Source organism: Rhizobium sp. BK456 (genome assembly GCF_014194045.1).
GTDB classification, from domain to species: Bacteria; Pseudomonadota; Alphaproteobacteria; order Rhizobiales; family Rhizobiaceae; genus Rhizobium; species Rhizobium redzepovicii.
Map to the genome: position 1 here is coordinate 1 of NZ_JACIAO010000015.1, position 57,003 is coordinate 57,003.

Below are 57,003 nucleotides of genomic sequence, written 5' to 3' on the forward strand. Positions count from 1 at the left end.
TAGACGTCGCCGTCATGATAGTCGAAGACATATTCATGCGTCATCGCCGCATAGACGAGATAACCGCCGGTCGTGTGCAGCACGCCCTTCGGTTTGCCGGTCGAGCCTGACGTATAAAGAATGAAGAGCGGGTCTTCCGCCTTCATCTTCACCGGCGGGCATTCCGGCTTCACCGTGGCGATTTCCTGGTGATGCCAGAGATCGCGGCCCGGCGCCCAGCCGGTCTTGCCGCCGGTGCGGCGCACCACCAGCACCTTGCTGACATGCACATGCTGGCGGGCGGCGATATGGATCGCCGTATCGGTATTGTCCTTCAGCGGCACCGGCTTGCCGCCGCGCAGACCTTCGTCGCAGGTGATGACGAAGGTGGATTCACAATCGACGATACGCCCGGCGAGCGCCTCGGGCGAAAAGCCGCCGAAGACCACCGAATGCACCGCGCCGATGCGGGCGCAGGCGAGCATCGCGTAAGCCGCTTCCGGGATCATCGGCATATAGATGGTAACGCGATCGCCCTTCTTGACGCCATGCTTCTTCAACACGTTCGCCATCCGGCAGACATGTTCGTAGAGCTCGTTATAGGTGATCTTCTTGTCGATATAGGGATTGTCGCCTTCCCAGATGATCGCCACCTGGTCGCCGTTCGTCTTCAGATGGCGGTCGATACAGTTGTAGGAAACGTTGGTTTGCCCGTCCTCGAACCACTTGATCGAGACCCTGCCGGTAAAGGACGTATTCTTGACCTTGGTATAGGGCTTGAACCAGTCGATCCGCTTGCCGTGCTTGCCCCAGAACTTGTCCGGGTTCTCGACGCTTTCCTCGTACCATTTCAGGTACTTTTCCCGGCCTATGAATGCTCGCTCCCGGACGAGTCGCGGCACGTTGTAGCGCTCGAGGACCACTGTTAAGCTCCCTATTATTGGCTCCCAGAAGCTGATCCCGCTCGACGAGAATCTTGGAGCCGGTTCTGTTTATATCCCGACCCATTCGTCGGCTTGAGACCGGTTCATGGGCACACTGACGGCAGCACCTTGGATTGGAGAAAACGTCGACTGCTACATCATTTCCGGTCGCCTGATAGCCGAGCCATCGCTGAACCGGCTCAGCCTGTAGGGTGAGATGTCGGTGATGGGCGTCTCGTTCATCACAATCTCGCTGACCAACCGGCCGGCACCTGGACCGATGGCAAAACCGTGTCCGCTGAACCCCGCTGCAATCACGTAACCAGGCAGTTGTTCCACTCTTGAAATGACTGGCACGAGATCCGGCGAAGTATCGATTAACCCTCCCCACGCGCGCTCGACCCCTATTCCTTTGAGCGCCGGGTACTCGCGTTCAAGGTTCTTCAATGCGAGCTTCACGAGATCTCCATCGGGCGCAGGATCCAGGATGCGGTTTTTTTCGAACGGCGAGATTTCATCGTTCTCCCAGCTGCTGAAAGCATCGGGCCCGTTCCAGAAGCTGCTGTTCAGACGGTATTTCAGCTTCTTGCCGATTTTGCTGCGGTACATCTGGTAGAATTTGAACGCATATCGCATCCCTCGGGGCGTAATATCGAGCGTTCCACGCCCTGGTACGGCTATCGTGTATGATCCGTCTATCCGACGCCGCAAGACGAAGTTTGAGGCGGAAAGGCATCCTGCCTGAATGATTTCCGGCGCGGGAGTGGTCTTGATAGCCGTCCCGGCGATGTTTGCGACTGGAAGATCGATGCCATATCGATGAGAAAATCGGGAAGCCCATGCTCCGCCAGCGCAGACGACCGTGCTGGCTTTCACCAGTCCCCGCTCTGTCCAAACGCCTGTTACCCTGCCGCTAGCAATGTCGAGGCCCCGGACGGCGCAGTTCTGGTGGAGCGATACGCCATTTTCTTTCGCTGCTTCGGCGATGGCAGGCACAGCAAGACTCGGCTCAGCTCTCCCGTCGCTAGGTGACCAAACGCCGCCTACCCAGGACGACGTGCCGCCCGAAGCGCGCTCGTTGGCCTCGGACGCGCCGAGTATCTTGCTATGAAACCCCCGGAGACGGGCAGCCTTTCCCCACTTTTCCCAACGGGCAACATCCGCCTCTTCTTTGGTGCAGTAAAGGATCCCGCTGCGACGAAAGCCGAGATCACGGCCTATTTCGGTGCTTAGCTCCTCCCAGCGCCGAAGACTGTACATTGCCAAGGGAAGTTCATGGAGGTCGCGATTTTGCTGACGGACCCACCCCCAGTTACGGCTCGACTGCTCGCCACCGACGATCCCCTTTTCGAGTAGAGCAACGGAGACCCCTTTGCGGGCCAGTTCAAACGCTGTGCAGGTGCCGACGATCCCCGCCCCGACGACGATGACGTCCACCTGGGATGGAAAAGAGGCGCTATCACTTACTTTCTGAACCTGGACCGGCATTGTCTCTATTCCTCTGCATCGCGCTCCAGCCCCTTCGACAGGAAGCGCAAATCGTTCAATTACTGGTGGGCGTGAGCGAGGCGTTTCCGGCCCTTATCGTTCGGATGATCCTCACTGCTCTTGTTGACTTCACGCGCGCCCCATTCTCGTGTCGCGCCGCACGAAATGGCGTTTCTCTCAGCCGTGATCACCACGAACATCGAGCGCATCGCGTAGACCGTCACCGATAAAGTTGAAGCTGGTGACAGCAATCGTAATGGCAGCGCCGGGAATGATCGCCAGCCAGGGCGCGGTGCCCAGATATTGCTGCGCGCCGTTCAGCATATTGCCCCAGCTCGGCAGCGGCGGCTGAATTCCATAGCCGAGGAAGCTGATATAGGCCTCCATCAGGATTGCTCGGGCGACGGTCAGGGTGGCCGCAACAATGATCGGACCGATGGCATTGGGAAGGATCTCGCGGAACATGATGTGCGTGGCGCTCAGTCCGAGCATACGGCCTGCCAGCACGAATTCCCGCTCGCGCAGGGAGCGGACCTCGGTCTCGACGATGCGCGCAACTTCCATCCAGCTCGTGGCAGCGATAACGACGGTGATCATGATCGGGCTCGGCTTCAGTGCGGCGGCAAGAGCAAGCACGAGGAAGATGGACGGGAACGAAAGGAAGCCATCCACGGCACGCATCAGCACCGTGCCGACCAGACCACCCCTGTATCCCGCCACCACGCCGACAAGGGTTCCGATCAGCGTCGACAACAGCATTGCCGAGAAACCGACCAGGAGCGAGATACGGCCCGCCATGAACAATCGCGCGGCCAGGTCGCGTCCCAGCGGGTCGGTGCCCAGATAATGTTGCCCGGTCAGCGGCGGAGCGAAGCGGGCGCGCAGATCGATATAGAGCGAGTCGTACGGCAACAAGTGGGGTCCGAGGACGCATGCCAGCGTCAGGAGAGCGATCATCACCATGCCGATGAGGGCCAGATGGTGTTTCATGAAACGGTGCGCGGTTCGGCTGTTCCACCAGCGCTCCCGGGGAAAATTTGCAGCAATGGCAGTCATGATGACCGACTCCTGATGAACGTTCATGGCGCTTAACTCAGACGGATACGGGGATCTATGATGGCGACAACGACGTCGGCGGTCAGGTTGCTTACCACGACGAGGATCGCCGAGAACATGAGCAACCCCATCACCACTGGGTAATCACTGTAGCCGAGGCTGTCGAGGAACAGTCGCCCCATGCCCGGCCATGTAAACACCGTCTCGGTGACCAAAGCACCCGTCAGGACACTTGGAAGCTGCATCCCGAGGAGCGTGATCATCGGCAGCAGAGCGTTGCCGATGACATGTTTCATCAGGATGCGGCGCTCACTTAGCCCTTTGGCGCGGGCTGTCTTGATGAACTCCTGGTTGATAACGTCGAGAGTAGCCGTTCGCATGTAGCGGCTCCAGATGGCCACATGCACCAGCGCGAGCACCACGCTGGGCAGAATAAGATGGTGGAGATAGTTCAGAACGGACTCCTCGCCGATAGTGTACATGTTGCCGGCCGGCAGCCAGCCAAGTTTGAGCGAAAATACGTAAATGCCGATCAGGCCGAACCAGAAAGTCGGGATCGAAAGCGCCACCATCGCACCGACCGTCGCCATGTAGTCGAAAATCGAATAGCGCTTCATGGCGCCACGAACGCCGATCCACGTTCCAATGGCGATCGCGATGACCGTGGACGATCCCATAAGCAGCAGCGTTGCCATGAGGTGCCGCCCAATCACCTCGAGAACTGGCGCCCCGTCGCGGAACGAATGGCCCCAGTCTCCTTTCAAAAGGCGCCAGGCCCAATCCAGATACTGCATCCACAGCGGACGGTTTAGCCCCATCTGTTCGGCCAGTCGGTTCAAGTCATCCTGCGTCATGCTGGCATCCAGCCCAAACTGCGCCAGTGGGCCGCCGGGAATCAGGTTGAGCACCACGAAGCCGATGACGGAAACGATCAGGAGCAGGACGAGGCTCTGAGCGAACCGGTTAAGTAGGAAGCTACGCATGGAGCTCTCCTTTTGATAGCGCCAATAGAGGTCGCCGCCGCGACGCGCGGTGGCGACGGTAGGTACTCAGCTCTTCCAATGCCAGGCGGCAGCATGCCATGATGCCGTGCGCGTGTTCGTATTCGGTTCCCAGCCTTCAAGGCCTTCCTTCGTGCCGACCACATAGGTGGCGGCAAACAGCGGGAGGAAGGGAAGGTCCTGACGCACGATTTCCTGGATACGGTAGTAGATTTCACGCCGTGCATCCGGATCGAAGGTCTGGGCACCCTTCTTGAGCAGCGCATCCACTTCCGGATTGGAATACTGGCCGACGTTCGAGCCCTTTCCACCCTTAGCGGCAATCGCACTGGTCGCGAGGCGGTTGGTGGCGTCGGGGTCTGCGGCAATCAGATGCGTAACGCCCGAGATCGCCGTGTCGAACTGTGACTTCAGCCAGAATTCGCCGAACATCACGGCGGCCGGCAAATTCGAGATCGTCATCTGGACGCCAATGTCTGCAAATGTCTGCTGCAGGAACTGCTGCACCTGCTCACGGAGATTGTTGCCAGATGTCGTCGAATTGTTAAATGCCAGCTTCACTCCATTCTTCTCGCGGATACCATCCGACCCCGGTACCCAGCCGGCATCGTCGAGGAGTTTGCGTGCGGCGTCGAGATTGAATTCCTGCGCCGGCAGGTTCGGATTGAAGTAGTATGACTCCTTCGGCATGAAGGTTTCGGTCGTTGTCACCACGCCGAAATAGAGCGCGTCGATGATCGCCGCTCTGTCCATTGCAGCATAGAGTGCCTGACGCACCGCAAGTTCCTTGAACTGCGGCCGCTCGAGATTGAGATAAAACGACTCGACGGAGGCACCGGGCACCAGGCTCACCACACGGCCCGGCAATTTGCTGGCTTCGTCGTAGTGGTCGGGCGTGATGTACGCCTGGTCTGTGAGATCGATGTCGCCGCTCTTGAATTGGGTGTAGAGCACCGTCTGGTCGGGGATGTATTTGAATACAACCTGTTCGACATAGGGACCGTCCCAAAAATAATCCGGGTTCGCTATCAGCTCGAGATGGTCGCCGGCCACACGTTGGCTCCACTTGAAGGCGCCGGTGCCGACGGGTGCCTGGTTGAAGGCTGCTGCGTTCGGATCGGCCTCATTCTCGAGAAGGTGCTTTGGCACGATGAAGGTTTCGGTGAGAAACGACAGGTAAGGAGCGAAGACCTGCTCCATTCGCCAGGTGATTTCAGTTGGCGAAACCACCGTGAGGTCGCGCACCAGCGAATGGCCGCCTGTGCGCCAGGCTCGGAATTTCGGATTGGTGATCAGTTCAAGGGTGAACTTCACGTCCTCTGCCGTAAACGGCTTACCGTCATGCCAGCGAACGTCGTCACGCAAGCGAACGCGCCAGTTCAGGCCATCTGCCGAGATGCCGCCGTTCTTCTGCGTGGGCACTTCTAGCGCAAGATTGGGCTGAAGCACGCCTTGCGGATCCATGCGAAAGAGGGCGTCGAAGAGCGAGAAGTGGACCGCATCGTCCGTTTCGATATGTGCCATGAGCGGGTTGAACACAGTCGGTTCCTGCGAAAGCCCGACCACGACGCGACCCGCAGGTTTCTTGTCCTCCGCCCAGGCAATGTCAGGCTTGCCGATCAGGTTGGGAGCAGCAAAGCATGCAATGCCGCCGGCTGCCATCAAGCGCAGTGCGTTGCGCCGAGAAATATTCGTTTTGGTCGTAGACTCTTTTGTCATTTTCATTCCCTCTCTTTTTGCTCATTAGGAACCTACTGCCGTGAGCCGATTACACCTTCGCAATTGTCTCTGCTTCGTTCCCCCGGGATTGCGGCCACAAGTTCACGCGTGTAGTCGGATTGCGGTTTCAGGAAAATCTGAGACGGCGGGCCGCGCTCGACGACCCGGCCCTTCTGCATCACAGCAATTTCGTCGCAGATCTGGCTGGCGACACGAAGATCATGAGTGATGAAGACCATTGACACGCCGGTCTCGCGCTGGATTTGGTCAAGCAGCTTGAGGATCTGGGCCTGGATTGACACGTCGAGCGCGGAGACTGCTTCGTCGGCAATCAGCAGCTTCGGCTTGAACATCAAGGCCCGCGCGATGCCGATGCGCTGGCGCTGACCACCAGAGAATTCGTGCGGGTAGCGGCCGAACGCGCCCGCATCGAGACCGACGTGGGATAGCAACGCCCGCGCCTCGTCGCGCGCCTGCGCGTAGGGCATACCGTGTGCTACGGGCCCAACGGTCAATATCTGACCGATAGTGGAGCGCGGATTGAGCGAGGCAAAGGGATCCTGAAAGATCATCTGAATCCGAGGACGCAGCGGCCGGAACTCCGATTCAGAGAGCTTGACGATGTCCTTGCCCTCAAACAGGATCTGACCACTGTCGCTGTCTTGGAGCTTGATCAGGAGTCGCCCCAACGACGACTTTCCGGAACCACTTTCGCCGACAATGCCAAGGGTGCGGCCAGCAGCCAAGGTGAATGAGGCGTCGTGCACCGCAGGCACCACACGCTGGCTGCCGAACAGTGCGCTGCCGCTGCGATAAGTCTTGCACAAGCCATTCACGGTCAGGATTGTCTCGTCGCTCGTCTGCTCCGTGAGCTTTCTGTCCTCGCCCGTGAGGCGCGGAACCGCTGCGATCAGACGCTGGGTGTAGGGGTGGCTGGGTGATTTGAGAACCTGGTCGGCGGTGCCCTGCTCGACAATCCGCCCTTTCTCCATAACCACCACGCTGTCGGCAATTTCTGCGACGACGCCGAAGTCGTGGGTGATGAACATGACGCTCATATCCTTGCGGCGCTGAATGTCACGGATGAGCTTCAGGATCTGCGCCTGCGTGGTTACATCGAGGGCTGTCGTGGGTTCGTCTGCGATCAGCACGGTCGGCTCAAGGGCCAGTGCCATGGCGATCATGACGCGCTGCCGCTGACCACCAGAGAGCCTGAATGGATACTGGTGGTACATGAGTCCGGGGTCGGGCAGGCCCACTTCCGTCAGCAATTCGAGGGCGCGGTCACGCCGCGAGGCTTTCGTGCCCACTCCGTGGGCGGCCATCATCTCGGTGACCTGTTCGCCGACCGTCATCAGCGGGTTCAGCGCCGAAAGCGGATCCTGAAAGATCATCGAGACGACGCGGCCCCGCAGCTGCCGCAATTTTTTCGCCGGCGCGCCGACAAGGCTCGTTCCGTCGAGTGTGATCGCGCCCGAGGAGACTGGAATGATCTTGGGCAAGAGTCCCATGATCGTGTTTGCCGTTACCGATTTGCCCGACCCGGATTCGCCGATAATGCACAGGATCTGACCGCGCTTGAGCTCAAACGAGACATTTTCGACGGCATGAGCCCGTTCCATGCCTTTCGGCAGGTCGACGGTCAGTGCGCGCACCGAAAGCGCTGTGTCGTCTGTTGTAACAGCCTCAGTCGTTATGGCCATCGCTATATCTCCCTTGTCTAAGCAGCTTCTTGATTGATGTTTTTTGTCGCTGCTTGTGCGTGCTGCTCATAACCTTTCGAGCGTTGCACAGCTTGTCTCTGGACTTCAGCGCCATTCGCTACCAATCGGCGTTGGTTCTGCGACTAATATAAGATTGGTCTTGCTATTGGTGTCAATATAGATCAAATTGGTTTCGCGAAATTTTTATCGGAGGACACATGAGCGTGGTGCTAAAGGATTTTATTGAAGCGGAAGGTTTGGAGCCGGGGGATCGGCTGCCTCCTGAGCGTGACTTGGCGCTAAAACTGGGGCTGCCGCGTACTGCCCTGAGGAGGATGCTCGGTTCGTTAGAGAAAGAGGGCCGCCTTATCAGGCATGTTGGAAGAGGGACTTTTATCGCTGGCAGCGGCGTAAGCTCCAGCGCCCTTCGCCCACCGTCCAGCAATGAAGGAAACACGTTGCGCACCTATCCGGCGGAAGTTTTTGAAGCTCGGTTGATCATAGAGCCCAAGATAGCCGCCTTGGCAGCGTTACGAGCGACCAGGCAGGAAGTCGAAGAAATGCAGAAATCCATCGCCAAAGGCAGCGCCTCGGAGTCGTTTGGTGAATTCGAGAAATGGGACGCCGTTTTCCATCGGATTATCGTCCAAGCCGCGCGTAATGGTCTTCTTGCGTCGCTTTATGAAGGCATTCACGCTGTGCGCGCCGGAAATCTGTGGGGGAAAATGAAAGAACAGTCGCTCACCCCCGACCGCATGAAGGCTTATAGCGTCAGCCATCAGGCAATCCTCGACGCAATCAAGGATCGCGATAGCAGAGAGGCTGAGCGAGACATGTACGATCACATCATTGAAGCCAGAACCAATATCCTCGGCCCCAGCATCTGAGAACACTTTCCAAGCAATTGGTATCGATTGGCGCCTTTTTCCTCAGTCGTCGGTCTAGCCGATAATTTCACGATGGGCAGATCTGCCTCAGAGCGCCCGTCAAAGTGCTTGCTTTACCGGCCAAACTGAGCCTGAAGCCAGGCAAGAAAATCGCGTTTTCTGCTATCCCCTTCAAAAGCAAGGCGGCTCAACAGAACGTAACTGTAGCCGTTGTCGGAGAACCCCAGCGGTGCCACGAGCTGCCCGCTTTCAATAGCGTCAGCTACCAAGGGCTCTGGGCCGATCGCGGCGCCCAATCCGGCGATTGCAGCCTCGATGCTCAGGTAGAAATGTTCGAACACGTGGTCACCGGGTGGATTGGGATCTCCGATCCGGTTGTCCGCCAGATACCTCGGCCATGCATCTCGACGCGTTTTCGAATGAATTCGAGGCAACGAGAGGATGTCATCTCCGCCGCCTGTCAGCAGGCGCGGCGCACATACCGGCCCGACACGTTCTTCGACTACCGTTTCCACAAAAAGTTCCGGCGACCAGCTAAAATCGCTCCTCCTTATTGCCAGATCGATGTGGCTTCTGTCGAAGCTCACAGGACCGCCAGCGGCCAATACGTGAACTTCGATATCAGGATGAAGTGCATTGAGTTGCGGAAGGCGCGGGATCAGCCAGCGTTGCGTAAAAGTCGGTTCACATGAGACCACCAGCGGTGCCGAACCCCCTCGCTTAATCTTGTCGCAGCAATCGCTGATCTGGCGGAACACCTCGCCCATCGTGCCAAGCAGGCGCCGGCCCGCGTCGGTGAGGAAGACGGCCCTGTTTCTTCGCTCAAAAAGGGTCACTCCCAGGTCTTCCTCAAGCAAGCGGATTTGCTTGCTGACGGCGCTGTGCGTGACAAACAATTCATCGCCGGCACGCCCGAAATTCAAATGACGTGCGGCGGCCTCGAAGGCTCTGAGCGCGGATAAAGAAGGGACTCGTGCGGCCATGTCCGTGAGATAAAGTGACGAATTTCGGTTAGAATTGATCGTTTTTTCTGGAAAGGCAATAGCGCTACTATCCTCGTCGTCACATGGAAAGCCGACAGGATGCGATTTTGAAGGTAGGAATCTTAGCCGATGATTTGACGAGTGCGACGGATGGCGCTGGGCCATTCGTGAACATGGGTCACAGATGCCTTGTCTTCACCGACTACCGGCAATTCTCGCCTGAAAATGTCGCGATCGTCTCAGTCAACAAGGCAAGTCGTGCTGCATCCGTTGAGGACGCTGTGGATCGGGCGACGCAGGCGGCAAGAAGCCTCGCATCCGCAGATATCCTTTACAATACTATTGATTCCACCATTCGCGGCCACGTTGGAGCTGAGATAACAGCCGCGCTCACGGCGTCCAATCGGGCTGTCGCAATCGTCGCTCCGGCTTTCCCCGCCGGTGGACGAACCACTGAAGCAGGGCGACAGCTCCTTCATGGCCTGCCGTTGGAAAAAACCGAATTTGCCAAGGACCCGCTACATCCCATAGTGGGCTCCCAAATTCGGGCGCTGTTTCGGGAAATCCCGGAGACCGAAGTGCGTTATCTCGAGCTTGCGGACGTTCGAGCGTTGAAGTCCGGCGAACTTGTCGCAGATGGCAGGAAGCTGCTGATCGCCGATGCGGTCGTGCAAGAAGACCTGGCCCTGCTGGTGAACTCGGCGGCCGATCCGAAGTCTGTCCTTTGGTGTGGATCTCCGGGCCTGGCGATCGCTCTGGCGGATTATGTGGGTCGGGCTGGTGAAATCGCACCGGCCACGGTCGCGACGTCTGTCAATCTCTTTGTAGTCGGCAGCGTGAATCCGCAGAGCCGCGAGCAATGCTCAAGACTGATAAGCACCGGCAACGTCCGACAGATCATTATCGACTCGGAGGTGGCGTCCAGCTCCCCTGCTCTCGCCGCCGAACGGGCCGCTGCGGAGTGCTGCCGATTTGGATCGGACGGAGACATTATTCTAACCACCTCCGAAGGGAGTGCGTCCGCCAATCCTCGGGCCATCGCAACCGCTCTTGGCCAGGCTGTGCGGGCAGTTATGGGAAGTCATCCCGTTACCGGGCTTTTCCTGACGGGCGGTGACACTGCCGAATCCGTTTTGAGCGAGCTTGAGATCAGTTCACTCGAACTCCTGGGCGAGGTCGAGTCTGGAATTCCGGTCGGCCGCACCACGGGGCCTCATCCCGTTCACATTATCACAAAGGCGGGCGGCTTCGGTTCGCCGCGTATCCTGCTGAAATCTGCCGAGTTGCTTCGAGGCCTCTGGCTTGGAGATAAGAAATGAAAAAGCCTATTGGAATAACGATGGGCGATCCCTGCGGGATCGGCCCGGAAATTATCGCCCGTCTTTTCGCGGATGGGCTGCCGGGACAAGCGGTGGTGATCGGTGACGCCAAGGTAATGGAGCGCGCGGTCCGCGCCCTTAATCTTCCCCTGCAGGTGCAGCCCATCGCGTCAGTCGATGACGCTCTGCCAGACAACGGACTCATCGCCGTTCTCAACGTCTCGCATCTGCCGGACGATTTGCCCGTCGGTCAGGTGGACGCCCGTGCCGGGCGTGCCAGCTACGACTACGTCGCACGGGCGATCGACGAAGCGCTGGCAGGAAACATCGGAGCAATCGTCACCGCGCCGATCAACAAGGAAGCCATGAAGCAGGGCGGGCTCAATTATCCCGGCCATACGGAAATCCTTGCTGAGCGGACGGGGACCGACAAGTTCGCGATGATGCTCGCGAACGACGAGCTGCGCGTCATTCTGGTCACGATCCACGTATCACTGCGCGATGCCATCGACCTCGTGACAGAGGATTTGGTTTTCCGAACGATCGAAATGGCGCACCGGGCAGCCAAGGCTTATGGGATTGCATCGCCGCGCGTTGCGGTGGCCGGCCTTAATCCCCATGCCGGTGAAAACGGTATGTTCGGACGCGAAGATCTCGACATCATCGCGCCGGCAATCAGCCGGGCTCGGGAGGTCGGAATAAACGCGTCCGGCCCCTGGCCCGGAGACACGATTTTCATGCGCGCTCGCAGGGGCGAGTTCGATATCGTCGTGGCGCAATATCACGATCAGGGCCTCATCCCGGTCAAGTATCTCGGTATCGACAACGGCGTCAACGTCACCGTCGGTTTGCCTTTCATCCGTACAAGCGTCGATCACGGTACGGCATTCGACATCGCCGGCCAGGGTAAGGCCGATCATTCCTCTCTTCGCTACGCCTTCGATCAGGCGCTGCTTCTCAACGCAATCTAGGAGCGCTTTCGATGCCTCAGACTTCCCCCATCTTCATTTTCATGCTCACCAATCAGGATCGCACCGTTGCAGACGCGGCCGAGCGCCTCAAAGATGTGCTTGCCGCCGGCATCACGCATGTGGGGTTCAAGGATATTGGGTTGCCGTTCGATGAACTTTTGGTCCTCGCATCAGCAATCAAAGCGGCGGGTGCGACCCTCTATCTTGAGGTCGTAAGCCTTGACGAGGAGAGCGAGCGGCGATCTGCGCAAGCCTCGGTAGACCTTGGCGTCGACATCCTGATGGGTGGAACCCGGCCGAATGTCGTTCTGCCAGTCATCGCCGGGAAGAACATCCGGTACTATCCGTTCCCCGGTAAGATCGTCGGCCATCCGAGCAAGCTCGAGGGGACGATCGAAACGATCGTCGACAGTGCCCGGCAGTTGACGGCGATCGAGGGGGTCAGCGGTCTCGATCTGCTCGCTTATCGCTTCGACGGCGATGTCGAGGCGCTGATAACGCGTGTGTGTGAGGCAATAGACAAGCCCGTGGTGGTTGCCGGCTCGATCGACAGCCCTCAAAGGATGGCGGCCGTGGTGCAATCTGGCGCGGCAGGGTTTACCATCGGAACCGCTGCTTTCAACGGCGCATTTTCCGGCAGTTCTAATCTGCGGCTGGAGATCGAGATGGAAATCGACGTGCTCAAGCGGATTCAGGCCGATTCTGGCGATGCAGCCGCGAGGTCAGCGTTAACATCTAACTAAATCGAACCTTCACCGACCATTAATTGTAATCTTTACGAATTGGCGACAAGGTGAATTTCGAATTTGGAGACCAGATACATGGATCTAGCGACGTTCGATCCCTCCGCTCGCTTGGCGGCCGCGACTACTCTCGAGGCGTTAGAGACGCCCTGCCTTGTCCTGGATGCGCACCGGATGGATCGAAATATCACGCGGCTTCGGAACCGGCTCGATGGTCTGGGCGTGTCGCTGCGACCGCATCTGAAGACGGCAAAGTCGATTGACGTGGCACGGCGGGTCATGATCGCCCCTGAGGGGCCGGCCACCATCTCCACCCTGAAGGAAGCTGAGCAATTCGCGGCCGATGGCCTTCGCGACATGATCTATGCGGTCGGCATCGCGCCAGCAAAGCTCCCGCGCGTCGTCGAACTGCGCGCCAAGGGCGTCGATCTCGTCGTCATACTAGATACCGTCGAGCAGGCGCTGGCGGTTGCCGAGGCATCCAGAAACTCTGGAATGCAGATCCCAGCCATGATCGAGATCGATTGCGACGGCCACCGCTCGGGTGTTGTACCCGCCAATCAGGCCCAGTTGCTGGAGATCGGGCAGGCGCTGGCTGCAGGTGCGGAGTTGCGTGGCGTTCTCACCCATGCCGGCGACAGCTACAAGGGCGGGGGCGCCGAGGCACAGCAGCGCTATGCGGAAGCCGAGCGAGCGGCCGTTGTGAAAGCGGCGCAACTTCTGCGCGGTGCCGGGCTCCCCTGCCCCGTCGTCAGCGTCGGTTCGACGCCGACGGCCCATTTCGCGCAGGATCTCACAGGTGTGACGGAGGTCCGTGCAGGGGTATTTGTGTTCTTCGATCTCGTGATGGCAGGGATCGGAGTCTGCCAGGTCGACGACATAGCCCTCAGCGTTCTTGCGACGGTGATCGGTCACCAGCGGGAAAAGGGCTGGATCATAACCGATGCGGGATGGATGTCGCTGTCGCGGGATCGCGGCACGAGCAAACAGGCCGTTGACCAGGGATATGGCCTCGTTTGTGACATCGACGGCGATCCCTATCCTGATATCATCGTTGCCGATGCCAACCAGGAGCATGGCATCATCGCCGTGCGGCCCGGGTCGGACGCTCGCCTGCCCGATCTAAGGGTCGGAGACCGCGTGCGGATCTTGCCGAACCATGCCTGCGCCACGGCGGCACAGCACCAAGCCTATCATCTTGTCCAAGGTCAGTCGCGCGCCGTTGAGGCCCGCTGGCCACGTTTCGGAGGTTGGTGATGTCACACTTGAGAAACGTAACTACGGATCGTGCGCCCAGCCCTGCAGGTCATTATGTCCAGGCGAAGCTAGCCGGTCAGCAACTCTATATATCAGGGCAGCTCCCGATCCGACCTGATGGAGCGCAGCTTCCCGACGACGGTTTCGCTGCGCAGGCCGGACAGGCCATCGACAACATGCTGGCCGTATTGGAAGCGGCAGGCGGCACTCCGAGCGATCTCGTCAGGGTGACGGCCTATATCGTCGGGGTCATCAATTGGCCCGGCTTCAACCAGGTCTATGCAGCACGGTTGGGAGAGGCGCGCCCTGCGCGTACCGTGGTTCCAGTGGCCGAGCTCCACTACGGCTATCTCGTCGAAGTCGACGCGATCGCCGTGCTCCCGCCTGATACCCCTGCCCGGCAAGCAGAAAACAGCTCCAACTAGTCAGTTCAGGTCAGCCTCGATGTCACCACTCCTCAAACGCATACAGAGCGATCAAGAGCTACCCGCCAAGGCGGACGTCGTCGTCATCGGCGGCGGCATTGTCGGTGCCTCGGCGGCATTTTTTCTCGCGGAGCGAGGGCTCACCGTTGCTTTGGTCGAAAAGGGCCATGTCGGCGGTGAACAGTCCAGCCGAAACTGGGGCTGGTGCCGCCGGCAGAACCGGGATGAGCGCGAATTGCCGCTCTCGGGGATTTCCATGCAGGCGTGGGACCAGTTTGCCGCCAAAGTCGACGAGGACGTCGGCTTCCGCCGATGCGGGCTGTTCTACGCCACGGACAACCCCCAGCAGCTGTCCGAATGGGAACAATGGCTTGATGTCGCGCGGCAATTCGGCGTCAACACCAAGATGCTGACTGCACATGAAGCGCATGACAGAATTCCCGCGCAAGGCCGCCGCTGGCTCGGCGGTGTCCATTCGGTCGATGACGGCAAGGGCGAACCGGCGATTGCCGCGCCGACAATCGCGAACGGCGCCCGCAAATTTGGCGCGACCATCCACCAGGAATGCGCTGCACGAGGCCTCGATATCGTCAATGGTTCAGTTGCGGGAGTGATCACCGAAAAAGGGATCATCCGGTCGCAGGCCGTTCTGAACGCCGGCGGTGCGTGGGCGTCCATGTTCTGCCGCCAGTACGGCGTGCAGTTCCCGCAGGCAAGCGTGCGCCAGACAGCAATTCGGACGCGCCCCACAGCCAATCTCGGCGAGGCGATCTATACGCCAGAGTGCTCGCTGACTCGCAGGTTGGATGGCAGTTATACCCTTGCAATCAGCGGCAGGGCGACACTGGATATCACGCCGCAAGGCATTCGCTATGCGCGCTGGTTCATGCCGATGTTTCTGAAAAGGCTGAAAGCGGTCCAGATCGGCGTCGGCAGATCCATGTTCCATGGACCGGAGGCGCTGGCGAGCTGGAAAACTGATACAATTTCTACTTTCGAGCGGATCCGGGTTCTCGACCCGACGCCGAGCCGCCGTACGATCGCGGCTATTCTCGAGGGCGTCACCGAGCAGTTTCCGGCCCTTAAAGGTGTCGAAATTGCCGACAGTTGGGGCGCCTATGTGGACTGCACACCGGACGCGGTGCCTGTCATATCGGCGTGCGATCACGTCAAAGGCCTTTATCTGGCCGCCGGCGGCTCCGGCCATGGCTTCGGCATTGGCCCCGGCATTGGTCGTTTGGCCGCTGACCTTGTTGCTAATGACAATCCCTGCGTTGATCCGAGGCCTTTCCGGCTGTCGCGCTTTTTTGACGGCTCGAAAGTTGAGGTGGGCGGTCTCTGATTGTGCCGGACGGCACGCAACGTCGGACCAGGAACTTCCGAGCACGCTGTCCGGTACCTTTGCAATCGCAGAACGGCGAGAAGTTTTTTTAGAGCCTGTGGCTGAATAGGTTCGTCAGCGGCATATGCGTTTTGCGTATCGGCGATTTCAGCACGACGTAACTGAAATACTTGGCAATGCCGATGTCCAACTCGATGCTCGATGATTTCCTGATATTCGCCGACGCCTGTAGTTACAAATTTTAAGAGATAGTCGTAACCGCCGGAGATCACATAGCACTCGATGAGTTGGTCGATTTTCTCGATGGCGGCGAGGAAGCGAGCAAAGTCGGTCTGCCGGTGGCAGAGTAGCGGCAGCGGCCCTAAAATATGCTTTGGTGAAAGAGTCGCGGACTAACTGTTTCCCGCCGGGATGACGGGCGTTGTCGTCTGAAACCGGATCGCTGCAATCATTCACGACTGAGATCCTGGAGCTGTTGGAGTCTGCGGCATGCTCATCCGACAAGCGACTGTCGGTGTGGCATCGCGGCCGCTGCGCCCGACCTGAAAAGCATCGGGCGTTCATGGCTGAAGGCGCACCCGTTCCCCGCCTCCGGACGGTCGCTCGGATCCGCGTTTTTTACAGTCACCTCGCCGGCGCCGCCATCCGTGATTGCGCCGCCGTAATCGAAGGTATTGTGACGCTTCTCGGCCCGCCACGCTCCGGCAAATAACGCGGAGAGGAGGGAGATGTTCAGACGAATTCAGGTTTCGTCAAAGCCCGACAACGCCCGGCAAATCCGAGATACCGGAGATTTCTGTATAGCCGTAATAAGGATTGGCCGGCTCGTGACCGCGATTGACCCAAACCTTGTTCTTGATCCCGAGGTCATGTGCTGACATCAGATCGTAACGGAACGAGGAAGAGCAATGCAGTATGTCCTCCGGACCGCAACCTAGCATATCGAGCATATATTCGAAGGCGCGGAAGTGCGGCTTATAGGCGCCGGCCTCTTCGGCGGTGTAAACGGCGTGGAACGGCGCGCCGAGCTTCTCGACGTTAGACATGATCTGCGAGTTCATCGCATTTGACAGGATGACCAGGGGAATTTCCTTGGCGACCTTGGCAAGACCCGCCGGAACGTCGGCATGCGGCCCCCAAGTGGGGACCCGTTCGTAAACCATCTGCGCGTCTTCGTCCTTGAACTCGATGCCGTTGCGTTTGCAGGTCCTTGCCAATGCGTTATGGACGACCTCCGCATAGGGTTTCCAGTCGGCCATAACTTCATCGAGCCGGTATGCAGAAAAGTCGGCGATGAACTGCAGCATTTTCTGCTGGGTCATGCGCTCCGCGTATAGATCGCGTGCCGCCTCCGCCATCTGAAAGTTGATCAGCGTACCATGGCAGTCGAAGGTGATGTATTTCGGGCGGAAAGTGGTCATGCGCTTCGTCCTTGCTTTGCGGGAAGTTGCTCAAGTCATGATCAATCATAGCCGAGCGTGCGCTTTTGAATTACCCGGACATGCCGAATCATCAGCAGAAAATGCTGGTGGGACATGTCATACGCCCTTGTGATTGCGGGTTGAGAGTGAACCGCGATCGACTTCAGGCATCGGACTGACACCAATAAGTTCACTGGTCTCTCAGGTAACAAGCTTCATTCGTGGAGCATCGAGCGTGCTCCGCAAAGTCTCCCGAACGGCGTCCGTTGAAACTCTCTGCTAAACCCTCCCGCGAAAACAAAACAATCTGCTCAAGGCCTCCCGGAATGCGGCCGATAGACCCACCGCCCAACTATTATAGTGATTGGAGTTCAGCTCGCGATGCACCGATGGACGCGATGAATTGAATTAGAGGGATCACCATGAGAACGCTGCTGCTCACGAAGGACGAAGTCACAAGGCTCATCAGCAAGACGGACGTCATCGGCTCGGTCGAAGAGGCTTACAAGGCATACAGCAGTGGACAGGTGGAGCAACCTCCCTATCTCGGAATAGATCTCCCGTCTCACCGCGGGGAAATCGACTTCAAGCTTGGCTACTATAAAGTCGATGAAACCATCTCCATGAAAGCACACTCCGGAGGGTTCAAGAACAACCCTACAGAACATGGCGTGCCCAACAGCATGGGCACCATTCTCCTGTTTGATGCCAGGAGCTGCGCATTGATTTGCATCATGGATGGAAGCTTGATCACCGGCATCAGAACGGGGGCGGCGGGGGCCGTCTCCGTCAAAGCACTGGCAAGGAAGAACGCCAAGACAATCGCATCGATCGGCACCGGAAATCAGGCACGAATGCAAATCCGGGCGATCAACGAGATCTTGAAGATCGAAAAGATTCACGCTTGGGACAGCACCCTGGAAACGGGTTGCAAGTACAAGGCTGACATCGAGCGTGAATTGGGTATTCCCGTCATCATCGCGGACTCTAAGAAGGAGGCGGTTGAGCAGGCCGACATCCTGGTTACGACGACACGGGGGACGGGGTCGCTGGTAGAAGTGGATTGGGTGAAGCCCGGCACACACATTGTCGCAATCGGCACAGACCAACGCGGCAAACAGGAGCTGGATCCGGAGCTTTTCAGGAACGCGAAAATTATTGTCGACTCCCTCTCGCAATGTACGGAGAAGGGCGAGACCTGGCACCCTCTGAACAAAAATATCATCGCAAAAGACGACATCCACGGCGAAATTGGCGAGGTATTGCTGGGAAGGAAGCCGGGACGAGAAAGTGATGATGAAATCACGATCTTCGATTCCACAGGGATGGCCATACAAGACAACACGACCGCCAGCAAAATTTATCGCAACGCCTTAGCCAATAATGTCGGCACTTTCTTCCAGTTTTTTTGAGGAATGATCTTGCGCAACTATCCCACCATTCAGGACATCCGTGAAGCTCAGCAACGACTAAAGCCGCATGTCAGACGAACGCCGCTATTGCATGCCGACAAAATCGAGAAAGCGGCTGGTTGTCAGCTCTACCTCAAGCCGGAAACCCTGCAGATCACTGGTGCATTCAAGATCCGCGGCGCCTTGAACAAGGCTCTCTCGCTCCCCCGAGAAGAGATCGCAAACGGGATCATTGCGACCTCGTCGGGCAACCACGCCCAAGCGCTTGCTTACGCAGCCAAGATGCTCGGCGTAAAAGTGATTTTGGTGCTGCCGGTCACCACACCCAAAATCAAGATCGCTAATACCGAAGCCCTTGGCGCCGAAGTCATTCTTTTTGATGGTGATAATGCTGCTAGATGGAGAAAAGTCTACGAGATCGCGGAAGGACACAATTATGCGGTCATTCACGGCTTCGAGGACCCCGTCGTAATGGCGGGTCAGGGAACGATCGGGTGTGAGATCCTCGAAGATTTGGACGATGTGGACACGGTGATCGTACCCCTGGGCGGTGGAGGGCTGATCTCGGGCATCGCCACCGCGATTAAAGAAACAAAGCCATCGGTGCGTGTTATCGCGGCGGAGCCTGCCTTGACGCCGAAATATTTTTACAGCCGGAAAAACAGGGAGCGCACATCGCTTCCGTTAAAGAACACGATCGCGGATGGTTTAAGGTTAAGCGTTCCGGGTCAAAATCCGTACCCGATTATCGAAAAATATGTCGACGAGATTATTCTTGTTGAAGACGAACACATCATTGCCGGAGTGCGTGCCCTCGCCAATGATGCGAAATTGATCGCGGAACCAGCCGCTTCCATCGGCATAGGAGCCCTGTTGGCGGGCAGCATAGACGTGAAGCCAGACGAGAAAGTATGTGCGGTCTTGTCTGGCGGCAATTGGGATCTAGGCGACCTTGCCGAGATTTACAATCTGGCGCCGTGATCGGCTTCGGCCGGTATACCACCCGTCGCCGTTCGACGTCTGCGATTCTCATACCCTCTCTCACAAATGGAAACAGTCCGACCGCGGGGCGGATCGGGATTTCATTCGGCAGGGAGGATCGATCAGAGCCATTCAAGGGAGCCACCGGTGAGACATAGCCACAGCTTCTATATCGACGGTAAATGGGTTGAGCCGTCCGTTTCGATAACACTTGAGGTTATCGATCCCTCGACCGAAGAGCCGATGGGCACGATCGCCCTCGGCAGTGCCGCCGACACGGAAAAGGCGGTTGCGGCCGCACAGCGAGCCTTTGCCTCCTTCTCGCAGACATCCAAAGAAGAGCGCGTCGAACTGCTGCGACGAATTGTAACGATCCTGAAGCGCCGCAATGACGAGCTCGGCGACATCATCTCGCGGGAAATGGGCGCGCCGCTCGCTATGGCCCGGGCCGAGCAGGCCGGCATCGGTGCTACCCATTTCGAACAGACGATCAAGGCCCTCGAGAGCTTTGCCTTCGACTACATGCAGGGGACCACCTGCATCATGCACGAGCCGATCGGGGTCGTCGCGATGATCACGCCGTGGAACTGGCCGATCAACCAGATCGCCTGCAAGGTCGCTCCGGCGCTCGCCACGGGATGCACCATGGTCCTGAAGCCTTCGGAGATCGCCCCCTTCAACGCCGTGCTCTTCGCCGAGATCATGGATGAGGCCGGCGTGCCGAAGGGGGTGTTCAACCTCGTTCAGGGCGACGGGCCTACGGTTGGTGCGGCGCTGGCCAGCCACCCGGATGTGGATATGGTGTCCTTCACCGGGTCGACGCGCGCCGGCATTGCCGTGGCGCAGGTGGCGGCACCGACCGTCAAGCGAGTGCATCAGGAGCTCGGCGGCAAGTCGCCGAACATCATCCTGCGCAGCGCCGATTTCTCAGCTGCGGTCGCCGCCGGCGTACGCCGGTGCTTCGGCAATTCCGGCCAGACCTGTACGTCGCCAACACGAATGCTGGTGCCAGCGGAGCGAATGGACGAAGCAAGCTCGATCGCCGCGCGTGAAGCGGAGGCGCTCGTCGTCGGCCCCCCATCTGACCCTCGCACCCACCTCGGACCAGTCGCAAGCGCGGCCCAGTTCGACAAGATCCAGGCGTTTATCGAACGCGGCATCGCGGAAGGAGCGGAGCTTGTCATCGGCGGCCCTGGTCGCCCTGCGCATCTCAATTCCGGCTACTACGTGCGCCCGACGGTGTTTGCCCGCGTCACCAACCAGATGGCGATTGCGCGGGAGGAAATCTTCGGCCCGGTGCTGTCGATCATCGGCTATGTCCGTGAGGATGAAGCGATCGCGATCGCCAACGATACGCCCTACGGCCTAGCGGCTTACATTCAGGGCGATCCAAAGGAAGCGCGAGCGCTGGCAGCCAGGCTGCGCGCCGGCAGTGTTCGCCTCAACAGCGCCGCCTGGGACAGTGCCGCCCCTTTCGGCGGCTACAAGCAATCCGGAAACGGTCGGGAATACGGGAAGTTCGGACTGCACGAGTTTACCGAGATCAAGGGCATAGCCGGCTTCTCGAACGATTGAACGTGACATGTGACAGGTCCGCGGTCGGGATGCCTGCGCGAGAAGCTTTGACTACAGTCAAACGGTAGATCAATGGGTACGCACGAACACGGGTGATCGCGTGCAATCGTCTGAAGATGCCGTCGCGCGTAAACGACCTCCCCGCGTCAGCACATGTCGCGCAGGTCGAAATTGAATGTGACCTCAGGCGCAGTTTTCACACATCGAAGAAGACCAGCCCACCGTCCAAGTTGGAACTCGCCGATCGAACGTGGAAGACTGTCGCTGCATAGATTGGAACGTCGAAAGGTCGGAAGCGCGATCGGCTGTTTGGCGGATCCGACCAGGTCCAGTCGTTCCCCCGCACGCTTCGCGGATGACCGCTGTGCGCCCCTAAAAACGATGTTTGGAACAGTCTCGGTACTCGAAAGCGGTCATCGACTGCGACCGCGAACAAGCTCGCCTGAGTCCGACGTGCCGTCGTGTCAAGTTCGGATCACACCGTCCTCTAACGCCAGCAGGTCACATGTGCGGAAAGCCCCCGCATGGTCATGCTTGATCCCTTTTGAACGAAAGGAAGGGGCGAACGGAGCGCCCCGGTCTCACCGTAGCACAGCGCCTGGGCCGTGTTCCTCACGCGCGCTTGAGGGCTGGCTCCAGCCCAACGGCGGCGGCCAGTCCACTGATGTCCTTGATCTCGGTGTATTGGTAATAGGGATTGGCCGGCTCATGGCCGCGGTTGACCCAGACCTTGCTCTTGATGCCCAGGTCATAGGCAGTCATCAGGTCGTAGCGGAAGGATGATGACACGTGAGTAATGTCTTCCGGTCCGCAGCCGAGCTTGTCGAGCATGTATTCGAAGCCCTTCATCAGAGGTTTGTATGCCCCGACTTCTTCTGCCGTAATTACCATATGGACGGGTGCGCCCAACTTTTCCACGTTCGACATGATCAGGCTGTTCATGGAGTTCGATAGGATGACCAGCGGGATTTCCTTGGCCACTTTTGACAGGCCAGTCGGGACGTCCGGGTGCGGACCCCAGGTTGGTACCTCGTCATAGATGCGTTGCGCGTCTTCGGGTTTGAACGGGATACCGATGCGTTTGCAACTGCGTTCGATTGAATTGTGCACCACTTCGACGAACGGTTTCCACGGGCCCAGCACCTCGTCAAGGCGATAGCCCCTGAACGCCTCGACGAAGGCTACCATCGCTTCAGGGGAGAGGCGCTCGCTGTAGACGCGTCGCGCTGCGCCGGCCATGTCGAAATTGGTGAGCGTGCCGTAGCAGTCGAAGGTCACGTACTTCGGTCGAAATTGAGTCATCGTGTGTTTTCCTTCCGATTTTCATGGCACAGCGTGCCTATCCAAGGTCAATTTGGCGGGCATGCCGCCTGTCAAAAGAGGTCTCGGCCCCAACGGACCCATTCCGGACGCAGCAGGTACCTTTGCGAGTCTGGTCATTTCCTCTGCCTTGTCGGATGCCGGGCCGATCCACCAAAGCGGATCAATCCGACGTGTTCGCTGCATTCCGACCAGTGGGAAGCACACTGGCATAACTTTGAGACGATGGCAACTGATTGTCCAACAATTTATGAATTTTCAGTCCTGCAGCTCTCTATCGAAGGGTGTGCCTCGCGACCAAAACAATCGCACGCGGAAACATATCCAGCTGAAAATGCCGCCTTTCGCACCGGATTAGGCTGGAATCATCAGAAAAGCGAATCTTGATCACGTGCACCATCGAAACAAATTGTTGTACAAAACCTGAAGTGTGAGATACTGAGGTCATCGAAGAGCCCTTCCGAGGCAGGACAGGAATGAGTTTGAAGATGGGTTATTACAATCATCAATCCGGGCCAGCTCGCGTCCCCGAGCTTTCCGAGGCGTGCCATACCGTTGGCACTGCGGAGGCCGAACGAATTGCCGAGCGGCTCTATGGTACCCGCGGCTCCGCAACGCGCTTTGAAACCGAGAAGGACGACACGTTCCTTCTCGACTGCGCCGCGCAGGGGAAGTTTGTATTGAAGATCGCTCATCCTTCTGAGCGGATCGAGGAGCTCGATTTCCAGGTCGCGCTGATGCATCATCTCGAGCAGCGGGCCCCTAATCTGCCCATCCCCCGCGCACTTCGCGACGTGGACGGGGCAAATTTGCCTATCGTCACCACGAGTGCCGGCGAGCGGCGAGTGGTGCGGCTCATTAGCTTCATGGCCGGTACCCCGCTCGATCGAACGTTCTGCACTGCCCCACAGCGCGAACGGATCGGGGAAATCCTGGCAATGCTGCGCCACTCCATGGCCGATTTCTCGCATCCGGCCGACGGTCGGGCGGTAGCATGGGACGTCAGCCATCTGCTCGACCTCAGCGATCTGTTGAGCTTCATCCCTCGAGGCAGCAAGCGTATATGGACAGTCCGCGCGCTCGAGCGGTTTGCCGAAATCAAGCCGAAGCTCGATCTGTGCCGGCGGCAAGTGCTCCACAATGATTTCAATACGTCGAACCTGGTCGTCGATCACGCCAGTCCACAGTTCCTGACCGGCGTCATCGACTTCGGCGATGCGGTCCGTACCGCCATCGCCGTCGATGTCTCCACGGCGTTAATGAATCAAATGCCAAAAACGTTCGACCATGGGAACCGGTGTGACCTGTTCGACGCACCGCGCGACGTTTTGCGCGGCTATCTCCGTCACGCCGACCTGACGGACGAGGAGCTCCGACTCATCCCGTTCCTGACAATGGGCCGTCTTGCGGTTCGTGCGCTGCTGACGTGCTGGCGCGCCGAGATCTTCCCCGAGAATAGCCGTTATATCCTGCGCAATACCGAAGCCGGCTGGGCCCACCTCGAGTGGTTCCACTCGATTTCCGCCGCACAGATTTCCGACCTCCTGACACGATAGGAACCACAATGTCCAAGCAAGCGACTACTCTGCCTAAGGGCTTCCGTGGCGACATGCCAAATGGCTTCAACCCTCAGGACACGTCTCATCTCACAAGTGAAGATCTGGCGCATGTCGCCAGGCGGCAGCGGCTGCTCGGGCCGGCGTATCGGCTCTTCTACAAGTCGCCGGTTGAGATCTCACGTGCCAAGGGCGTTTTCCTCTATGACAAGCACGGCAACGAATATCTCGATGCCTACAACAACGTTGTATCGCTGGGTCACTCTCATCCGCGTGTCGTCGAAGCGATCCAGAAGCAGCTCGAGGTACTCTGTACCCATACACGTTACATGCAGGAGCCGCTGCTGGACTATGCCGAAGCCCTGATCGCTACGTTCGGTGGCGAACTCGGCCGCACCGGATGTGCAATGTTCACATGCACGGGTTCGGAAGCCAACGATCTCGCCTTGCGGATCGCGCGTTACCACACGCGCAGGACCGGCGTCATCGTCACGGCGGAAGCCTATCACGGCAACAGCGGCGCGGTGGCGGCAATCTCGCCGTCGCTCGGCAGGAAGTCGGCTTTGGATCCCTATCTTCGCACGGTCGCCGCGCCCGATTCCTATCGCCTGCCCGTCGAGGAAATCGGCCGACGGATGGCGGAGGATGTCGCGCGGCAGATCGCCGACATGGAGCGGCATGGCGGCGGCCTGGCGGCCTTCATCGCCGACTCCGTCTTCTCCTCCGATGGTCTCTACGTCGAACCCGCGGACGTATTGGCGCCGGTGGCGGAAGTGGTGCGCAAGGCAGGCGGCCTGTTCATTGCCGACGAAGTGCAATCCGGATTTGCGCGGACCGGCACCCAGTTTTGGGGTCATCGACGTCACAGGATCGATCCGGACATCGTTACCATGGGCAAGCCCATGGGCAACGGCTATCCCGTCGCCGGCGTAGTCCTGCGGCCGGAACTCGTCGCCGACTTCGGATCAAGCATGCGCTACTTCAACACATTTGGCGGCAACTCCGTCGCTATCGCCGCTGCAAGGGCCGTGCTCGACACCATCCTCGAAGACGGCCTGTTGGACAACGCCGTCAAGATCGGCGCAGAAATCCTCGACGGCCTCCGGGACCTGCAGGAAAAATATGAATTCGTCGGCGATGTTCGCGGGGCCGGCCTCTATTTCGCAGTCGAACTCGTCAAGGACAGAGACCGGAAAACGCCGGACATGGATCGTGCGCTTGCAGCCGTGAATGCCTTGCGCGACCGGCGCATTCTCATTTCCGCGACGGGAGCGGACGCGCATATCCTGAAGATCAGGCCCCCGCTCATCTTCACATCGGCCAATGCGGCGCGTCTGCTAGAGGGCGTCGACGAGGCGCTTCGGTCCGTGCAGACATAGGCCCCGCCACCATGCGGTCAGGAGGCACAATATCATCTCCCTTGCCCTGCGTCACCGCATGTGGCGTAGGTATGCGAACTAATCAACGAGCAAAGCCATGCCGCCGCTACCCGTCAAGAATCGAGCCGAAGATCCAGAGATGAACGTCGGGCCCTTGCCCGCTAGCGCGGTGGACAACCTGACTCACGCCTTGCGACGGCGCATCTTGTCGGGGGATTTCCGACCGGGCGAGTTCCTACGCGACGTGAAGATGTGCGAAGAGCATTCGACCTCGCGGCACACATTCCGTACAGCAGCCCAGGTGCTCGTCACCCAGGGCCTGCTGCGTCAAATACCGAATCGAGGTTTTGTGGTGCCCGAATTCGGGCCGGACGATATTGTCGATATCACCCGCGTGCGCGGCGCCATCGAGGGCGAGGCAATCCGTCTGATCGTATTCACCGGCGTCATCCCTCCTCAGGCGCTCGAAGCGGTCGACGTTATGCACAGGTCGACTTTATCCGCCGACAGGTCTCTGCTGGTTGCTGCCGACCGCGACTTCCACCGCGCGATCATCGCCGCTAGCGGTAGCGTTCGCCTGAAGCGGACCTACTCAGACCTCGAGGGCGAGATCGAACTCCTTCTCGCACAGCGGCAGGATTTCTATGTTACCGCAGAAGAAATGGCGGAAGAACACGAGCGGCTCATCAACAGCTTGCGAAGCCGCCACTACGATACGGCGCGGCAGGCGTTTCAGGAGCACTGGGAAGATCTCCAGATCAAATTGTTGGATCAACGCTGACCAGTTCAGCGTTGAATGCCTCGCACTTCAGACCTTCACGTCAGCCAACAGCTTGGCTCGCGAGGCAGAAGGTTTGAACGGCCGGTGTTTGAGGTCGGCCTCCCGCACGCCGGACCATCGCAAGGACACCACCCTCGTTACGCAGCCCCCATCCTTCGAGGGGCGATGAAAGGCCGCTCTCTTCGGGGATGTCAACTCGCACGAGACGACCCTCCTTCCCTGAGAGGATGAAGGCCAGCAAATCCCTCGCCTGTTCGACGTTTGCCGCAACGACTGGCCCCACGACTTCGCCCTTGCCGAACCGCCGTGTCGCCGCGAAGGCGACGATACCCTCACCGTTCCGGATGACGGCGAATGTCCCCTCCTTCGCCAGAACATCATACAGTGCGTCGCGAGCGGCGCCGAATGCCGCACGATCGAGCGCCTTGATTGGCGGCAGGGCGGCAGAACTGATCCACTCCACATTTGCAGGCGCATCGATGTGACCGGCGATGCCGTGATGGCGGACGATTTGGTGCGTTGCGACGAAACCCAGCTTTTCATAAAGTGGCAAACCGTCGCCGGTGGCCGTCAAACGGCATTCCCGATCACCGGCGAGTTCCAACACGGCGGTCGTCAACTTTCTTCCCAATCCCCGGCCGCGCTGGCTTTCGTCGACAATGATCATGTTGATGGCCGAGCAGGTGTCGCCGAATGGAGTCATGAGGGCGGTACCCACAACCCGGTCGCCCGCGAGGGCAACGCGTCCCTTACTCAGCGACAGTATCATTTCCCAGTCTTCTCTCCTGTGCGCCCAGCCAGCCGCACGCGACAGCTGCGCGGCACCATCCAAATGGTGAGCCTCAAAAGGCGTAAGAATGATCGATTCCGTTTGCAAGAGTTCATCCATTTCGTGGGTCTTCGTGTAATCGAGGCGAAGATTGCGGTCACCGCGATTACACTGGTGTCTGTTGAACCATTAAGGGCCCTGCCGGCCGGATCGCGTCGTTTGCCCCCAAATTGAGGAGCAATTCGAGGGGCACGGCCTCGAATGCTCAGGTGACGGTGACGAAGATCTTCCGCACAGTTTCGATCGTCTTCCAAACGCCGACGTAACCGGGTTTCATCACGAAGCTATCGCCCGCGCGATAAATAACAGGCTCCTTCCCCTTCTCGGTCAATTCGATCACACCATGGACGAGATGGCAAAATTCAAACGTCTCGCCCTTGATAGAGTGCGTTTCGCCTGGCGTCGCCTCGAAGACCCCCGTGTTGACTTTGCCGTCCTTTGCAGTGTCCTGCAGCCAGGTCTTGAAAGCGGGGCTGCCAGCGATAAGGCGATCCGGCTCGGCAGTTCGCTGCTTCGGCTCGAATGATGGATTCGGGTCGATGGTTTTTAGTAGGGACATTTATCTCTCCTATTTCTGGCTGGAGCCATCCACGTTAACCCTGGAAAGATCCAAGCCGATGTGATCTGAGTTGATCGAAGCGCACTTACCAGGTGGCGGCGATGTATTTCGTTTCGAGGTATTCGAGCATGCCGTGGTGGCTGCCTTCGCGTCCGAGGCCGCTCTGCTTCATTCCGCCGAACGGCGCGGCGGCGTCGGAGACGACGCCGCGGTTAATTCCGACCATGCCGCTTTCCAGCCTGCCCGCGACTGCAAGCGCACGCTTGAGGTCCCGGCTAAAGACATAGGATACAAGTCCATATTCGGTATCGTTGGCCAGCTCGACGACTTCGTCCTCGGTGTCGAACACAATAACCGGCGCGACGGGACCGAAGATTTCTTCGCTAAGGATCTCAGCGTCTGGAGAGACATCGGCCAGAACAGTTGGCAGATAATAGAAGCCCTCGCCGCTCAATCTGCTACCACCGGTAACCAGCCGGGCTCCCTTGGCGATCGCGTCGTCTACCAAGCGCTCCGCCTTGGTCACCGCGGCATCGGTGATCAGCGGGCCAAGCTGCGTATCCGGTGCTAATCCTGGTCCGACATTGAGCGCTGCCATCTCTTCCGCGAAGCGCCGTGTGAAATCGGCCGCAATCCCCTTTTGGACGTAGAAGCGGTTTGCGGCCGTGCAGGCCTCGCCGCCGTTACGCATCTTGGCGACCATTGCGCCGGCGACGGCCGTCTCCAGATCGGCATCATCGAATACGATGAAAGGCGCATTGCCGCCCAGTTCCATCGAACAACTGACGACTTGGTCGGCAGCCTCGCGCAGCAGTATCCTGCCAACACCTGTCGAGCCGGTGAACGACAGCTTCCGCACCCGCTTGTCATGCAGCATTGCGCTGACCACAGGGCCTGCTTTCTTCGTGGTAACGATGTTGACCACTCCGGCAGGAACACCTGCCTGACGCATCAGTTCGCCGATCGCGAGCGCCGTCAGAGGCGTCTCGGCTGCCGGCTTCAGGATGCAAGTGCAGCCTGCAGCCAATGCCGGGGCAATTTTTCGGGTCGCCATCGCTGCCGGGAAATTCCAAGGCGTTACCAATACGGCGATACCAATCGGCTCATGGCTAACGATGATCTGGTTTGCGCCCGAAGGTGCTGATCCAAATTCACCGGGAGCCCTAACGGCCTCCTCGGCATACCAACGGAAAAACTCGGCCGCGTAGGCGACCTCCGATCTCGCGTCGGGAAGCGCCTTGCCGTTTTCCACCGTGATCAGTTGCGCCAACCACTCGGCTTGTTCGAGAAGGAGGTGAAAACACTTCATCAGGACATCCGCGCGCCGCCGCGGCGACGTTGCCTTCCAGGCCGCAGCCGCCTTTTCTGCCGCGTCGACGGCCGCCATTGCATCGGGGATGTCGCCGTCACAAACTGTGGCGATCGCTTCCGCAGTCGAAGGATCGATCACATCGAAGGTCCGGCCACCTTTTGCCGAAACCCATTCACCGCCGATGAACAGTTGCGTGGGAGCTTCGCATGCCACAGCCGCCTGCGAAGGCGCACGGCTTGCTTCAAGTGTTGGAGTTGCTTTCACGTTCACCACCATTCGCTACCAATCAGGATCGTTGTGCGATCAATATAGAATTGGTTTAGCGATTGGTGTCAATATAGATCAAATTGGTCTCGCGGATTATTTTCGATCTTCCGAAATCCCGGTGCCCTGTAATCAGCGACTGGGCAGTTTGCACGCGCTTGCGCTGACCGCCGGAAAGCTGTTGCGGATAGCGATTCTCGAACCTTTTAGCCCAACTTTCGCGAGCCATCTCATCGACCGCGTACTCACTTGCTTACCGTCGCCACCGGTGGTGTCTCCCCACCCAGTACTTTTTGGAAGACCTCAGCGTCCACATTTGCGCCGCTCAAGATAAGGCCGACTTTTCTGCCGCGCATGGCAGAGGCTTCCTTAAGCATCGCCGCAAGTGACGCGGCGCCGGCACCCTCGGCGACATTGTGGGTCGCGCGGTAGATGAGGCGCATCGCTTCGGCAACCTCCTCGTCGCTGACGGCGACGATCCGCGAGGCGCCCTTCGAGTAGATTGCGAATGCTTCTTCGACGGGAATGCGTACGGCCATGCCGTCGGCGAACGTCAGTGCCGTTTCGGTTTCGATCAGTCGTCCGGCCTCGAAGGAGAGCTTCGCGGCCGGTGCGTGCGTCGAAACTACGCCGATCACTTCCGTCTTCAGGCCCAGGGCCTCGCGCGCGGCGATGACGCCGCAAATCCCCGAGCCGCAGCCAATGGGCACATAGACCGCATCGAGATCGGGCACTGCGGTGAAGAGTTCCAACCCATAGCTTGAGACACCCCGGACGATTTCTTCGTGAAAGGGCGGTACCAGAAATAGGCCCGTTTCGGCGGCAAGTCGCCGAGCTTCGGTACGGGCCTCGTCGAAGTCGCGGCCGTACTCGATGACCTCGCCGCCAAAGGCCCGCATGGCTGCGTTCTTCTCGACCGAATTGCCCTGCGGGACAACGATCGTGGCGGCAAGACCGGCTGCCCGCGCGGCACGGGCCTGGCTCTGGCCATGATTCCCGCGCGTTGCCGTGACTATTCCCCGGGCCGAACCCCCGCGGCGGAGCCAATCCATAAAGGTGATTCCGCCGCGGACCTTGAAAGCGCCGGCTGGCGTATGATTCTCGTGCTTGATCCAGACCACGGCCCCTGCCATTTCCGAGATCTGCGGCCACACGTATTGCGGTGTAGGTGACATATGCCGGTAGACGAGTGCGGCGGCTTCCTCGAGGTCCTTGCGTGCGAACAGATGCATGCCTTGCTTCCTTGCTTGTTCGACGCGTAACCAGCGTCGTTTACCAGTCCAATAACGTGGCGAAGGTCTCTGCCACCTACCGCATCTTCATCAGACCCCACCTACAATATCGGTGCTTCTTCAGGTAAATATGGAAAGCGCCCCTGCCTTGGCAGTCTTTCCGCCCATCCGGTCTGCACGGTCTCCTTCCCCCTCAGACCCGCCCAGTCATCGGGCTATGACGGTGCGGGGGCTGTTCGGTGCGGCAGTGGCGCTTGTTATTCTGATGATCAATCGTGGATCGATGACGCCTCTCATGTCCGACCCTCGGTGATCTCGCGCACTGCCGCGATGGCCTCGTCGACAGCGGCACGGTTGACATCGAGATGGGTGACCCAGCGCATTCGCCCACCTGGCCAAAAACTCGCCGCGATGCCGCGCTCACCCAGCGCCTGAGATAGCCGGGTCGCCAGCTCGGGCGCGAGCTCGACAAAGACCACGTTTGATTGCGGCGGGGTCACCTTCAGCCCCTCAATTCCCGCAAATGCTTGCGCGAGCACCCGAGCATTGGCGTCGTCCTCGATCAGCCGGTCGACGTGATGGTCGAGCGCGTACAGCCCAGCCGCTGCAATTATCCCTGCTTGCCTCATTCCGCCGCCGAGCATCTTGCGCCACCGGCGCGCACGGGCGATCAATGGGGCATCGCCGACCAGCACTGATCCGAGCGGCGCCCCCAGCCCCTTTGAAAGGCACAGCGACACGCTATCGAAGCCCTCTGCCAGGTACCCGACATCAACGCCGAGCGCCGCAGCCGCGTTAAACAGCCGCGCACCATCGAGATGGGTGGCGAGCTTCCGCTCCCGCGCAAATTCGACGACCTCGGCCAGATGGTCGCGCGGCAGGACCCGCCCGGCGAACGTGTTCTCGATGCTGACCAGTCGCGTGATCGCAAAATGCGGATCATCGTCCTTCACCGCGGCGTGAAGCTCCTCGATGGGGATCGTGCCGTCGGCGCGCACCGGCAATGGCTGCGGCTGGACCGAGCCCAACACCGCAGCGCCTCCGGCTTCCCACAGATAGGTGTGAGCTCCGCTTGCGCAGAGAAATTCCTCGCCGCGCTGGCAATGGCTCATGATTGCAGCGAGATTGGACATGGTGCCGGTTGGCACGAATAGTCCGGCTTCCTTGCCGAACAGTGCGGCAAGTCGGGCCTCGAGCGCCTTGACCGTCGGGTCGTCGCCAAGGACATCGTCGCCCACCTCGGCGGCAGCCATCGCTGCACGCATGCCAAGGGTGGGACGGGTGACCGTATCAGAGCGGAAGTCCAGGCGGATAGCAGCATTGGCTTGCATGATCGAGACCCTATCGGTTTGGCTGTATCGGTTATACTAGCGAATGGATAGGCTCGGACTATCTATATAAACTGACGGATTATGGTGATAATGGATCACCAATCATGCGATCTAGCCGCGTCGAGTCATGGTGCCATTTCAATATGGCGTTCTCTGTCTTGACCACCACCTGCAACACCAATCTTTGGCTCGATCTTCTCGGCGTGTCTGCAAGCGGCAGCCGCCCTGTGACGTCACATATGTTGTCTCAGTTCACAGGAAGCTGCCGTCTTCGATGGAGACAACATCCGAAACGGTGCCGTCCTGCCCTATTCTGCAGATTCGAGGAGAGCTCTTCACGAGAGCGCCGCCTCGGCCGGTCCGCCGTACTTTGAGATGGAAATTGATATGATTTCAAATCTACCGGTGATAGTTTGTCACCAATGAAGCGGTCGGACATTCCATCCCTCGATGATCTGCGTGCCTTTGAAGTCGTTGCGCGGCTTGGTTCCGTGCGTGCGGCGGCGGCTGAGTTAATTTTGACGCACGGTGCTGTCAGCCGGCGCGTTTCGAAACTTTCGGAACACCTCGACATTCGTTTGCTGGAAGTTGATGGGCGTGGCCTAAGGCTGACGGAGGAGGGTTCACGGCTCGCGAAGGCGACGACAGACGCTTTGTCCCTCGTTTTGGCGGCGCTCGAGGATATCCGCAAAGTCGATCTGTCACCACCGATCGTCGTTTCATGCGAACGATCCGTCGCCATGCGATGGCTGATCCCGCGCCTCTCGGAATTTCAGGATCGCCATCCCGAAATTGACTTTCATCTTTCTGTCGGTGGCGGGGGGGTCGATTTTGCGCGCGACCGTATCACCCTTGCGATCCGCAGGCTTGATTTCGCGATCGATGCGAATTGGCAGGTCGAACGGTTGATCGAGGAGGAAGTCGGTCCTGTCATGCATCCTGCCATGACGGATCGCTTTGCTGCCGGCGATTATGTCGCGCTTGCTGCAAAGACCCGTCCGGATGGATGGCAGAAGTGGTCCACCGCTCATCCGGACGCGCCGAAGCCGCGCTCGACGCGCTCTCTTGACCATCATTTCCTGATGGTGGAGGCCGCAGCCAGCGGTCTTGGTGTGGCCATGTGCCCAAAGATCATTGCCATTGATGATATCCACAAAGGCCGCCTTACCGCACCATTCGGCTTTCACCCTGATGGTTCACATTACGGCGTTATTCGTTCGGCACTGGCGAGGAGGACAGCTGGAATCGATCAATTCGTGTCTTGGCTTCTCGCCACCATCCAAGAAGATTTTCATGCTGCCTCATGAGGTCGGCGGCAAAGAGCCGACGACTGTCAACTTTCAAAGAACGTGCCGGCACTTCGTTCTTCGGCGCGCGCAAACGCCAGCGTGGCAATAGCGGTATCCTGAACACCGGTGCCCGTAAGATCGGCTATGGTGATGTCCGAGGCACTTCTGCGGCCCGGTCTGGCACCCACAACGACCTGACCTAGCTCCGGAAAATCAGCGTCACTTGCGACGAGACCTGCGTCGATGGCATGGCGCAATTCACCCAATCTTCGCGTTTGTTTGAGGCTGTCAGCAACGTAAACATCTGCCGCTTTGATAGCGATGGGGTCAATCTCGTTCTTATGTTCTGCGTCCGAACCCATGGCGGTCAGGTGCTGTCCGGGTTCGAGCCACGAGGCATCGACAATCGGTCGGTCGGCAGGTGTCGTCGTGACGACGATCTGTGACCCGGCGATCGCGCTTCGCGGATCCTCAAATGCGGAAATGGACAGATCTTGTCTGCCTCTGATCTGCCCGACAAGCGCTTGCGCCCGTCGATAATCACGCGCCCAAACGCGGATCTCTCGAATAGGTCTCACCAGCATGAGGGCCTCGAGTTGCAGCCTGGCCTGAACGCCCGCCCCGAAGACCGTTGCAATCGACGCGTCCTTCCGTGCCAGATGGTTTGCCGCGACAGCGCCAGCGGCCGCTGTGCGAACGTCGGTGAGGTAGCCATTGTCCAGCAAGAGCGCCTGCACCAAGCCCGTTTTGCTCGACAGCAAGACCATCAGACCGTTGGTGCTGGGAAGCCCGATCTTCGGATTATCAAAGAAACCAGGGCTGACCTTGATAGCAAAGCTGCTCAAACCATGAATATAAGCCGTCTTCACATCGACTTCGCCTCTGCTGTCGGGCACGTCGAGGCGCAAAATCGGCGGCATCTGAACCGCGTTTTCCACGGCCAATGCGCGGAAAGCGTTTTCAACGCAATTCACCGCATCCATGTCGAGCGGAACGATGGTTCGAAGCTCTGACTCGGTCAAAATCCTGATTTTTGGCATCAGCGTACCTCATCAATTGTGTCAAGGCCGTTGGCCACCTTCATGTGCAAGGCCATGTCAATGTTACCGCCTGAAAGAATGGCAACGATCGGGCCTTCAACCTGCGCCAGTTTACCTGAGAGCAGCGCAGCAATGGCGACTGCCCCAGCACCCTCGATTATCTCACGCTCACACGCATAGGCGTGACGTATGCCAGCGGCTATCTCGCGCTCGCTGACGAGCACCACGTCGTCGAGAAGGGTTTTGCACATCGGGTACGTCCAGGCATTGGCCAAACCGACGCCGCCGCCGAGCGAGTCGGCGAAACTTCGATGTTCTTCGACCTGGACCGGGTGCCCCGCGTCCATGCTAGCCTTCATCGCCGCTCCCCTTTCCATAGTTATACCGATTACCTTGGCATCCGGGCGCATCGCCTTGACCGCCGACGCGACACCTGCTGCCAAACCGCCGCCGGACAGGGGAACGAGAACCGCGGCGACGTCAGGCATCGCCGCGACGATTTCAAGTCCGACGGTGCCCTGGCCGGCGATGATCCAGGGGTGATCAAAGGGCGGGATCATGGTGAGGCCCTCCTCCGTGACGAGACGATCAACCTCGACCTGCGCTTCATCTTGGGATGACCCGACGATCCGTACGCGAGCGCCGAGTCGGCGGATTTCGGACACCTTGTTTTCCGGCACGAGGTGCGACATGCAAATGGTCGCTCGGGAGCCAATCGCGTCGGCGGCATAGGACAGCGCACGTCCGTGATTGCCCGTGGAAGCCGCAACAACGCCTCTATCCCGCTCGGATTGGGTGAGCTGCAAAATTGCATTGGTTGCTCCACGAAGCTTGAAGCTTCCGGTCAATTGGCGATGCTCCAGCTTCAGGCCGAACTTCGTCCCGGCCAGTTCGGACAGTGTCGCCGACATGACGAAAGGCGTGATCCGGATGTGCTTGCTGATGCGCTCGCGCGCCTGCTCAATCGTTTCCAGACTAATCATGTCTGTTCACCTTAGCTCCGGCCTTTGCCAGTTGTTGTCTGCTGCGCGTAGCGCCAACGCAGGGCTTGATTGCAAGCGGACGGCACGAACTTTTTTCGGCGCCGTGGCGGACTTGCAGAAACGAGTATGGCACCTGAACCTCAGCCCTTCCGGCGTCTGAGGAGCATCTTCCTGTCGTGCCGCGCATACATCGAGTAAACGATAGGAATGAACCAGGGTTTGCCGTTGAAGAATGGGACGGCCCTCGGAGCGGCATCGAAATCGAACGCAGACCGCGATTGTTCCCCGTCACCGAGGATCTTGAACGCCGCCTTTTTGCCCAGCCATCTGGCCCACACGACACCGGAGCCGCAATAGCCGGTCGCATAGACTGTATTTCCGCGGGAGAACATGCGCGGGATCATGTCGCGGTTCATGGCGACATAGCCGAACCAGCTGTGCGTAAGACCTATTCCTGCGAGTTCGGGAAAGAGCCGAGCAAGTTCGCTTTGCAGATGTGCAATCGGAGCAGCGGAGTCCCCTTCAGTCGTCCCGTCGCGCCCACCGAACAAGATCCGAGATCCATCGTGCGACGGCCGATAATAATAGCTAAGCTTACGCAGGTCGCCATACATCATGCGTGGCGGCATCAGCCGATCCATCACCTCCCTGTCGAGCGGCTCAGTCGCAATTATCCTGCTGCGAACAGGAACAAGCCGGCGACGCAGCCACGGGTCGAAACCGTCGGTGTAGCCATCAGTGCAGACAAGAAGCTTTCTGGCGAAAACCTCTCCGCGCTGCGTTTGAATTCGCACGCCTCCGGCCTCGCTAGTCGATCCAAGGACTGCGGTATTTTCATGTATGACCGCCGTCGATGAACTTGCCAGATCGATCACGGCCGCAAGAAGCTTGGCCGGCTGCAGCCCACCGATGTCTTTGCGCACAAGGCCTCCGACATAAAGGTCAGTTCCGATGAACTTCGGAACATCGGCCCTTTCCACCGGGTATGCCTCGATGCCGAGATTCTGATGCAGAAAGTCTGCCTGACGACGGAGTTCGTCGGCTTGATCAGCCGTCATGGCCCCGTTGAAGGCGCCAGACAGTGAGAAGTCACATTCGATATTCTCGTCTCTGAGGAAGCACCAGAGATCCTCTCGCGCCGCCTTACCTTCCAGGAGAATGGCTTGCGCCCTCTCCTGCCCAAATCGCCTGACCAAATCCTTCCGCCCCGGACGGATGCTTCCGCTGGCCATGCCCCCATTGCGGCCCGATGCCGCAAGGCCAAGGGCCTGACGGTCGAACAGCTGCACATGCTTGCCCGCACGGGCAAGTTCGAGCGCTGCCGACAAACCCGTATACCCTCCCCCAACGACCGCCACGTCGCATGTCTTCTCGACATTCCGCGCTGGCAAGGAAGGAAATGTGCTGTCCTCCCACCAGTAGGGCGTGGATTTAATGGGATGCGCTTGAGCCTGGGCCATGAGAGCTTAAGTTCCGGAAAGATGATTTCAATCGATTATTGGCTTAGTCTCGGCAGACCCAAACCTTTCGCGTCGTTTCGATCACCCTCCAGGTTCCGACGAAACCCGGATGCATGGCGAAGGCGTCGCCGGCAACGATGCGTCGCGGCTCACAGCCATCCTCAATCAGTTCGGACACACCCGACAGAATGACACAGAATTCGAAAGTTTCGCCCTTGATCGAGCGGTAGGCGCCGGGCGTCGCTTCCCAGACGCCGGAGCGAACGACGCCGTCGTCGGTCTGCGCGATGTCCCAGGAGAGGAACTGCGGATTTCCCTCGACCAACCTTTCAGGCGTGGGCTGGCCTTTACGCGGTTCAGGCAGATTGTTGTAATCGACGAAAGTGAGTTTGGACATTGGAAGACCTTTCTTGGATCTGTTTATCGGGCGAACGACAGGCGCCGTTCGAGGAGTTTCAAACCCGTCAAGACGACGACGTTTATGATGAGATAGAACGCTGCGGTGACGATGAAGATGTCCATGATCGCGAACGTCTCGCTCATGAGCCGCTTCGCATATCCGGTTATTTCCAGAACGGTAATCGTTGACGCGAGGCTGGATTCCTTCACGATGATCGCCGCCTCGCTGCTATAAGCGGGAAGCGCCTGGCGCACGGCAAGCGGAAACTTCACCCTCTTGAAGACGTGCCACGGGTGCATGCCACAGGCTTCTGCCGCTTCGATAAGTCCTTTCGGCAGGGAGAGGAAAGCCGTGCGGAAAATCTCCGCCGTGTAGGCACCGGTGTTGAGCACCACGGCAAGGATTGCAGCGTTCAGCCCATCTCCGATCATCCACCATAGAATGGGGTTCTGACGAATAAAACTCACCTGGGCCAAGCCGTAATAGATGACGAAGACCTGCACCAGCATAGGCGTGCCGCGGAAGATCGCGCAGTAGGCGTCGCATACGCGGCGCAATACCCGGCTTCTCGAGCAGCGCGCGAGCCCGACGGCGACACCAAAGGGAAGCCCGATACCGACGCCGAATAAGGCGATCAGCAACGTCGTCTTGGCACCTATGACAAGGAACGGAACGGCATATGCAATTGTCCCGAGATCCATATCAGTGTCCTCGGAAGCCGCGGTCGAGCGCACGTTCTGCGCTGGAAAACGCGGTTTGACTGACTGCGGTCATGCAGAAGAAGAGCGTCGCAGCGATACAGTAGAAGAGCAGCGGAGATCGTGTGATTCCTGCACCGATGGCAGCCGTCCTCATCAATTCCTGTAAGCCGACGACCGAGACGAGCGACGTATCTTTGATCGTCATCTGCCAGACGTTGTTGATCCCGCCAAGCGCCAGCCGCAGTGCCAGTGGAAACGTGATGCGCATAAACGTCACTCCTCTTGGCAAGGCGAGCGACTGAGCTGCTTCCAGCAGACCGTAGGGCACCGCCTGAAGCGCACCCCGGATGACTTCGATCGAATAGGCGCACGAGATGACGGCAATCGCGATTACCCCGACGATGTAGGGATATGCGTTGTCAGCCGAGTCCTGATAGCCGAACGCAGCCGTAATCGCCTTCACCCACTCGATCGACCCAAAAAAGAGGAGATAGATGACCAACAAGCCCGGAACGCCACGAACGAGAATGCTGTACCCGTCGACAAGTTGCGAGACGACCACGACCTTCCGCCAGCGCATGATGGCCAAGGGGGTTGCAACGAGAAAACCGAGTGCCATTCCGATCAAACCGATGACGATCGTGACGACACTTCCTTTCAGCAGAGCCAGCGCCCAACTTTGCTCCACCATCAACACCCAAAGATCACCCAACATGGACACAATCCCCGTAACCTGCCTTGGGCTGTGCCAAGGCAGGCTTCATGTTCAAAACGATCACTTCTTGCAGGGAATAGTGTAGTCGTCCTGGAACCAATGCATCGAGGCGTCCTTGACCTTGCCATCGTTGATCATCTTGCACAGGGCGGCATCGACCTTCGTCTTGAGTTCGGTATTGCCCTTGCGCATGCCGACTCCCATGCCATGGCCAAGAACGTCTGGGTCATCCATGGCCATGATCTTCAGGTCGATCCTGGTGAAGTTGGCGCCGTCAGGCGTTGCGAGAAAATCCATCCATGTCGGCGAATCCGCGAAGGCGACGTCGATGCGGCCGCTCGCGAGATCGGCTGTCAGCTGAGTGACGGCGTCGTATGTCTTGAGATCGGTGCCGTGCATCCGCTTCTCCATGAACCTGGCGTAGGTCGTCCCGGTGACGACGCCGACACTCTTGCCCTCTAGGGCCTTCTCGATTTCGGCGAGGCTCTTGAGACCTGCAAGCGGAGAGTCCTTGGCAACAGCGAAATAGAGCGGCGTTGTCGCATAGGGGATGGAGTAGTCGATCTTCTTCTGACGTTCGGCGGTGATACCGAGGCCGGAAATGATGACGTCAAAGCGATCTTTATCCATGGAGGGCACCAGCGAGCTGAATGTCTGTACGACGAATTCACACTTCAGTTTCAGCTCGGCGCAGAGGCCGTTGGCGATATCGGCGTCGAATCCGGTTACGTTGCCGCTCGGATCGGCCATGCTGAACTTCGGCGCATCGCCCTCCGTCCCGATGCGCAGAACGCCGTCCTTTGCCGACGCGCCCGTCGCCAGTGCGCAGACGAGAAGGCTGGTTGCCAATGCTGACTTGGCGTGATTGCTGTTGATCATGATTGTTACCCCTTTTGGTTTTCGTTGTAGCGCGCTTTCAGGCGTTGGCCGCCATCACTGTCGATAGAAAACGCTTCACCCCTTCCGTTGCGGGATTTCGAAACAGTTCCTTCGGCTCGTCATCCTGCTCAAGGCGGCCGTTTTGCAGGAATATCATCCGGTTCGACACATCGCGTGCGAACCGCATTTCATGCGTGACGAGGAGGATCGTAGCCCCCGATTCCGCCAGCGCCCTTATGACTTTCAGCACTTCACCCACGAGCTCGGGGTCCAGTGCAGATGTCGGCTCATCGCACAGCATCAGTTTTGGTCTCATCGCCAGAACACGGGCGATCGCGACGCGTTGTTGCTGCCCGCCCGAAAGCTGTTGCGGGTAGCGATCGCGGAAACTCGCCATGCCGACTTTCGACAAGGCCGAGAGCGCAACCTCTTCGGCGTCTTTCTTCGCGAGTTTCAGCACCCAAACGAGTGCCTCGGTCACGTTGGACAGGACGTTTAGGTGAGGCCAGAGATTGAAGTTCTGGAACACCATGCCGATCTGCCTGCGAAGGTTCCTGATATCGCGACCGTTGACGATCTGGCTTCGGCCGCGCTCGTCATTGACGACGGAGACGGACTGACCCATGCACTCGATCCGACCTGATGTCGGCGTCTCCAGAAAATTGATGCAGCGAAGGGCGGTGCTTTTCCCACATCCGGACGACCCGATCAGGGAAATGACCTCACCTTCGCTCATGTCGAAGCTGATACCATCGAGTACCTTCGTCGATCCAAACGTCTTGGTGAGTTCGTGAACCTTTAGAACTGCGGTCATGCGCAAAGCCTCAGACAGTCGCCCATTCGTTATCCCGCCACCAGTCCTTGCGAGTCCAGCTCCCGCAACACCTCGTCAACGGCAGCCCTTGCGATCGCTACCATTTCGTCGATTTCCGCTTCCGTCATCACAAGTGGCGGTGCAAAGCCCAGAATGTCCCCATGCGGCATCGCGCGCGCAATGAGGTTGCGATTTCGCGCGGCTTGGGAGATGCGCGCGCCGACCTTCAAGCCGGGATCGAACGAAGCCCGGCTACCGCGATCGGAAACGAACTCGATGGCTGCAAGCATGCCGACACCACGAACCTCCCCGACGATCGGGTTTTGCTCGAACTCCGCCTTCAGCCGTTGCATAAGATAAGCGCCTTTCGTCGCGGACTGGCCGGCAAGGTTTTCGCGCTCGACGATATCAAGCACTGCGTTCGCGGCCGCGGCGCCGATTGGATGACCGGAGTAGGTGTAGCCGTGTGAGAACGAGCCCACACGCGGCGTTGCCTCCTCCATGACCTCGTAGACTTTCTGCGAAACGATGGCCGCCGACAGCGGCACATAGGCTGACGTCAAGCCCTTGGCGACGGTGATCAGATCGGGATCCATACCGTAGAGGTCTGAACCGAACATGGCACCGGTGCGGCCGAACCCGCAGACCACCTCGTCGGCGATCAGCAGCACGTCGTACTTCTTCAGCACAGCTTGGATCTTCGGCCAGTATCCTGCCGGCGGCGGTGTAATGCCTCCCGTTCCAAGGACCGGCTCCGCTATGAAGGCGCCGACAGTGTCCGGCCCTTCGGCGAGAATAAGCGCTTCCAATTCATCAGCGCGGCGCTGTGAAAAGGCTTCTTCGGTCTCGCCAGGCATCGCACCGCGATAGAAATGCGGGACGCCGGTGCGCAGAATCCCCGAAACCGGCAGATCCATATGATCGTGGTAAAAGCTCAAGCCTGTCATGGAGCCGGAAACCACAGAACATCCATGATAGCCGCGCTCACGCGAGATGATCTTCTTCTTTTGCGCTTTCCCGCGCAGATTGTTGTAATACCAGACGATTTTCGCCTGCGTCTCATTCGCGTCGGAACCGGACAGTCCGTAAAAGACCTTCGACATTTTGCCTGGGGCCATTCGCACCAGGCGATCCGAAAGTCGTGCGAGCTCCTCAGTCGTGTGTGCTGCGTAAGAGTGGTAATAGGCAAGCTTGTAAGCCTGCCGAGCGATCGCTTCGGCGACTTCGGTGCGGCCATAGCCGACATTCACGCAATAGAGACCTGCAAACCCGTCCAGATATTCTCGGCCGGATGCATCGCGGATACGAACGCCTTTTCCAGTCTCGACGATGGTGGGATCGGTCTCCCCGGCGGCGTAATTCTTAAGGTAAGTGAACGGATGCAGGACGGTCCTCCGGTCCATATCAGCAATTTCAGCAATATTGGTCATTTCTCGGTTCCTCATGCAGCGAGGTCATCTCGGGCTGCACATTGCTGCCGCCTCTGTCTTGTCCGTGAAGCGTAAAACCAATGAGACGATCAATTCCGGCGTAAGTGTTGCGCCAACGAGGAAATGCTGCTTTTGATGCCTACCAAACGATGAAATCCTGCGGAGTTTACGATGCAGCTCGATCGCCTAGATGCTCGTCTTCTTAGTATTGTGCAGGCTCATAACAGACACAGCAGCGAGGAACTCGGTGCGATGGTCGGTCTTTCGGCCACTGCGGTGCAGCGCCGCCTCAAGCGGCTTCGTGAGGCGGGAGTGATTGAGGCTGAGATTGCGGTTGTGAAGCCCAAATCTGTCGGCCGGCCGATCGCAATGCTTGTACTGGTCACGCTCGAGCGCGAAAGAGCGGACATCGTTGACCGGTTCAAGCAATCGATACGGCAGACGCCGGAAGTGATGAACGGCTACTATGTAACAGGCGATGCGGACTTCGTTCTGATTGTCACTGCCGAGAGCATGGAGGACTACGAGGTCTTCACCCGCAAGTTCTTCTATGAAAATCCCGATATCAAGGGCTTCAAGACAATGGTGGTCATGGACCGCGTCAAGACAGGCTTTTCCGTTCCGATCGACTTTGATCACTTCTCCTGAGATAGCCACGGCCTTGGACAGCCGAGTTTTCGCGGAAAGACGGTTGATACTTTGACAGATTGCACCGGGGAAAGTCTCCTGAGCCGGACCATCTATTGTTCGGGCACTGCGGACGGATTGAAGGCACGCGGCAAGCCGTCAGTGTCATGAGCAAAATGCAAGGTGGATTGGTCTGTTTGTGCCGTTCAAACTGACCGATCTGTATCCGATGATGCGCACATAAATCGCTTCACCGGAGGAACCGCATGAAGATCTACAATATCGCACTAGTAGGATTTGGTGGCGTCAACCGCGCTTTGGCGGAGCTCATCGCGACGAAGAACCCGCTGTGGGAGCGGGATCTTGGTTTTCGCCTTAACATCGTTGCCGTCAGTGATCTCTATCTCGGTTCCGTCATTTCGCCGAACGGCGTGGACGCCAAGACGCTCGTGGATGCCAATTTTGCGAAGGGCGGGTTCGGCGGGCTCTCCGGCGGCAAAGCGGAAGCGGACAATGAAGCGATCATCAAGACGGCGCCGGCCGACATCGTCGTCGAAGCGACATTTACGAACCCGAAGGACGGCGAGCCCGCTATTTCGCATTGCCGCTGGGCCCTTAAGTCCGGCAAGCACGTCGTCACCACAAACAAGGGGCCTGTTGCAATCGCCGCTCAGGAACTAAAGGCTCTTGCCACGGCTAACGGCGTCCATTTCGAGTATGAGGGCTCGGTCATGAGCGGGACGCCTGTCATACGCATGGCAAAAAAGACCCTTGCTGGCGCAGAAGTGAAAGGGTTCGAAGGGATACTCAACGGTACCTCGAACTTTGTCCTCGGCCGCATGGAGAAGGGTCTCGACTTCGCCAGCGCTGTCGCAGAGGCACAGGCGCTCGGCTATGCCGAAGCCGATCCGACCGCCGACGTCGAAGGTTTCGACGTGCGCCTCAAGGTCGTGATCCTGGCAAACGAGCTGCTGGGAGCAAACCTCAAGCCCGCGGATGTCTCCTGCATTGGGATTTCAAGGCTTTCCCCTACCGATATTCAAGCAGCGGCCAGGGCCGAGAGCCGTTGGAAATTGATAGGATCGGCAGTTCGCAACGCCGACGGGACGATAAGCGGCAGCGTCGCACCTCAACAGCTCCCGCTTGGGCATCCGCTCGCCGGCGTCAACGGCGCGACCAATGCAGTCTCACTGAACACTGAACTGCTCGGCTCCGTCACTGTCACTGGCCCAGGCGCCGGACGGATGGAAACCGCCTACGCTCTGCTGTCCGACATCGTGGCGATACACAATGCCCGCTCGCCCGACTTCGCGAAGGAGGCAGCGTAATGCCCGGTCTGGCCTTGAAACCCACCTCTTCCAACGAGATCATTGTCAATAGTCCCTTTGACGGCAGCTTTGTCGGAGCCGTTAAGGAGACCAGTGCCGACGATGTCGAGCTGTTGCTCGAACGCGCCAGGCGCGGCGCGCAGATTGCCCGGTCGCTCCCCCGCCACCACCGCTCTGCAATTCTCGAAAGCGCCGCAGCCACTATCGAAGAACGCAAGGAGGAGTTCGCGCTCCTGATCGTACGAGAGGCGGGGAAGACAATTGCCCAGGCCCGCAAGGAGGCGACACGTTGCGTCAACACGCTGAAACTATCTGCCGAAGAGGCCAAGCGGAATGCTGGAGAGGTCATTCCCTTTGACGCCTATGCCGGATCGGAATCTCGTCAAGGCTGGTATACCCGGGAGCCCCTCGGCATCATCACGGCGATCACGCCATACAATGATCCGCTCAATCTCGTGGCGCACAAGCTTGGGCCTGCCATCGCCGGCGCCAATGCAGTACTCCTGAAGCCGTCGGAGCTTACGCCGCTCTCCGCCATCAAGCTGGTGGAGGTGTTGATCGAATGCGGTTTGCCGGAGGAGGTCATTACGGTCGCTGTCGGCGGCGCCGAGCTAGGCAAGGCGCTCGTTTCGGCAAAGGACGTTCGAATGATCTCCTTCACGGGCGGTTTTGTCACCGGCGAGGCCATCGCAAAATCTGCCGGCATCAAGAAGCTCGCGATGGACCTCGGTGGCAATGCCCCGGTTATCGTGATGGAAAACAGCGATGTTGACGCTGCCGTGGAGGATTGCGTGTCAGGTGCCTTCTGGGCAGCCGGCCAGAACTGCATCGGAACACAGCGGATTCTGGTACAGCGCTCGATCTATGAACGGTTCAAGAGCGAGTTCGTGTCTCAGACCTCCAACATGAAGACCGGCGACCCGATGAATTCTGAGACTGACATGGGCCCGATGATCTCGGAAAAAGCGGTGAACCGTGCCGCCGCTATGGTGGAGCGAGCAATCGCTGCCGGCGCAACGCTGCTTTGCGGTCACAAGCCAGTCGGCACCCTCTATCCCCCCACCGTCCTGGAAAATGTGCCGGCGACTTGCGACGTATTGAACGACGAAGTCTTCGGTCCCGTGGTCATACTGCAGCCGTTCGATGAGTTCGATGAGGCAATACGACTGGCTAACGAGCCGGAATACAGCTTGCATGCCGGAATTTTTACGAACGATCTTACCAATGCACTTGAGGCCGCTAAGAGGATCGATGCCGGCGGTGTCATGATCAACCAGTCGTCCGACTATCGCTTCGACGCAATGCCGTTTGGCGGGTTCAAATACGGCAGCATGGGACGCGAAGGCGTTCGGTTTTCTTACGAGGACATGACCCAGCCGAAGGTCGTCTGTATCACGTCACTGCAACACTGATCGGCGGCGCCGGCGGCAATTTGAACCCATCGTCGTTTTTGGAAGTCAAGATGTTCAAAGGATCCATCACTGCCCTTGTCACCCCATTTGCCGATGGGAAAGTGGATGAGGTTACGCTTCACAGCCTCATTGAATGGCAGATCGCCGAGGGCACGTCCGGGCTTGTCCCCTGCGGAACAACGGGGGAAAGCCCGACCCTCAGTCATGCCGAACACAAGCGCGTCGTGGAACTCGCGATCGCGGCAGCGGACGGTCGCGTTCCGGTCATAGCCGGCGCCGGCTCCAATAGCACGGAGGAAGCAATCAGCTTCGTGCGGCATGCGCAGGAGGCCGGCGCGGACGGCTTGCTGATCGTCGCGCCCTACTACAATAAACCCAACCAAGAGGGGATCTACCAGCACTTCAAGGCCATCGACGCCGAAGCCACGGTTCCGATCATTGTCTACAATATCCCGGGTCGGAGCGTGATCGATATTCAAGTCGAAACGCTTGCCCGTATTTTCAGGGATTGTCCGAACGTCAAGGGTGTCAAGGACGCGACAGGTAATCTCTTGCGACCGTCTCTGGAGCGTATGGCCTGCGGCAATGAGTTCAATCTTCTCACCGGCGAAGACGGCACGGCGCTTGGTTACATGGCCCATGGCGGCCACGGCTGCATCTCGGTGACCGCGAACGTTGCTCCGCGGCTGTGTGCAGACTTCCAGCGTGCGTGCCTGAAAGGTGACTTCACGACGGCGCTGGACCTTCAAGACCGGCTGATGCCCCTCCACCACGCGCTGTTTCTCGAGACCAATCCGGCTGGCGTGAAATTCGCGCTGTCGCAACTCATGACGATTCGCGGAGATCTGCGCCTTCCTCTCGTTGAGGTGAGTCCGCAGGTTAAAAAGGCAATCACTCATGCGATGCGCCACGCCGGAATTCTGGATTAGGGGAGCGGAGAATGGGAATTGAACGCGTAGAGGCCGATTTGATCGGCCTCCTTTCTATCCCTGGCGACGTTCTCTACGGTATCCACACGCGGCGAGCGGAGCTCAATTTCGAAGTTTCAGGACTTCGCCTGAACGATTTTCCCGAACTCGTTCAATCTATGGCTATGGTCAAGAAAGCGGCCGCGTGCGCAAATGCCGACCTTGGGCTTCTTTCGGCGGAAAAGGCGTCGGCGATCTGCGAGGCTTGCGATGATCTCATCGAGTTGAAGTGCGTTGATGGGAACTTCCCTGTCGATATGATGCAGGGTGGCGCGGGCACGTCCACCAATATGAATCTGAATGAGGTGGTGGCCAACCTGGCGCTGCTGAAGCTTGGGGCGAATGTCGGCGACTACGACAAACTTCATCCAAACGATGAAGTGAACCTTTCCCAATCGACAAACGATGTCTATCCGACCGCTCTGCGTCTAACGATTCTTCGCGCTTGCGAAGGGCTTATAGCGTCCAAGGTAGGCCTGCGCGACGCGTTCCGTGCGAAGGCGCGCGAGTATGCGAGCGCATTGAAGGTCGGCCGCACTCAATTGCAGGATGCAGTGCCGATGACAGCAGGACAGGAATTTGATGCGTTCGCCGAACTGATCGACGAAGATATCAACCAGCTGCAGTCCGTTTCCAGGCTCTTGAATGAGGTTAATCTCGGTGGATCTGCAATCGGAACCTCCATTAACGTCCCGCGCGGCTTTCCCGGCGCGGCTTGCGCCCACCTCACTCAGATTTCCGGTATTCGGCTGATCCCCGCTCGAAATTTTATCGAAGCGACATCCGACACCGGCGGCTTCGTTTCGTTCTCCAGCGTTCTCAAGCGAATTGCCGTGAAGCTGACAAAGATCTGCAATGATCTGCGGCTCTTGAGCAGTGGACCGAGGGGCGGCCTGGGTGAAATCCGACTTCCGCCTGTGCAAGCTGGATCCTCAATCATGCCCGGTAAAGTCAATGCGGTTATTCCGGAAATGATGAACCAGATCGCGTTTCAGGTCATCGGGAATGATCTCACTGTCACACTGGCAGCAAGCGCCGGGCAGTTACAGCTCAATGCGATGGAGCCAGTGATCACCCTCAACATCCTTCAATCCATGCGAATGTTAACGCGGGGAATGGAAATTTTTAAGCAGCGATGCGTCGACGGGATTGAAGTTGATGTCGACCGGTGCAAGGACCTCCTCGATCGGTCTCTCGTCCTCGCGACGCCGTTGGCAATGCTTATTGGGTACAGCAAGGCAGCGCAGCTTTCCAAGAAGGCGCTGGCCGAGAATCGGGGGCTGCGGCAGGTCGTAGAAGAGGAAGGCATCTTAGCGCCCGATCAAATCGAAGAGCTCTTTGAAGGCAGCGCGGAGTTCGCATATTCGGACATCGGGCATGGGAGGTAAGAACTCGTCACTAGACTAGCGCATGTCGCGCAAAAGTGTACACTGGTTTTGCGATAACGACATGCGTAAAAACAAAGACATAAAGTGCAAGGAGCGAATCTGAAAGATCGCGACTCGCTTCAGGCAGCCGCGAACCCGTTTCACAGCGCTTTCAATCCAGACACCCCCGTGAGGAATGACCAATCCGCTTATCCACGAACGCGGTAGAGCGGAGTGTTGGCGCCGTATCGCAGATATATTTGTGGGGCCGCTTGCCATCAAATTACGTTCGGGCCTGCCGTTTGTTGTTTGGATTTACTCAGCCGCCCTAATCAATGACTCCGGAATATTTTCGAATTACCGAGGAGAGAGCGAACACAGTCAGCGTATCGTGCACGCCGGGCATCTCGGCAATCAACTGCCAAATCTGTCGGATGCGGTCAGCCTCATGTGACTCGACCCTCACGAGGAGATCGAAATCACCGGTCATAACGTCGCAAGCCACGACTTCCGGGATCTTCCGTAGCGCCTGAATGACGTCGCCGCCCCTCATGCGATCGTGACGGTAGACGAAAATCAGTGCGGTTGTGATGTGTCGCCTATTTCCCCCATCGCCGGTGACGATCGTATATCCCTTGATGAAGCCTTCTCGCTCGAGTCGTTCGATCCGCACACGCACGGCATTTCGAGAAAGGTTCACCTTCCCCGACAACTCCGCATGGGAAATTCGGGCATTCGCCTTCAATTCGACGAGTATCTGTTCGTCAGTGCGATCGAGGAGATATTTCATAAAGCCTCCGCCGCGTCTCTTAAGCGAGAATGTCGGACGTTACCGACCGATAGGCTGACACGGCGATCTCCGGTAGGTAGGCTCTTTCCTTCCGACTGGCAAATCGCTTCGATGTCGAAGCCATTATGAAACCTGGCAGCGCCTGCCTTTCTTTATCAGTCAGGCATCGGACTTCCTGGTAACCTTGCAGTAGCGCGCAAGCGCGCTCTTTGTTGAGGTTTCCGTTGGTTTCGCCCGCCCAACCGACAAGCACATCAGCAAGTTCCGACACAAGCGCATCCTCGTGCCGTAGCCTGAAGTTGATGACCCCGCTGACGTTCTCGCCGAGAAAAAAGACGTTCTCCTGGACCAATGCACCGTGAACTGTCCCAATGGGAAGAGCCGTTGTTGCGCATTTCGCCTTCCGCTCCAAGATAGTGTGGATTTGAGCCGTAACGCGACCCAGGCTTATGCATTTTGCCGGACCTGCAAACGTCGGCGATGCGCCTGGTACGAAGCTGACAATGGCAACCAACCGACCTGCGGCCAGGGACGTGGCGTGGCCGTCGACAGTGCGTAGAGGGATGGGACAGGGAACGCCATGTCGATGAAGCGCCTCCATGGTTTCGAAAGCCCCTTCCAAGTCTATTGGCTGGGCTCCATTCTCGAAAAGTGTAACGATGAATTCGCCTTCCCTGGTCCGAAACAGGTACGTCGTCTCGGAGTCGCCGTCCGCAATCCCAATCACCGACAGAAGTGATGTAAACCCGTAGGCCGCGGCAATGGTTTGGCGATCTTCGTCAGAAAGTTCAGTAAACACAGCCATTTTTCCTGCCCTTTTCAACGATGAAGTCCGCGGCTCGGCCCGGGGTTTGCGTCGCCACGCCCTGAAGGGCGGCGAAAAGACATTTGTTCCGCCGCCTTGTGGTATATTTGTTTGTCCGGGCCGAACCGTCAGCGCACGCAGGCCGGGAACGGCCGCTGTTTACATGACTGTGACATAGATCTTCCGGACGGTTTCCACGGTCCGCCAGGTGCCGATGAATCCGGGTTTCATCACGAAACTATCGCCCGCTTTGTAGGTAACCGGTTCCCCGCCGTCCGGAGTGATTTCCACGACGCCTGCAAGGATGTGGCAGAATTCGAATGTCTCACCCTTGACGGAGCGCGTCAGGCCAGGTGTCGTCTTCCCAGACGCCGGTATGAATTATATCGTCTCGCGCTACGTCCTGAGCCCAGGTCTTGAACAAGGGATCGCCGGCGATCAGGCGTTCGGGGCCGGGCCTAACCTCACGCGGTGTTTCGGTGCTGTTGGGTACGATGGTCTTGAGGAGGGACATATTTTCTCCTTGCTCTCCTGGTTGCAGCTCAATAACCGCGGTCGCGATTGACAAGCCCGATCGGGTCGAGGCCGTCGCGATGGCGTTTGATGTTGTCGATAACGGCGCGAGCCGCCGTCTCCGGTTGCGTAACGCTTGCGACGTGTGGCGTCAGAATGATCTTTGGATGTCGCCAGAAACCATGTTGCGGGGGCAAGGGCTCAGGCTCGGTGACATCAATGAATGCGGCCGACAGATGTCCCTCGTCGAGAGCCGCAATGAGCGCGTCATGATCGAGTTGCGCGCCGCGACCCACATGGACGAGCGCCGCGCCGGCCGGAAGGGTCGCGAAGAGCTTGGCATGAAGCAGCCCATGCGTCTCTTGCGTCAGCGGAAGGAGACAGATCAGGATGTCGGTGCGCGCCAGAAACGGCGTGAGCCCGTCCGACCCATGATAGCAGTCAACACCATCCACCTGTCGTTCCGAGCGGCTCCATGCGGCAAGCGGAAAGCCGAAGGGTTTCAGTCGCTCGATGACGGCCTGAGCGAGCATGCCAAGGCCCAGGATACCGATCCGCTGCTGGGCTGCCTGGCGCACGGGAAGCGGGAGCCAGGCGGCGTCGGCCTGCTGACCAATATAGGCCTTCAACTTGCGGTGCAGGGCGAGCACGGCGAGCGTCACATACTCCTGCATCATCCGGACGATGCCGTCCTCGACCATTCTGACGAGGATTGCGCCAGGGGGCAGGGTCCCTGGTTTGAACTGGTCGACGCCGGCGCCGATCGAGAAGACCAGCTCCAAATTCCTGAAGCGATAAAGATCAGGCGGCGCAGTCCACGTGAGGATGTAGCGGATCTCATCCGGATCATACTCGGAAATATCCATCGCGAACGGCAGATCGGGCAGGTCGCGTGCAAAAGCCTCGGCGAAAACGAGGCCTCTTTCTCGATCCGAATTGAACCAGAAAACCATGGGTGCCCTCTCAGTCTTGCAGGGTTTCGGCAAGGCGCACGAGCATTTGCTCGCAGGCAGCGAGTTCATCAGTGCGGATGAATTCGTCGGCGCGATGGGCGCGGGAGATGTCCCCGGGGCCGCAGATGATCGCGTCGATGCCGGCGGCCTGGTAGAGGCCAGCCTCGGTGCCGAAGCTGACGGCTGCCAAGGTCGGCGCGCCGCTTAGCTCCTCCATCAGCCGGGCGAGCGGCGCGTCGGCATCAAGTGAGAGCGCGGGATAGGTACTGCTGATTTCCCATACGGTGCGGAAACCGTCCGCCTCCAAAGCTCCGGCAGTCACCTTAATAGGTTCCAGAAGATCCGCTGGCGATACGCCGGGAACGGCGCGGGCTTCCAGTTCCAAAACGCAGAGATCGGGGATGACGTTGACACTGCGTCCGCCCGTGATCGTTCCGATTTGTAGGGTGGAATAAGGCGGCTCGAAGTTCTGATCTAAGGCGCTGTTTGGTAGTGTGTCGACGATGTTCTGGGTCGCAGACATCACCGCAGTTACAGCGTGAATGGCATTCAGGCCCTTGTCGGGGCGCGACGAATGGCCGGTTATACCATGGACCTCGATGCGGGCGGCCGCTTTTCCCTTGTGACCTCGGATCGCCAACATGCTGCTCGGCTCGCCGATAATTGCTCCCGAAGGTGGGGCGCACAGGTTCCGTATCTGCCGTAGCATGTGCGGTACACCGCGACAGCCGGCTTCCTCATCATACGAGAAGGCGAAGTGGATCGGACGGGCCAATGGCATCTTTGCCATCGCGGGAAGTCCCGCCAGGGCGGCAGCAAGAAAGCCCTTCATGTCGCACGCCCCCCTGCCGAAAAGCCGATCGCCTTCAGCCCGCAGGCGGAAAGGATCCGACGTCCATGTCCGTTCGGACGCGGAGACAACGTCCATATGGCCGGAAAGAATGTAACCGGGCATGTCTTTCGGGCCGATGGTGGCGAATAGATTTGCTCTGTCTCTTTCCGGTCCGGGCAAGACAGTCACTTGGGCGCCATGACTTTCGAGATAGTCCTTCACCCATGCAACGATATCGCCGTTCGGAGTCCCGACGACGGACGGAAAGGCGACCAACTGCTCCAGTATTTCTTTAGCATTCATCGCCGTTTCTCCGTCACTTCCGGACACCAGAAGGAGACCGCTGATCACATATAGGCTGCGTTCTGAGCACCGGTACGCATTCATCGCTCGGGACGAGCCGTTCCCAGTCTCTGTCCGCCGATCAAGCAGGCGGACCCCCGGCCCGTCCCGTCCTATAGAACGTCGGCGGGTCCTGGAATCCGCCCCCAACTTAAATTTACATTGTCGCCGGGCCATAAAGATGGCAATTAATGAATAATGAATATCCGCTTCAGGTCTGGGTTAATGTTGACGTCCGACGATCTCGCCTTTTTTTCGGTTCTCACAAGCTCGAAATCTCTCGCGGAAAGCGCGAGAAAGCTGAACGTAACGCCTCCAGCGGTGACCCAGCGCCTGCGCGCGCTCGAAGAGAAAGCCGGAGTAAGGCTGATAGACCGGTCCGGCCGTCGCCTGCGCCTTACGGAGGAGGGCTCATTGGTCGCTTCTCACAGCGTTATCGTCAGCGATGCCATAGATTCGCTTGCCGAGGCGCTTGCTGACCGCAAGGGCGTAGTTCGCGGGCACCTCAGGGTCGCAGCACCTCACGGATTTGGAAGGGTCTACGTTGCGCCGGTCGTGGAGGCGTTTGCGCGAGAGCATGGCAATGCCAGCGCTACCCTGCAACTTTCCGACCATCCCTCGGCTCTGCTCGTTGAGAGCTATGAAGTCGTTGTTCACATCGGGGCATCCACGCATCTGGACCAGGTCGTGACCACACTTGCGCCGAACAATCGAATTCTGTGCGCAAGTCCAAAATATCTCGCTTCGGCTCCGCCTATTTCTACGCCCGCCGATCTTGCTCGGCATCGGTGCCTAGTTGTTCGCGAGAACGAGGAGGACGTGACGCTCTGGCGGTTCAGTGGATCACGGCAGGAAAGTGCGACAGTGCGCGTTAACCCCATCATGTCGAGCAACGATGGCGCCGTCATTCGTGATTGGGCATTAGCTGGTCAGGGAATCATGATGCGGTCCGAATGGGCCGTTGCTGAAGACCTCGCTAAGGGACAGCTGAACCAGGTTCTTCCCAACTGGAAGCTACCGCCGGCCGATATTCTCGCGATCCTCGGATCGCGGCACGGACGAAGCGCAAGGACTGCGGCGTTCCTGACGATGCTACGCCAGTCGCTGAAACCACTCCCCTGGAGAGCCGACCATCCGTAGGCGTGTCGTCAGTAACCCAGGATGGACTTCGTCTCGAGATACTCTTCGAGCCCGTATACGCCATACTCCCGGCCGTTACCCGAGCGCTTGTAGCCACCGAAGGCGGCCGCTCCGTCCCAAGCCGGATAGTTGATATGAACCTGGCCGGAACGGATGCCGGCGGCGACCCGCCGTGCGCGCTCCGGATCTGATGACTGGACATGGGCGCCCAATCCATAGACGGTGTCGTTAGCGATCGCGATGGCCTCATCCTCGTCCTTGTAGGGGATGATTGAAATCACCGGGCCGAAGATTTCCTCACGAGCTATGCGCATGTCCGAGGTCACCTCGGAAAAGATCGTCGGCTGTGTGAAAAAGCCCCTATCGAGCCCGGCCGGCCGGCCCAAGCCGCCGCATAGCAGCTTCGCTCCATCATCGATGCCGGCTTGGATCATGATCTGCACCCGTTCGAACTGAGCACGATTGGCGATCGGCCCCATATCCGTCAACGGATCAAGCGGAGCGCCGACTCGGATGGCGCGTGCAGTGGCGCTTGCAAGTCCTTCCACTTCGCCCAGCCGATGTGCGGGCACGAGCATGCGCGTCGGCGCACTGCACGACTGGCCCACATTGCGCATGCCGGCGAGCACGCCCTTCGCGACCGCCTCGCGGAAGTCGGCATCGTCGAGCAAAATGTTCGGCGACTTGCCGCCGAGTTCCTGCACCACGCGCTTCACGGTCGGTGCGGCAGCCTGCGCAACGAGTACCCCTGCGCGAGTGGAGCCGGTGATCGAGATCATGTCGACGTCCGGATGGCTGGCGAGCGCTCCACCAACGCTCTCACCTGTACCGTTGACCAGATTGAATACTCCGGCCGGAATGCCGGCATCGTGCATCAACTCGGCAAAGAGCAGGGCGCTATAAGGTGAAAGTTCACTGGGCTTGAGAACGATAGTGCAGCCTGCCGCGATTGCGGGAGCGACTTTGGCGGTGATCTGGTAAAGTGGCCAGTTCCAGGGGGTAATTAGCGCACAAACTCCGATCGCTTCTTTGGCGGTCGCGGTGTGCTGATCGACTGTCAGAAACCGGTACTTCTCCAGAACCTCCATTTGGACGCGGATGTGCTCGGCAGCGAAAGGAACCTGGGAAGCCCGCGCGAACGTAATCGCTGCCCCCATCTCCTTGACGAGGGTATCCGCGAACGAATCCGATCTTTCCAGGAGGAGCGAGTGCATCCTGCCAAGCAGAGCGAGTCTTTCTGACACAGATGATTGAGAAAACGCAGGGAAGGCCTTGCGTGCCGCGGCAACTGCGTGGTCGACATGATGAGCATCGCCCGCAGCAATATGCCCCACGACTTCTTCCGAGGCCGGATCCACCACAGGCAAATGGATTATATCGGCGAATTCTTGCCATTCTCCGCCAATATAAAACTGGTTTTCCCGTAGGCTCACCATAATCCACCTCGCGTCATTGCATCTCGCCAAACCGGTTTCAGCTGAAGATGATCGCAACGTCGGTAAGATTGCAATTTATGTCACCTGAATGGTGGCTTAAGGTGGATGTTAACAAGATAATGCCGCGCCGTGTCCGTGATGAGTAATCGCGTTCCCCTCGACTCATCTGGGTGGCCGCCTTGAACCAGTTCGAACCACCGTTGCATCGAGACTAAAGCCTGCGCTCGTTTCAGGAACTCGGGAATCCCTGCACGCCACCGAAACCGCAATCCGGAACAATTGGCGAGTTGAAGGATGTTTCACCTGGAAACTAAATCGGGGGAACGTGTTCGGTTACGTGCCAAACGCGTTCCACATGTCTTATTTAATATCTTTCTAATTTAGCAATGCCTATCTCATCCGCTTGATAGTAGGAGGACTGAGTAAGCATGCAGCGTATTGAATCTCTCGAGAATGTCGAAACAAAACCCGTGTGGTCGGTAAAGGATTTCGCCAAGCGTCACCATCTCACTGATATCGAGGAAGCCCGCCTGCTGCAGCTGTTCGGCGCCTTTGCTACAGCATCCGAACTTCTTCATAACGCCCAGCGACAGCCTCGATGGCGGTAGTGTTACGCCCGGCTTATCGCTGGCCGATGCCTGGCACAGCGTTCGTCTCTTTTGCCTTGGTTAAAGCGCAATAGAGTGGGGCGTTGAGTCGAGGTCGCCATCATAGAGGCATTCCTCGGCGTGTGGAGCACGTTGGTGGCCTCAAGCTTGATCTGATTGGGCCGCGTGTCCAACAGGCCAGTCCCAGCATCAAAAAGCACCGGCGCGATACGCAACTCGATCTCGTCGACAAGCCCGCCGGTCAGTGCTTGGCGAAAGACGTCGGCTCCTTGAAGGCCCGAACTCCTCTGATGCACGGTGTCTATCCGCAGCAGAGGCCCGGCAACCCCGCAAGATGAATGAAGCCGCTGCTAAGGACTGCTTTCCGCCCCTCCCCACTTCGGATTGTGTGTTCCGTTCGATCCATTATGCGATTTTCTTAGCCCAGAACGTGAACACCATATCAACAAGTCAGGCAGTGGCCCCGAAAGCACGCGGTGCCACAAAGGATCCTCCATTCCGGAAGTGCCAATGTTGTCTGGGTCGAACCGACCCTGATCGCCGAGTCGAGTCGTGATCGTTTCAGCTGCACGAAGACCGGCGGCAACTGAAGGGCCTGCACACGTCCTCTGATCGAAAGAAAAAAGGGCACCAAAACCGACGCCCTTTTCAAGAGATCTGCAGCGGCTTCCGCCATCTCCTGATTTCTCGACATGGAAGGTGTAAGTCCCGCTGACATGCTTGTCGGCGCGGACGAGCGCATCCAGTCCCACCATACCAGCTCCAGGCGTTGCTTTGATTTCGCAAAGCTGCGCCTCTTGAAAGGATTGAGACTGGGATGAGGGCGATGAACCATCCGCGTGCACGCCCCTCCCGGTCCGACATCGAGACAATCACCCCTTCACCGGCGTTCCGGAACCGGCGTCAGCGCCCCAGCCGATGCGAGGTGTAGCAGAAGCACGGGGTTCGGCCATTCGAGCGAAGCCGGTCCGCTGATCATCGTCAGTAGCCGCCGAGAGCGGCGATCGTCAGGTTATACAGGCCCGAGAACGGGCCGGTAATTGATATGGGCTCAGATCGTGGATCCGCCGATGAAGAAGAAATTCGAAGCCACTCGAATGAACATTTGACAAAAATCCTAATGTGAGCGGATTCGAGCTGCAAACCCCATGCATGAATAGCAATGTGCTTATAGTCAGGATGGCATAGGCCTCCTGCCAATCCTCCCGGCGCATTGGTGCGCTGGACCCGATCACAAGTAAGCGCGCGAAAAGAACACCACTGTCGTCAATAAGGCGACCGCGAGGGTTAGCATCCGGACGACCGATGCCGGCAGCCTTCGTCCGACATGTGCTCCGATCCACCCGCCGATAACGGCTCCGATCGTCATCGGAATGCACTCCTGCCATACGATTGCGCCGGCCAGCACGAAGACGACGATGGCGACCGCGTTTGCGGCAGTTACCATCATCATTCTTGTCGGATTCAGGCTCTTGATCTCCCCGCCCCCGAGCGCGCTCCATGCCGCAAGCATCATAAGGCCCACCGCGCCGCCAAAATAACCGCCATAAAGACCGAGAAAGAATTGAACCGTTGCGAAGGACAGAAAATTCGGACGTGCCTGCGTCCGCAGCTTTGCGCTGAGCCTCGGACCTGCAGCCAGCATCAATGTCGCCACCAGCAAAAGCCATGGCAGGATCCCATCGAAAATCCTGGATGGGGTTAGAAGCAATAATACGCTTCCGGCCACACCACCCACTACTGTCACGATAGCGATGGGCATGACATTGATGCCGCACACACTCCTGACCCCTTCACGGTAGACCCACGAGCTGGTCACACCGCCTGGAAACAAGGCCAAGGTGCTCGTCGCGTTTGCGGCAACCGACGGCACTCCGACCGATATCAACGCCGGCAGGGATACGAACGACCCGCCACCGGCCAACGCATTCATGCTGCCTGCCAACAAGCCAGCGAGGAAAAGAAGAATAATATCGCACATGTTTAAATCGCCTTGGAACCCAAGCTTGATTTCCACCGAGACGCTTGTCCAAAACCGCGGCCGGGGGGCGGGTTGGGTGCACCGACGCTTTACCCCCCTGCCGGTGACGGGGCAATCTTCACCATCACGGCAGGAACCCCGACGACCCGGCGCCAGCGGGACCAATCCCGAATTTGAACTCTCCGTTGCTCTTGGAGCCTTGATAATTGATGCCGTTTGAGTTGGGGAGGTTGTACAGTAGCCATCAGCCGGCGCTGCTTTTTTGGTAGGCAATCGCAGAGACTGAAAGTAGTGATGGATGAAACGTGCACTGCTCGCCTTGAAACAGTTCGAACCAACAACCCTTTGATTCTCAGCATCGAGAGCAAAGCCTAGCTCGTTGGCAAAGAGTCTGGCCATTCCTGCGCGCCATGGAGGACGCGAAGAATGCGGACCGCTGTTT

50 protein-coding genes and 5 pseudogenes (1 of these 55 only partly in view) are annotated in these 57,003 nt (G+C 58.6%); 21 read left to right on the forward strand and 34 right to left on the reverse strand.

The window, feature by feature from the left end:
• From FHX03_RS30680 to FHX03_RS30705, 6 genes are all read right to left on the reverse strand, one after another.
• Positions 1 to 902 (reverse strand): AMP-binding protein (locus FHX03_RS30680; protein WP_183856831.1); only part of this gene is annotated, 902 nt, incomplete at its 3' end.
• A 153-nt stretch (positions 903 to 1,055) separates the two neighbouring features.
• Positions 1,056 to 2,390, reverse strand: coding sequence for an NAD(P)/FAD-dependent oxidoreductase (locus FHX03_RS30685; protein ID WP_183856833.1), 1,335 nt, complete (start codon positions 2,388 to 2,390; stop codon positions 1,056 to 1,058).
• Between the two features lie 177 nt (positions 2,391 to 2,567).
• Complete coding sequence (locus FHX03_RS30690) at positions 2,568 to 3,446, reverse strand: ABC transporter permease (RefSeq protein ID WP_183856835.1); 879 nt, start codon at positions 3,444 to 3,446, stop codon at positions 2,568 to 2,570.
• 32 nt (positions 3,447 to 3,478) lie between these two features.
• Positions 3,479 to 4,429, reverse strand: a complete 951-nt coding sequence (locus FHX03_RS30695) for an ABC transporter permease (protein ID WP_183856837.1) — start codon at positions 4,427 to 4,429, stop codon at positions 3,479 to 3,481.
• A 66-nt stretch (positions 4,430 to 4,495) separates the two neighbouring features.
• Positions 4,496 to 6,166, reverse strand: coding sequence for a peptide ABC transporter substrate-binding protein (locus tag FHX03_RS30700; protein ID WP_183856839.1), 1,671 nt, complete (start codon positions 6,164 to 6,166; stop codon positions 4,496 to 4,498).
• A gap of 32 nt (positions 6,167 to 6,198) precedes the next feature.
• Positions 6,199 to 7,869 carry an ABC transporter ATP-binding protein gene (locus FHX03_RS30705; protein ID WP_183856841.1) on the reverse strand — a complete coding sequence of 557 codons (1,671 nt, stop codon included), beginning with the start codon at positions 7,867 to 7,869 and terminating at the stop codon, positions 6,199 to 6,201.
• A 218-nt stretch (positions 7,870 to 8,087) separates the two neighbouring features.
• Here FHX03_RS30705 and FHX03_RS30710 point away from each other — a divergent pair, with 218 nt between their 5' ends.
• A complete protein-coding gene (locus tag FHX03_RS30710; protein WP_183856843.1) occupies positions 8,088 to 8,756 on the forward strand; it encodes a FadR/GntR family transcriptional regulator in 669 nt (222 codons plus the stop codon).
• A 113-nt stretch (positions 8,757 to 8,869) separates the two neighbouring features.
• On the opposite strand, the gene FHX03_RS30715 is transcribed toward FHX03_RS30710, so the two are convergent.
• The gene (locus FHX03_RS30715; RefSeq protein WP_246699307.1) at positions 8,870 to 9,904 is read right to left on the reverse strand and encodes a LysR substrate-binding domain-containing protein; all 1,035 of its coding nucleotides are present in this window, start codon (positions 9,902 to 9,904) and stop codon (positions 8,870 to 8,872) included.
• 8 nt (positions 9,905 to 9,912) lie between these two features.
• Here FHX03_RS30715 and FHX03_RS30720 point away from each other — a divergent pair, with 8 nt between their 5' ends.
• From FHX03_RS30720 to FHX03_RS30745, 6 genes are all read left to right on the forward strand, one after another.
• The gene (locus tag FHX03_RS30720) at positions 9,913 to 11,058 is read left to right on the forward strand and encodes a four-carbon acid sugar kinase family protein (RefSeq protein WP_246699312.1); all 1,146 of its coding nucleotides are present in this window, start codon (positions 9,913 to 9,915) and stop codon (positions 11,056 to 11,058) included.
• Positions 11,055 to 12,029 carry a 4-hydroxythreonine-4-phosphate dehydrogenase PdxA gene (pdxA, locus tag FHX03_RS30725; protein WP_183856849.1) on the forward strand — a complete coding sequence of 325 codons (975 nt, stop codon included), beginning with the start codon at positions 11,055 to 11,057 and terminating at the stop codon, positions 12,027 to 12,029. Before FHX03_RS30720 ends, pdxA begins: the two co-directional genes overlap by 4 nt.
• 11 nt (positions 12,030 to 12,040) lie before the next feature.
• The gene (locus FHX03_RS30730) at positions 12,041 to 12,772 is read left to right on the forward strand and encodes a 4-hydroxythreonine-4-phosphate dehydrogenase (RefSeq protein WP_183856851.1); all 732 of its coding nucleotides are present in this window, start codon (positions 12,041 to 12,043) and stop codon (positions 12,770 to 12,772) included.
• A 78-nt stretch (positions 12,773 to 12,850) separates the two neighbouring features.
• Positions 12,851 to 14,029, forward strand: a complete 1,179-nt coding sequence (locus tag FHX03_RS30735) for a DSD1 family PLP-dependent enzyme (RefSeq protein WP_183856853.1) — start codon at positions 12,851 to 12,853, stop codon at positions 14,027 to 14,029.
• Positions 14,029 to 14,454 (forward strand): RidA family protein, encoded by a 426-nt coding sequence (locus tag FHX03_RS30740; RefSeq protein ID WP_088674883.1) that lies wholly within the window; start codon positions 14,029 to 14,031, stop codon positions 14,452 to 14,454. The genes FHX03_RS30735 and FHX03_RS30740 overlap by 1 nt, the downstream gene beginning before the upstream one ends.
• 19 nt (positions 14,455 to 14,473) lie before the next feature.
• Complete coding sequence (locus tag FHX03_RS30745) at positions 14,474 to 15,796, forward strand: NAD(P)/FAD-dependent oxidoreductase (RefSeq protein ID WP_183857062.1); 1,323 nt, start codon at positions 14,474 to 14,476, stop codon at positions 15,794 to 15,796.
• A gap of 88 nt (positions 15,797 to 15,884) precedes the next feature.
• Here FHX03_RS30745 and FHX03_RS30750 read toward each other — a convergent pair.
• Together FHX03_RS30750 and FHX03_RS30755 are read right to left on the reverse strand one after the other, a co-directional pair.
• A pseudogene (locus FHX03_RS30750) lies at positions 15,885 to 16,137 on the reverse strand (Lrp/AsnC ligand binding domain-containing protein); the annotation flags it as partial.
• A 411-nt stretch (positions 16,138 to 16,548) separates the two neighbouring features.
• Positions 16,549 to 17,217 carry a haloacid dehalogenase type II gene (locus tag FHX03_RS30755; RefSeq protein ID WP_183856855.1) on the reverse strand — a complete coding sequence of 223 codons (669 nt, stop codon included), beginning with the start codon at positions 17,215 to 17,217 and terminating at the stop codon, positions 16,549 to 16,551.
• A gap of 422 nt (positions 17,218 to 17,639) precedes the next feature.
• On the opposite strand from FHX03_RS30755, the gene FHX03_RS30760 reads away from it, so the two are divergent.
• From FHX03_RS30760 to FHX03_RS30770, 3 genes are all read left to right on the forward strand, one after another.
• Complete coding sequence (locus FHX03_RS30760; protein ID WP_183856857.1) at positions 17,640 to 18,629, forward strand: ornithine cyclodeaminase family protein; 990 nt, start codon at positions 17,640 to 17,642, stop codon at positions 18,627 to 18,629.
• Positions 18,630 to 18,632: 3 nt separating this feature from the next.
• Positions 18,633 to 19,610: a threonine/serine dehydratase gene (locus FHX03_RS30765; protein ID WP_183856859.1), complete on the forward strand. Its 978-nt coding sequence runs from the start codon at positions 18,633 to 18,635 to the stop codon at positions 19,608 to 19,610.
• Positions 19,611 to 19,757: 147 nt separating this feature from the next.
• Entirely contained in the window at positions 19,758 to 21,185 is a 1,428-nt protein-coding gene (locus FHX03_RS30770) for an aldehyde dehydrogenase family protein (RefSeq protein ID WP_183856861.1), read from the forward strand.
• Between the two features lie 612 nt (positions 21,186 to 21,797).
• Here the strand turns inward: FHX03_RS30770 and FHX03_RS30775 are convergent.
• The gene (locus FHX03_RS30775; RefSeq protein WP_183856863.1) at positions 21,798 to 22,487 is read right to left on the reverse strand and encodes a haloacid dehalogenase type II; all 690 of its coding nucleotides are present in this window, start codon (positions 22,485 to 22,487) and stop codon (positions 21,798 to 21,800) included.
• 494 nt (positions 22,488 to 22,981) lie between these two features.
• Here FHX03_RS30775 and FHX03_RS30780 point away from each other — a divergent pair, with 494 nt between their 5' ends.
• The 3 genes from FHX03_RS30780 to FHX03_RS30790 all read left to right on the forward strand — a co-directional run bounded on the left by FHX03_RS30780 (position 22,982) and on the right by FHX03_RS30790 (position 26,221).
• Positions 22,982 to 24,061: a phosphotransferase gene (locus tag FHX03_RS30780; protein ID WP_183856865.1), complete on the forward strand. Its 1,080-nt coding sequence runs from the start codon at positions 22,982 to 22,984 to the stop codon at positions 24,059 to 24,061.
• An 8-nt stretch (positions 24,062 to 24,069) separates the two neighbouring features.
• Positions 24,070 to 25,440: an aspartate aminotransferase family protein gene (locus FHX03_RS30785; RefSeq protein ID WP_183856867.1), complete on the forward strand. Its 1,371-nt coding sequence runs from the start codon at positions 24,070 to 24,072 to the stop codon at positions 25,438 to 25,440.
• Positions 25,441 to 25,537: 97 nt separating this feature from the next.
• Positions 25,538 to 26,221, forward strand: coding sequence for a GntR family transcriptional regulator (locus FHX03_RS30790; protein WP_183856869.1), 684 nt, complete (start codon positions 25,538 to 25,540; stop codon positions 26,219 to 26,221).
• 40 nt (positions 26,222 to 26,261) lie between these two features.
• Here FHX03_RS30790 and FHX03_RS30795 read toward each other — a convergent pair whose 3' ends face one another.
• The 6 genes and pseudogenes from FHX03_RS30795 to ltaE all read right to left on the reverse strand — a co-directional run bounded on the left by FHX03_RS30795 (position 26,262) and on the right by ltaE (position 31,748).
• The gene (locus tag FHX03_RS30795; RefSeq protein WP_183856870.1) at positions 26,262 to 27,110 is read right to left on the reverse strand and encodes a GNAT family N-acetyltransferase; all 849 of its coding nucleotides are present in this window, start codon (positions 27,108 to 27,110) and stop codon (positions 26,262 to 26,264) included.
• Between the two features lie 145 nt (positions 27,111 to 27,255).
• Positions 27,256 to 27,609: a cupin domain-containing protein gene (locus tag FHX03_RS30800; RefSeq protein ID WP_008523474.1), complete on the reverse strand. Its 354-nt coding sequence runs from the start codon at positions 27,607 to 27,609 to the stop codon at positions 27,256 to 27,258.
• 85 nt (positions 27,610 to 27,694) lie between these two features.
• Complete coding sequence (locus FHX03_RS30805; protein WP_183856872.1) at positions 27,695 to 29,197, reverse strand: NAD-dependent succinate-semialdehyde dehydrogenase; 1,503 nt, start codon at positions 29,195 to 29,197, stop codon at positions 27,695 to 27,697.
• Positions 29,198 to 29,309: 112 nt separating this feature from the next.
• Positions 29,310 to 29,425, reverse strand: a pseudogene (locus tag FHX03_RS34700) (ABC transporter ATP-binding protein); the annotation flags it as partial.
• Positions 29,426 to 29,430: 5 nt separating this feature from the next.
• The gene (locus tag FHX03_RS30810) at positions 29,431 to 30,417 is read right to left on the reverse strand and encodes a threonine dehydratase (protein ID WP_183856874.1); all 987 of its coding nucleotides are present in this window, start codon (positions 30,415 to 30,417) and stop codon (positions 29,431 to 29,433) included.
• A gap of 293 nt (positions 30,418 to 30,710) precedes the next feature.
• Entirely contained in the window at positions 30,711 to 31,748 is a 1,038-nt protein-coding gene (ltaE, locus tag FHX03_RS30815) for a low-specificity L-threonine aldolase (RefSeq protein WP_183856876.1), read from the reverse strand.
• 422 nt (positions 31,749 to 32,170) lie between these two features.
• On the opposite strand from ltaE, the gene FHX03_RS30820 reads away from it, so the two are divergent.
• Positions 32,171 to 33,055, forward strand: coding sequence for a LysR substrate-binding domain-containing protein (locus tag FHX03_RS30820; RefSeq protein WP_183856878.1), 885 nt, complete (start codon positions 32,171 to 32,173; stop codon positions 33,053 to 33,055).
• Positions 33,056 to 33,081: 26 nt separating this feature from the next.
• Here the strand turns inward: FHX03_RS30820 and FHX03_RS30825 are convergent, their stop codons facing one another.
• The 9 genes from FHX03_RS30825 to FHX03_RS30865 form a co-directional block, all read right to left on the reverse strand.
• Complete coding sequence (locus FHX03_RS30825; RefSeq protein WP_183856880.1) at positions 33,082 to 34,077, reverse strand: cyclodeaminase; 996 nt, start codon at positions 34,075 to 34,077, stop codon at positions 33,082 to 33,084.
• The gene (gene eutB, locus FHX03_RS30830) at positions 34,077 to 35,060 is read right to left on the reverse strand and encodes a hydroxyectoine utilization dehydratase EutB (RefSeq protein WP_183856882.1); all 984 of its coding nucleotides are present in this window, start codon (positions 35,058 to 35,060) and stop codon (positions 34,077 to 34,079) included. The genes FHX03_RS30825 and eutB overlap by 1 nt, the downstream gene beginning before the upstream one ends.
• A gap of 140 nt (positions 35,061 to 35,200) precedes the next feature.
• Positions 35,201 to 36,520, reverse strand: a complete 1,320-nt coding sequence (locus FHX03_RS30835; protein ID WP_183856884.1) for an NAD(P)/FAD-dependent oxidoreductase — start codon at positions 36,518 to 36,520, stop codon at positions 35,201 to 35,203.
• Positions 36,521 to 36,563: 43 nt separating this feature from the next.
• On the reverse strand, positions 36,564 to 36,917 hold the full coding sequence (locus tag FHX03_RS30840) for a cupin domain-containing protein (RefSeq protein ID WP_183856886.1): 354 nt from the start codon (positions 36,915 to 36,917) through the stop codon (positions 36,564 to 36,566).
• Between the two features lie 23 nt (positions 36,918 to 36,940).
• Positions 36,941 to 37,621, reverse strand: a complete 681-nt coding sequence (locus FHX03_RS30845; RefSeq protein WP_183856888.1) for an ABC transporter permease — start codon at positions 37,619 to 37,621, stop codon at positions 36,941 to 36,943.
• Between the two features lies 1 nt (position 37,622).
• Entirely contained in the window at positions 37,623 to 38,336 is a 714-nt protein-coding gene (locus tag FHX03_RS30850) for an ABC transporter permease subunit (RefSeq protein ID WP_183856890.1), read from the reverse strand.
• Between the two features lie 60 nt (positions 38,337 to 38,396).
• On the reverse strand, positions 38,397 to 39,215 hold the full coding sequence (locus tag FHX03_RS30855) for a transporter substrate-binding domain-containing protein (RefSeq protein ID WP_183856892.1): 819 nt from the start codon (positions 39,213 to 39,215) through the stop codon (positions 38,397 to 38,399).
• 37 nt (positions 39,216 to 39,252) lie between these two features.
• Positions 39,253 to 40,029, reverse strand: a complete 777-nt coding sequence (locus tag FHX03_RS30860) for an amino acid ABC transporter ATP-binding protein (RefSeq protein WP_183856894.1) — start codon at positions 40,027 to 40,029, stop codon at positions 39,253 to 39,255.
• A gap of 29 nt (positions 40,030 to 40,058) precedes the next feature.
• Entirely contained in the window at positions 40,059 to 41,459 is a 1,401-nt protein-coding gene (locus tag FHX03_RS30865) for an aspartate aminotransferase family protein (protein ID WP_183856896.1), read from the reverse strand.
• 171 nt (positions 41,460 to 41,630) lie between these two features.
• Here FHX03_RS30865 and FHX03_RS30870 point away from each other — a divergent pair, with 171 nt between their 5' ends.
• The 5 genes from FHX03_RS30870 (at position 41,631) to FHX03_RS30890 (ending at position 47,182) form a co-directional block, all read left to right on the forward strand.
• Positions 41,631 to 42,107 carry an Lrp/AsnC family transcriptional regulator gene (locus tag FHX03_RS30870; protein ID WP_183856898.1) on the forward strand — a complete coding sequence of 159 codons (477 nt, stop codon included), beginning with the start codon at positions 41,631 to 41,633 and terminating at the stop codon, positions 42,105 to 42,107.
• Positions 42,108 to 42,352: 245 nt separating this feature from the next.
• Positions 42,353 to 43,414 carry a homoserine dehydrogenase gene (locus FHX03_RS30875; RefSeq protein ID WP_183856900.1) on the forward strand — a complete coding sequence of 354 codons (1,062 nt, stop codon included), beginning with the start codon at positions 42,353 to 42,355 and terminating at the stop codon, positions 43,412 to 43,414.
• Positions 43,414 to 44,826 carry an aldehyde dehydrogenase family protein gene (locus FHX03_RS30880; protein ID WP_183856902.1) on the forward strand — a complete coding sequence of 471 codons (1,413 nt, stop codon included), beginning with the start codon at positions 43,414 to 43,416 and terminating at the stop codon, positions 44,824 to 44,826. Before FHX03_RS30875 ends, FHX03_RS30880 begins: the two co-directional genes overlap by 1 nt.
• 50 nt (positions 44,827 to 44,876) lie before the next feature.
• Entirely contained in the window at positions 44,877 to 45,755 is an 879-nt protein-coding gene (dapA, locus tag FHX03_RS30885) for a 4-hydroxy-tetrahydrodipicolinate synthase (protein ID WP_183856904.1), read from the forward strand.
• An 11-nt stretch (positions 45,756 to 45,766) separates the two neighbouring features.
• A complete protein-coding gene (locus FHX03_RS30890) occupies positions 45,767 to 47,182 on the forward strand; it encodes an aspartate ammonia-lyase (RefSeq protein WP_183856906.1) in 1,416 nt (471 codons plus the stop codon).
• A gap of 307 nt (positions 47,183 to 47,489) precedes the next feature.
• On the opposite strand, the gene FHX03_RS30895 is transcribed toward FHX03_RS30890, so the two are convergent.
• The 5 genes and pseudogenes from FHX03_RS30895 to argE all read right to left on the reverse strand — a co-directional run bounded on the left by FHX03_RS30895 (position 47,490) and on the right by argE (position 51,357).
• Positions 47,490 to 47,951, reverse strand: coding sequence for an Lrp/AsnC family transcriptional regulator (locus FHX03_RS30895; protein WP_183856908.1), 462 nt, complete (start codon positions 47,949 to 47,951; stop codon positions 47,490 to 47,492).
• A 19-nt stretch (positions 47,952 to 47,970) separates the two neighbouring features.
• Positions 47,971 to 48,756: a phosphotransferase gene (locus tag FHX03_RS30900; RefSeq protein WP_183856910.1), complete on the reverse strand. Its 786-nt coding sequence runs from the start codon at positions 48,754 to 48,756 to the stop codon at positions 47,971 to 47,973.
• A 159-nt stretch (positions 48,757 to 48,915) separates the two neighbouring features.
• A pseudogene (locus FHX03_RS30905) lies at positions 48,916 to 49,270 on the reverse strand (cupin domain-containing protein).
• A gap of 28 nt (positions 49,271 to 49,298) precedes the next feature.
• Positions 49,299 to 50,222 (reverse strand): 2-hydroxyacid dehydrogenase, encoded by a 924-nt coding sequence (locus FHX03_RS30910; RefSeq protein ID WP_183856912.1) that lies wholly within the window; start codon positions 50,220 to 50,222, stop codon positions 49,299 to 49,301.
• A 10-nt stretch (positions 50,223 to 50,232) separates the two neighbouring features.
• Positions 50,233 to 51,357, reverse strand: a complete 1,125-nt coding sequence (gene argE / locus FHX03_RS30915; RefSeq protein WP_183856914.1) for an acetylornithine deacetylase — start codon at positions 51,355 to 51,357, stop codon at positions 50,233 to 50,235.
• Between the two features lie 264 nt (positions 51,358 to 51,621).
• Between argE and FHX03_RS30920 the strand changes: the two genes are divergently transcribed.
• Positions 51,622 to 52,536: a LysR family transcriptional regulator gene (locus FHX03_RS30920; protein WP_183856916.1), complete on the forward strand. Its 915-nt coding sequence runs from the start codon at positions 51,622 to 51,624 to the stop codon at positions 52,534 to 52,536.
• Between the two features lie 8 nt (positions 52,537 to 52,544).
• On the opposite strand, the gene FHX03_RS30925 is transcribed toward FHX03_RS30920, so the two are convergent.
• Complete coding sequence (locus FHX03_RS30925; protein WP_183856918.1) at positions 52,545 to 53,972, reverse strand: aldehyde dehydrogenase family protein; 1,428 nt, start codon at positions 53,970 to 53,972, stop codon at positions 52,545 to 52,547.
• Positions 53,973 to 54,400: 428 nt separating this feature from the next.
• Here FHX03_RS30925 and FHX03_RS30930 point away from each other — a divergent pair, with 428 nt between their 5' ends.
• Entirely contained in the window at positions 54,401 to 54,580 is a 180-nt protein-coding gene (locus FHX03_RS30930; RefSeq protein ID WP_183856920.1) for a hypothetical protein, read from the forward strand.
• Between the two features lie 665 nt (positions 54,581 to 55,245).
• Here FHX03_RS30930 and csgH read toward each other — a convergent pair.
• From csgH to FHX03_RS30940, 3 genes and pseudogenes are all read right to left on the reverse strand, one after another.
• Positions 55,246 to 55,377 (reverse strand): annotated as a pseudogene (csgH, locus tag FHX03_RS34705) (curli-like amyloid fiber formation chaperone CsgH); the annotation flags it as partial.
• A 434-nt stretch (positions 55,378 to 55,811) separates the two neighbouring features.
• Positions 55,812 to 56,561 (reverse strand): sulfite exporter TauE/SafE family protein, encoded by a 750-nt coding sequence (locus tag FHX03_RS30935; RefSeq protein WP_183857064.1) that lies wholly within the window; start codon positions 56,559 to 56,561, stop codon positions 55,812 to 55,814.
• A gap of 371 nt (positions 56,562 to 56,932) precedes the next feature.
• A pseudogene (locus FHX03_RS30940) lies at positions 56,933 to 57,003 on the reverse strand (type II toxin-antitoxin system RelE/ParE family toxin); it runs 223 nt beyond the window's last position.

Coding starts and splice junctions, on each gene's coding strand:
- FHX03_RS30685 (WP_183856833.1), bottom strand. CDS start 2,390: ATGCCGGTCCAGGTTCAGAAAGTAAGTGATAGCGCCTCTTTTCCATCC.
- FHX03_RS30690 (WP_183856835.1), bottom strand. CDS start 3,446: ATGACTGCCATTGCTGCAAATTTTCCCCGGGAGCGCTGGTGGAACAGC.
- FHX03_RS30695 (WP_183856837.1), bottom strand. CDS start 4,429: ATGCGTAGCTTCCTACTTAACCGGTTCGCTCAGAGCCTCGTCCTGCTC.
- FHX03_RS30700 (WP_183856839.1), bottom strand. CDS start 6,166: ATGACAAAAGAGTCTACGACCAAAACGAATATTTCTCGGCGCAACGCA.
- FHX03_RS30705 (WP_183856841.1), bottom strand. CDS start 7,869: ATGGCCATAACGACTGAGGCTGTTACAACAGACGACACAGCGCTTTCG.
- FHX03_RS30710 (WP_183856843.1), top strand. CDS start 8,088: ATGAGCGTGGTGCTAAAGGATTTTATTGAAGCGGAAGGTTTGGAGCCG.
- FHX03_RS30715 (WP_246699307.1), bottom strand. CDS start 9,904: ATGGCCCAGCGCCATCCGTCGCACTCGTCAAATCATCGGCTAAGATTC.
- FHX03_RS30720 (WP_246699312.1), top strand. CDS start 9,913: ATGGGTCACAGATGCCTTGTCTTCACCGACTACCGGCAATTCTCGCCT.
- pdxA (WP_183856849.1), top strand. CDS start 11,055: ATGAAAAAGCCTATTGGAATAACGATGGGCGATCCCTGCGGGATCGGC.
- FHX03_RS30730 (WP_183856851.1), top strand. CDS start 12,041: ATGCCTCAGACTTCCCCCATCTTCATTTTCATGCTCACCAATCAGGAT.
- FHX03_RS30735 (WP_183856853.1), top strand. CDS start 12,851: ATGGATCTAGCGACGTTCGATCCCTCCGCTCGCTTGGCGGCCGCGACT.
- FHX03_RS30740 (WP_088674883.1), top strand. CDS start 14,029: ATGTCACACTTGAGAAACGTAACTACGGATCGTGCGCCCAGCCCTGCA.
- FHX03_RS30745 (WP_183857062.1), top strand. CDS start 14,474: ATGTCACCACTCCTCAAACGCATACAGAGCGATCAAGAGCTACCCGCC.
- FHX03_RS30755 (WP_183856855.1), bottom strand. CDS start 17,217: ATGACCACTTTCCGCCCGAAATACATCACCTTCGACTGCCATGGTACG.
- FHX03_RS30760 (WP_183856857.1), top strand. CDS start 17,640: ATGAGAACGCTGCTGCTCACGAAGGACGAAGTCACAAGGCTCATCAGC.
- FHX03_RS30765 (WP_183856859.1), top strand. CDS start 18,633: ATGATCTTGCGCAACTATCCCACCATTCAGGACATCCGTGAAGCTCAG.
- FHX03_RS30775 (WP_183856863.1), bottom strand. CDS start 22,487: ATGACTCAATTTCGACCGAAGTACGTGACCTTCGACTGCTACGGCACG.
- FHX03_RS30780 (WP_183856865.1), top strand. CDS start 22,982: ATGAGTTTGAAGATGGGTTATTACAATCATCAATCCGGGCCAGCTCGC.
- FHX03_RS30785 (WP_183856867.1), top strand. CDS start 24,070: ATGTCCAAGCAAGCGACTACTCTGCCTAAGGGCTTCCGTGGCGACATG.
- FHX03_RS30790 (WP_183856869.1), top strand. CDS start 25,538: ATGCCGCCGCTACCCGTCAAGAATCGAGCCGAAGATCCAGAGATGAAC.
- FHX03_RS30795 (WP_183856870.1), bottom strand. CDS start 27,110: ATGGATGAACTCTTGCAAACGGAATCGATCATTCTTACGCCTTTTGAG.
- FHX03_RS30800 (WP_008523474.1), bottom strand. CDS start 27,609: ATGTCCCTACTAAAAACCATCGACCCGAATCCATCATTCGAGCCGAAG.
- FHX03_RS30805 (WP_183856872.1), bottom strand. CDS start 29,197: ATGGTGGTGAACGTGAAAGCAACTCCAACACTTGAAGCAAGCCGTGCG.
- FHX03_RS30810 (WP_183856874.1), bottom strand. CDS start 30,417: ATGCATCTGTTCGCACGCAAGGACCTCGAGGAAGCCGCCGCACTCGTC.
- ltaE (WP_183856876.1), bottom strand. CDS start 31,748: ATGCAAGCCAATGCTGCTATCCGCCTGGACTTCCGCTCTGATACGGTC.
- FHX03_RS30820 (WP_183856878.1), top strand. CDS start 32,171: ATGAAGCGGTCGGACATTCCATCCCTCGATGATCTGCGTGCCTTTGAA.
- FHX03_RS30825 (WP_183856880.1), bottom strand. CDS start 34,077: ATGCCAAAAATCAGGATTTTGACCGAGTCAGAGCTTCGAACCATCGTT.
- eutB (WP_183856882.1), bottom strand. CDS start 35,060: ATGATTAGTCTGGAAACGATTGAGCAGGCGCGCGAGCGCATCAGCAAG.
- FHX03_RS30835 (WP_183856884.1), bottom strand. CDS start 36,520: ATGGCCCAGGCTCAAGCGCATCCCATTAAATCCACGCCCTACTGGTGG.
- FHX03_RS30840 (WP_183856886.1), bottom strand. CDS start 36,917: ATGTCCAAACTCACTTTCGTCGATTACAACAATCTGCCTGAACCGCGT.
- FHX03_RS30845 (WP_183856888.1), bottom strand. CDS start 37,621: ATGGATCTCGGGACAATTGCATATGCCGTTCCGTTCCTTGTCATAGGT.
- FHX03_RS30850 (WP_183856890.1), bottom strand. CDS start 38,336: ATGTTGGGTGATCTTTGGGTGTTGATGGTGGAGCAAAGTTGGGCGCTG.
- FHX03_RS30855 (WP_183856892.1), bottom strand. CDS start 39,215: ATGATCAACAGCAATCACGCCAAGTCAGCATTGGCAACCAGCCTTCTC.
- FHX03_RS30860 (WP_183856894.1), bottom strand. CDS start 40,029: ATGACCGCAGTTCTAAAGGTTCACGAACTCACCAAGACGTTTGGATCG.
- FHX03_RS30865 (WP_183856896.1), bottom strand. CDS start 41,459: ATGACCAATATTGCTGAAATTGCTGATATGGACCGGAGGACCGTCCTG.
- FHX03_RS30870 (WP_183856898.1), top strand. CDS start 41,631: ATGCAGCTCGATCGCCTAGATGCTCGTCTTCTTAGTATTGTGCAGGCT.
- FHX03_RS30875 (WP_183856900.1), top strand. CDS start 42,353: ATGAAGATCTACAATATCGCACTAGTAGGATTTGGTGGCGTCAACCGC.
- FHX03_RS30880 (WP_183856902.1), top strand. CDS start 43,414: ATGCCCGGTCTGGCCTTGAAACCCACCTCTTCCAACGAGATCATTGTC.
- dapA (WP_183856904.1), top strand. CDS start 44,877: ATGTTCAAAGGATCCATCACTGCCCTTGTCACCCCATTTGCCGATGGG.
- FHX03_RS30890 (WP_183856906.1), top strand. CDS start 45,767: ATGGGAATTGAACGCGTAGAGGCCGATTTGATCGGCCTCCTTTCTATC.
- FHX03_RS30895 (WP_183856908.1), bottom strand. CDS start 47,951: ATGAAATATCTCCTCGATCGCACTGACGAACAGATACTCGTCGAATTG.
- FHX03_RS30900 (WP_183856910.1), bottom strand. CDS start 48,756: ATGGCTGTGTTTACTGAACTTTCTGACGAAGATCGCCAAACCATTGCC.
- FHX03_RS30910 (WP_183856912.1), bottom strand. CDS start 50,222: ATGGTTTTCTGGTTCAATTCGGATCGAGAAAGAGGCCTCGTTTTCGCC.
- argE (WP_183856914.1), bottom strand. CDS start 51,357: ATGAATGCTAAAGAAATACTGGAGCAGTTGGTCGCCTTTCCGTCCGTC.
- FHX03_RS30920 (WP_183856916.1), top strand. CDS start 51,622: ATGTTGACGTCCGACGATCTCGCCTTTTTTTCGGTTCTCACAAGCTCG.
- FHX03_RS30925 (WP_183856918.1), bottom strand. CDS start 53,972: ATGGTGAGCCTACGGGAAAACCAGTTTTATATTGGCGGAGAATGGCAA.
- FHX03_RS30930 (WP_183856920.1), top strand. CDS start 54,401: ATGCAGCGTATTGAATCTCTCGAGAATGTCGAAACAAAACCCGTGTGG.
- FHX03_RS30935 (WP_183857064.1), bottom strand. CDS start 56,561: ATGTGCGATATTATTCTTCTTTTCCTCGCTGGCTTGTTGGCAGGCAGC.